44 protein-coding genes and 1 riboswitch are annotated in these 57,671 nt (G+C 61.2%); of the genes, 13 read left to right on the top strand and 31 right to left on the bottom strand.

What is annotated here, in order from left to right; genetic code table 11:
• Window positions 1-66: 66 nt before the first annotated feature.
• Window positions 67-1,578, top strand: a complete 1,512-nt coding sequence (locus tag DCO47_RS00230) for an AhpA/YtjB family protein (protein ID WP_116657181.1) — start codon at window positions 67-69, stop codon at window positions 1,576-1,578.
• A 331-nt stretch (window positions 1,579-1,909) separates the two neighbouring features.
• On the opposite strand, the gene DCO47_RS00225 is transcribed toward DCO47_RS00230, so the two are convergent.
• The 9 genes from DCO47_RS00225 to DCO47_RS00180 form a co-directional block, all read right to left on the bottom strand.
• The gene (locus DCO47_RS00225) at window positions 1,910-2,620 is read right to left on the bottom strand and encodes a membrane integrity-associated transporter subunit PqiC (RefSeq protein ID WP_116657180.1); all 711 of its coding nucleotides are present in this window, start codon (window positions 2,618-2,620) and stop codon (window positions 1,910-1,912) included.
• Window positions 2,621-2,805: 185 nt separating this feature from the next.
• Window positions 2,806-5,070, bottom strand: coding sequence for a DNA topoisomerase IV subunit A (gene parC, locus DCO47_RS00220; protein WP_116657179.1), 2,265 nt, complete (start codon window positions 5,068-5,070; stop codon window positions 2,806-2,808).
• Window positions 5,071-5,077: 7 nt separating this feature from the next.
• Window positions 5,078-5,602 carry a TIGR02281 family clan AA aspartic protease gene (locus DCO47_RS00215; protein ID WP_042607784.1) on the bottom strand — a complete coding sequence of 175 codons (525 nt, stop codon included), beginning with the start codon at window positions 5,600-5,602 and terminating at the stop codon, window positions 5,078-5,080.
• On the bottom strand, window positions 5,599-6,588 hold the full coding sequence (locus DCO47_RS00210; protein ID WP_116657178.1) for an esterase-like activity of phytase family protein: 990 nt from the start codon (window positions 6,586-6,588) through the stop codon (window positions 5,599-5,601). The genes DCO47_RS00215 and DCO47_RS00210 overlap by 4 nt, the downstream gene beginning before the upstream one ends.
• Complete coding sequence (parE, locus tag DCO47_RS00205; RefSeq protein ID WP_024011346.1) at window positions 6,588-8,495, bottom strand: DNA topoisomerase IV subunit B; 1,908 nt, start codon at window positions 8,493-8,495, stop codon at window positions 6,588-6,590. Before parE ends, DCO47_RS00210 begins: the two co-directional genes overlap by 1 nt.
• A 41-nt stretch (window positions 8,496-8,536) precedes the next feature.
• Window positions 8,537-9,145, bottom strand: a complete 609-nt coding sequence (locus tag DCO47_RS00200) for a YqiA/YcfP family alpha/beta fold hydrolase (RefSeq protein ID WP_042607782.1) — start codon at window positions 9,143-9,145, stop codon at window positions 8,537-8,539.
• 291 nt (window positions 9,146-9,436) lie between these two features.
• The gene (gene cpdA, locus DCO47_RS00190) at window positions 9,437-10,252 is read right to left on the bottom strand and encodes a 3',5'-cyclic-AMP phosphodiesterase (RefSeq protein ID WP_116657176.1); all 816 of its coding nucleotides are present in this window, start codon (window positions 10,250-10,252) and stop codon (window positions 9,437-9,439) included.
• A 97-nt stretch (window positions 10,253-10,349) separates the two neighbouring features.
• Window positions 10,350-10,802 (bottom strand): DUF1249 domain-containing protein, encoded by a 453-nt coding sequence (locus tag DCO47_RS00185; protein WP_016771972.1) that lies wholly within the window; start codon window positions 10,800-10,802, stop codon window positions 10,350-10,352.
• The gene (locus DCO47_RS00180) at window positions 10,793-11,410 is read right to left on the bottom strand and encodes an NUDIX domain-containing protein (RefSeq protein ID WP_024011344.1); all 618 of its coding nucleotides are present in this window, start codon (window positions 11,408-11,410) and stop codon (window positions 10,793-10,795) included. The genes DCO47_RS00185 and DCO47_RS00180 overlap by 10 nt, the downstream gene beginning before the upstream one ends.
• A gap of 227 nt (window positions 11,411-11,637) precedes the next feature.
• Between DCO47_RS00180 and DCO47_RS00175 the strand changes: the two genes are divergently transcribed.
• Window positions 11,638-12,384 (top strand): RsiV family protein, encoded by a 747-nt coding sequence (locus DCO47_RS00175; RefSeq protein WP_016771974.1) that lies wholly within the window; start codon window positions 11,638-11,640, stop codon window positions 12,382-12,384.
• Here DCO47_RS00175 and cytX read toward each other — a convergent pair.
• Both cytX and thiC read right to left on the bottom strand, forming a co-directional pair.
• The gene (cytX, locus tag DCO47_RS00170; RefSeq protein WP_083354063.1) at window positions 12,353-13,645 is read right to left on the bottom strand and encodes a putative hydroxymethylpyrimidine transporter CytX; all 1,293 of its coding nucleotides are present in this window, start codon (window positions 13,643-13,645) and stop codon (window positions 12,353-12,355) included. The two genes, DCO47_RS00175 and cytX, sit on opposite strands and share 32 nt — an antisense overlap.
• A gap of 196 nt (window positions 13,646-13,841) precedes the next feature.
• Window positions 13,842-15,731: a phosphomethylpyrimidine synthase ThiC gene (gene thiC / locus DCO47_RS00165; protein WP_116657175.1), complete on the bottom strand. Its 1,890-nt coding sequence runs from the start codon at window positions 15,729-15,731 to the stop codon at window positions 13,842-13,844.
• Between the two features lie 145 nt (window positions 15,732-15,876).
• A riboswitch (TPP riboswitch) is annotated at window positions 15,877-15,982 on the bottom strand.
• Between the two features lie 206 nt (window positions 15,983-16,188).
• Between thiC and DCO47_RS00160 the strand changes: the two genes are divergently transcribed.
• Window positions 16,189-17,622 (top strand): TolC family outer membrane protein, encoded by a 1,434-nt coding sequence (locus tag DCO47_RS00160; RefSeq protein WP_042607778.1) that lies wholly within the window; start codon window positions 16,189-16,191, stop codon window positions 17,620-17,622.
• A 91-nt stretch (window positions 17,623-17,713) separates the two neighbouring features.
• On the opposite strand, the gene waaA is transcribed toward DCO47_RS00160, so the two are convergent.
• Both waaA and DCO47_RS00150 read right to left on the bottom strand, forming a co-directional pair.
• Window positions 17,714-18,988, bottom strand: coding sequence for a lipid IV(A) 3-deoxy-D-manno-octulosonic acid transferase (waaA, locus tag DCO47_RS00155; RefSeq protein WP_116657174.1), 1,275 nt, complete (start codon window positions 18,986-18,988; stop codon window positions 17,714-17,716).
• Between the two features lie 11 nt (window positions 18,989-18,999).
• Window positions 19,000-19,896, bottom strand: coding sequence for a LysR family transcriptional regulator (locus DCO47_RS00150; RefSeq protein ID WP_042607776.1), 897 nt, complete (start codon window positions 19,894-19,896; stop codon window positions 19,000-19,002).
• 108 nt (window positions 19,897-20,004) lie between these two features.
• Here DCO47_RS00150 and DCO47_RS00145 point away from each other — a divergent pair, with 108 nt between their 5' ends.
• From DCO47_RS00145 to DCO47_RS00125, 4 genes are all read left to right on the top strand, one after another.
• Window positions 20,005-20,337: a multidrug efflux SMR transporter gene (locus DCO47_RS00145; RefSeq protein ID WP_042607775.1), complete on the top strand. Its 333-nt coding sequence runs from the start codon at window positions 20,005-20,007 to the stop codon at window positions 20,335-20,337.
• A gap of 199 nt (window positions 20,338-20,536) precedes the next feature.
• Window positions 20,537-21,712 (top strand): FAD-binding oxidoreductase, encoded by a 1,176-nt coding sequence (locus DCO47_RS00135; RefSeq protein WP_116657173.1) that lies wholly within the window; start codon window positions 20,537-20,539, stop codon window positions 21,710-21,712.
• Window positions 21,709-22,521 carry an aldo/keto reductase gene (locus DCO47_RS00130; RefSeq protein ID WP_042607773.1) on the top strand — a complete coding sequence of 271 codons (813 nt, stop codon included), beginning with the start codon at window positions 21,709-21,711 and terminating at the stop codon, window positions 22,519-22,521. The genes DCO47_RS00135 and DCO47_RS00130 overlap by 4 nt, the downstream gene beginning before the upstream one ends.
• Window positions 22,522-22,552: 31 nt before the next feature.
• Window positions 22,553-23,518, top strand: a complete 966-nt coding sequence (locus tag DCO47_RS00125) for a hypothetical protein (RefSeq protein ID WP_042607772.1) — start codon at window positions 22,553-22,555, stop codon at window positions 23,516-23,518.
• Here the strand turns inward: DCO47_RS00125 and DCO47_RS00120 are convergent.
• The 7 genes from DCO47_RS00120 to msbA form a co-directional block, all read right to left on the bottom strand.
• Window positions 23,515-24,315 carry a hypothetical protein gene (locus tag DCO47_RS00120; protein ID WP_116657172.1) on the bottom strand — a complete coding sequence of 267 codons (801 nt, stop codon included), beginning with the start codon at window positions 24,313-24,315 and terminating at the stop codon, window positions 23,515-23,517. The two genes, DCO47_RS00125 and DCO47_RS00120, sit on opposite strands and share 4 nt — an antisense overlap.
• Window positions 24,316-24,372: 57 nt before the next feature.
• A complete protein-coding gene (locus DCO47_RS00115) occupies window positions 24,373-25,059 on the bottom strand; it encodes a hypothetical protein (RefSeq protein WP_116657171.1) in 687 nt (228 codons plus the stop codon).
• The gene (locus tag DCO47_RS00110; RefSeq protein WP_064363163.1) at window positions 25,060-26,034 is read right to left on the bottom strand and encodes a glycosyltransferase; all 975 of its coding nucleotides are present in this window, start codon (window positions 26,032-26,034) and stop codon (window positions 25,060-25,062) included.
• 130 nt (window positions 26,035-26,164) lie between these two features.
• Window positions 26,165-27,586, bottom strand: a complete 1,422-nt coding sequence (gene hldE, locus DCO47_RS00105; RefSeq protein ID WP_042607768.1) for a bifunctional D-glycero-beta-D-manno-heptose-7-phosphate kinase/D-glycero-beta-D-manno-heptose 1-phosphate adenylyltransferase HldE — start codon at window positions 27,584-27,586, stop codon at window positions 26,165-26,167.
• Between the two features lie 64 nt (window positions 27,587-27,650).
• The gene (locus tag DCO47_RS00100) at window positions 27,651-29,051 is read right to left on the bottom strand and encodes a PIG-L deacetylase family protein (protein ID WP_116657170.1); all 1,401 of its coding nucleotides are present in this window, start codon (window positions 29,049-29,051) and stop codon (window positions 27,651-27,653) included.
• A gap of 4 nt (window positions 29,052-29,055) precedes the next feature.
• On the bottom strand, window positions 29,056-29,952 hold the full coding sequence (locus DCO47_RS00095; protein WP_042607766.1) for a GNAT family N-acetyltransferase: 897 nt from the start codon (window positions 29,950-29,952) through the stop codon (window positions 29,056-29,058).
• Window positions 29,946-31,772: a lipid A export permease/ATP-binding protein MsbA gene (msbA, locus tag DCO47_RS00090; protein ID WP_042607765.1), complete on the bottom strand. Its 1,827-nt coding sequence runs from the start codon at window positions 31,770-31,772 to the stop codon at window positions 29,946-29,948. Before msbA ends, DCO47_RS00095 begins: the two co-directional genes overlap by 7 nt.
• A gap of 125 nt (window positions 31,773-31,897) precedes the next feature.
• On the opposite strand from msbA, the gene DCO47_RS00085 reads away from it, so the two are divergent.
• The gene (locus DCO47_RS00085) at window positions 31,898-32,551 is read left to right on the top strand and encodes a lipopolysaccharide kinase InaA family protein (RefSeq protein WP_064363173.1); all 654 of its coding nucleotides are present in this window, start codon (window positions 31,898-31,900) and stop codon (window positions 32,549-32,551) included.
• Between the two features lie 3 nt (window positions 32,552-32,554).
• Here the strand turns inward: DCO47_RS00085 and DCO47_RS00080 are convergent, their stop codons facing one another.
• The 11 genes from DCO47_RS00080 to glnE all read right to left on the bottom strand — a co-directional run bounded on the left by DCO47_RS00080 (window position 32,555) and on the right by glnE (window position 47,133).
• Window positions 32,555-33,991: a hypothetical protein gene (locus tag DCO47_RS00080; RefSeq protein WP_252873773.1), complete on the bottom strand. Its 1,437-nt coding sequence runs from the start codon at window positions 33,989-33,991 to the stop codon at window positions 32,555-32,557.
• 76 nt (window positions 33,992-34,067) lie between these two features.
• Window positions 34,068-34,976: a glycosyltransferase family A protein gene (locus tag DCO47_RS00075; RefSeq protein ID WP_064363177.1), complete on the bottom strand. Its 909-nt coding sequence runs from the start codon at window positions 34,974-34,976 to the stop codon at window positions 34,068-34,070.
• Complete coding sequence (locus tag DCO47_RS00070; protein WP_116657168.1) at window positions 34,969-36,723, bottom strand: carbamoyltransferase; 1,755 nt, start codon at window positions 36,721-36,723, stop codon at window positions 34,969-34,971. Before DCO47_RS00070 ends, DCO47_RS00075 begins: the two co-directional genes overlap by 8 nt.
• A gap of 336 nt (window positions 36,724-37,059) precedes the next feature.
• The gene (locus DCO47_RS00065) at window positions 37,060-38,511 is read right to left on the bottom strand and encodes a lipopolysaccharide kinase InaA family protein (protein WP_116657167.1); all 1,452 of its coding nucleotides are present in this window, start codon (window positions 38,509-38,511) and stop codon (window positions 37,060-37,062) included.
• Entirely contained in the window at window positions 38,511-39,263 is a 753-nt protein-coding gene (locus tag DCO47_RS00060; protein ID WP_116657166.1) for a lipopolysaccharide kinase InaA family protein, read from the bottom strand. Before DCO47_RS00060 ends, DCO47_RS00065 begins: the two co-directional genes overlap by 1 nt.
• Window positions 39,260-39,994: a lipopolysaccharide kinase InaA family protein gene (locus DCO47_RS00055; protein WP_042607758.1), complete on the bottom strand. Its 735-nt coding sequence runs from the start codon at window positions 39,992-39,994 to the stop codon at window positions 39,260-39,262. The genes DCO47_RS00060 and DCO47_RS00055 overlap by 4 nt, the downstream gene beginning before the upstream one ends.
• Window positions 39,994-40,800 carry a lipopolysaccharide core heptose(I) kinase RfaP gene (rfaP, locus tag DCO47_RS00050; RefSeq protein ID WP_064363185.1) on the bottom strand — a complete coding sequence of 269 codons (807 nt, stop codon included), beginning with the start codon at window positions 40,798-40,800 and terminating at the stop codon, window positions 39,994-39,996. The genes DCO47_RS00055 and rfaP overlap by 1 nt, the downstream gene beginning before the upstream one ends.
• Entirely contained in the window at window positions 40,800-41,921 is a 1,122-nt protein-coding gene (locus DCO47_RS00045) for a glycosyltransferase family 4 protein (RefSeq protein ID WP_042607756.1), read from the bottom strand. The genes rfaP and DCO47_RS00045 overlap by 1 nt, the downstream gene beginning before the upstream one ends.
• Window positions 41,921-42,982 (bottom strand): lipopolysaccharide heptosyltransferase I, encoded by a 1,062-nt coding sequence (gene waaC / locus DCO47_RS00040; RefSeq protein ID WP_042607755.1) that lies wholly within the window; start codon window positions 42,980-42,982, stop codon window positions 41,921-41,923. The genes DCO47_RS00045 and waaC overlap by 1 nt, the downstream gene beginning before the upstream one ends.
• A 1-nt stretch (window position 42,983) precedes the next feature.
• Window positions 42,984-44,018 (bottom strand): lipopolysaccharide heptosyltransferase II, encoded by a 1,035-nt coding sequence (waaF, locus tag DCO47_RS00035; protein WP_116657165.1) that lies wholly within the window; start codon window positions 44,016-44,018, stop codon window positions 42,984-42,986.
• 175 nt (window positions 44,019-44,193) lie between these two features.
• A complete protein-coding gene (glnE, locus tag DCO47_RS00030; RefSeq protein ID WP_116657164.1) occupies window positions 44,194-47,133 on the bottom strand; it encodes a bifunctional [glutamate--ammonia ligase]-adenylyl-L-tyrosine phosphorylase/[glutamate--ammonia-ligase] adenylyltransferase in 2,940 nt (979 codons plus the stop codon).
• 384 nt (window positions 47,134-47,517) lie between these two features.
• Here glnE and aceE point away from each other — a divergent pair, with 384 nt between their 5' ends.
• The 5 genes from aceE (at window position 47,518) to msrA (ending at window position 57,597) form a co-directional block, all read left to right on the top strand.
• Window positions 47,518-50,163, top strand: coding sequence for a pyruvate dehydrogenase (acetyl-transferring), homodimeric type (gene aceE, locus DCO47_RS00025; protein WP_042607752.1), 2,646 nt, complete (start codon window positions 47,518-47,520; stop codon window positions 50,161-50,163).
• An 11-nt stretch (window positions 50,164-50,174) separates the two neighbouring features.
• On the top strand, window positions 50,175-52,121 hold the full coding sequence (gene aceF / locus DCO47_RS00020) for a dihydrolipoyllysine-residue acetyltransferase (RefSeq protein ID WP_116657163.1): 1,947 nt from the start codon (window positions 50,175-50,177) through the stop codon (window positions 52,119-52,121).
• Window positions 52,122-52,398: 277 nt separating this feature from the next.
• Complete coding sequence (locus DCO47_RS00015) at window positions 52,399-53,796, top strand: alkaline phosphatase D family protein (RefSeq protein ID WP_116657162.1); 1,398 nt, start codon at window positions 52,399-52,401, stop codon at window positions 53,794-53,796.
• A 243-nt stretch (window positions 53,797-54,039) separates the two neighbouring features.
• Window positions 54,040-56,736 (top strand): bifunctional diguanylate cyclase/phosphodiesterase, encoded by a 2,697-nt coding sequence (locus tag DCO47_RS00010; protein WP_042607750.1) that lies wholly within the window; start codon window positions 54,040-54,042, stop codon window positions 56,734-56,736.
• A 195-nt stretch (window positions 56,737-56,931) separates the two neighbouring features.
• The gene (msrA, locus tag DCO47_RS00005) at window positions 56,932-57,597 is read left to right on the top strand and encodes a peptide-methionine (S)-S-oxide reductase MsrA (protein WP_116657161.1); all 666 of its coding nucleotides are present in this window, start codon (window positions 56,932-56,934) and stop codon (window positions 57,595-57,597) included.
• The last annotated feature ends 74 nt before the right edge of the window (window positions 57,598-57,671 follow it).

Genomic DNA, 57,671 nt, shown 5'->3' with positions numbered 1-57,671 from the left:
GCTTTGCCGGTCTGGGGCCTGTCGCTATACTGCGCGTCAACTTCACGGACAAAGAGCCGAGCTCAAGTGAACCGGCCCACGCCAGTCAAAACCGATAACTTCTTCCTGCTGATCTTCCGTGCACTGCGCCACCGCCGTGTACCGATTGCATTGCGCATTGCCAGCCACAACGTGATCCTGGTCGCTCTGGCCCTGGTGATCTATGCCGGGGTGATGGGGCTGCAATTCAAGCAGGCCATGCACGAGCAGGCCGATGCGCTGGGCGAAAGCCTGACCACGCAGACCGCCACCTCCGCCACCGAGCTGCTGGTGTCCAATGACATCCTCAGCCTCAACGTGCTGCTCAACAACCTGACCAAGAACAAACTGGTGGCCCATGCGGCGATCTACAGTGTGGATAACCGCATCCTCGCCGAGTCCGGTCAGCGGCCCAAGCACAGCCTGCTCGGCGAAGCCGAGGGCATGTACGAGAGCAAGATCACTTTTCAGGACGTGACCGCCGGGCAACTGCGCATCAGCCTGGACATGGATCAGTTCCAGCAGCCGATGACCATCAGCCTGCAGAGCATGGGGATTTTGAGCGCGATTCTGCTGGCACTGTCGCTGGCCCTGAGCCTGCGCATGGGTCGTTATCTGTCGACGCCGCTGCTGCAATTGCGCGTATGGCTGCGCCGGATTGACGCACACACGCCGGGCATCGATCGTCAGGATGAAATCGGCGATCTGGCGCGCCAGCTGCACGCCAGCTACGCCCCGGAACCCGAGCCTGAGCCTGAACCCGAGCCGGAATTCGCCGAGGATGAAGGCGAGCCGGAATTCGAGGTGCGTAACCTGCGCGATCCGAGCTTCGACGAAAGCCGCCCGCTGGCCGCGAAGAAACCCGCACCGCGCCACTTGGTCAGCACCGTCGAAGACGATGATGACGATGATGCCTTCGCCGACCTGCGCGACGAATCGATCACCGGCGCCGCACAACCGCTGACGCGCAAACCGACCCCTGACGTGCCACAGCACACTGCGGTACTGGCCGTGCAACTGGGTTCGCAGGAACAACTGCGCCGCCTGCCTCGCGCACGTCTGGAAGAATTGCAGGAACGCTATCGCGACTGCCTCGAGCAGGCGGCTTCGCTGTATCAGGGCGAAATCGAAACCCTCAACGATGGCAGCACGCTGCTGCTGTTCCACACCGAAGATTGCGGCGACGACTACCTGACCAATGCCATCTGCTGCGGCGAACTGCTGCGGGCGCTGGGTCATCAGTTGCAGATCGAGGTCGCGGACAGCGGCATCACCCTGCAACTGCAGCTTGGCCTGACCCTGGGCGATGAGTTGTTCGGTCTGAGCCAGATTGATCTGCTGCTGACCGATTCGGCCCAGGATGCACTGGCCTTGTCGCAGCACAGCCGCAACCTGCTGCTGGTCGAGCGCAAGATCAGCGATGACGCGCTGATCCGCCAACGTGCGCGGATCCGGCCGATCGCCAGCCCTGAAGGCGCTTGCTGTGTCGAGCGGTTGATGGAGCCTTATCCGTCGATGCTGGAGCGGCAACTGGCGCGGATGCATGAGCGCCGGGCGTAAGGCTTGGGCCTGATACGCAAAAGCCCGCAGATGAGTGATTGTCTGCGGGCTTTTTTGTGTGCGGCGTTATTGGGATGGTGGTATCCCTGAAAAGCCCCTCACCCTAGCCCTCTCCCCGAGGGAGAGGGAACAGATTGGGGGACGACATGAACGTTTGGCTGTGAATCCATAATCGCCAAGATCTTTCAGGTCGATGTAAGACGCCAGACACCTCGGTCGGTCCCCTCTCCCTCCGGGAGAGGGCTAGGGTGAGGGGCTTTTGATCTTCCACCCCACCTCCAGACACAACAAAGCCCGCACAAGGCGGGCTCTGTTCTGACTCGTTCCAGCCTCAGAAGCGAAACACTTCCATATCGGTACGAATCGGCGAGGCCATCGGAATCTTCGGTTGCTTCTCGGCATCCGCCGCCGGCGATGCAGGTTTCGGCGCGGCTTTACGCGGGGCCTCGGCCACTGGCGGCTGGTTGGCGAGTGGCTTGAGCGCCACCGACAGTTGCTCGGCCAGACGCTGCAACAGGATCCCCTGCGCCTGCACCTGCGAAGCGGTGCTGCCAGCGTGCAATTCCTGCAGATGAATGATGCGGTTATCGCGCACCTTGCCGCGACGATCGATCAAACGCCATTGCGCATCGAGAATCGCCGGTTGTTTCGCACCCGAGTCCAGACGGGTGATGGTCAGCAGCACCTGCACATCCGGGGTGAATCCGGCGGTAGCAGGCGCCAGGACCACACGCTGGCTGTCCAGGTGACCGGCGACCTGACGCATCAGCAATTGATCGATATCCGACGAAAGGCTGCCCGCCCAACGACCGTCGGTCGCCGCTTGCAGGCTGCCGTCCGGTTGACGTTGCAGCAGGGTTTCGCGCTGAAGGTAATCGGCCACAACCACCGGCCCCAGCAAAACCGCCATGCCCGCGCTTTGTGCAGGCTGAACCGGACTTCCGCTGTCCAGTTGATACAGCGACACCGGCTGGTGAACGCTGCAACCCGCCAGGCCAAGAACGCCGGCGAGCAACAAAATAAGGGGGCGTAGAGCAGTCATCATCCCGTCCAGGTGGCCGCCACAAGGCTGACCACAGTGAAAATACTCAATAAATATGAAGAACGCTCGACCACGCCGGCGCTTGAAAGGCCATATCATCCGTGAATATGCGTTCCGACTCCAGCGCCAAAGCGTCGATCTACGCGTTTAATCGCAGATCGAACGCTCTAGGAAGGCGTTCCAGCCTAATTGAGGTTTTCGACGAGCAGCGCATCCACCCGCTGGAAGCCACGCGGAAGTTTGTTTCCGCGACGTCCACGCTCACCTTTGTAGTGCTCGAGGTCGTCGGCCTTCAGCGACAGGGTCCGTTTGCCAGCCTGCAACACCAGGGTGGCGCCTTCCGGCAGGACGGCGATGTCCGTGACATATTCTTCGCGGCTGGCCACGCGTTCACCGGTAATACCGATGATCTTGTTGCCTTTGCCCTTACCCAATTGTGGCAGATCGCTGATCTTGAAGATCAGCAGGCGACCTTCGGTCGTGACCGAGGCCAGCCAGTTCTGCTCACGATCGGCGACCGGGCGCGGTGCGATGACCTTGGCGTTGTTTGGCAGACTCAACAAAGCCTTGCCAGCCTTGTTCTTGGCTTGCAGGTCTTCACCTTTGACCACGAAACCGTAACCGGCATCCGACGCGATCACGTACAGCGCATCGTCTTCGGGCATCAGCACGCATTCGAACGAAGCACCCGGTGGCGGCGTCAGGCGGCCGGTCAACGGCTCGCCCTGGCCTCGGGCCGACGGCAAGGTGTGAGCGGCGACCGAATAGCTGCGGCCGGTGGAGTCGATGAACACGGCAAACTGGTTGGAGCGCCCCGCCGCCGAGGTCTTGAAGCCGTCGCCCGCCTTGTAGGACAGACCGGTGGCGTCGATGTCATGGCCCTTGGCCGAACGTACCCAGCCTTTTTCCGACAACACGACGGTGACTTTTTCGTTCGGCAGCAGATCGTGTTCGCTCAGCGCCTTGGCTTCGGCGCGCTCGACGATCGGCGAGCGGCGGTCGTCGCCGTAGGTTTCGGCGTCTTTGAGCAGCTCGGTGCGCACCAGTTTCTTCAGCTTGGCTTCGCTGCCCAGCAGGGCTTGCAGCTTGGCTTGTTCCTTGAGCAGCTCGTCCTGCTCGTCGCGCAGCTTCATCTCTTCCAGTCGCGCCAACTGCCGCAGACGGGTGTCGAGGATGTAGTCGGCCTGAATCTCGCTGAGGGCGAAACGCTCGATCAGTTTGGCTTTCGGGTGCTCCTCGGTACGGATGATGTGGATCACTTCATCCAGATTGAGGTAGGCGATCAGCAAACCGTCCAACAGGTGCAGGCGACGTTCGACCTTGTCGAGGCGGAATTGCAGACGGCGACGCACGGTCAGCACGCGGAATTCCAGCCATTCGACCAGCAAGGCGCGGAGGTTTTTCAGCTGCGGCTTGCCGTCCAGACCGATGATGTTGACGTTGACCCGGTAGGTCGACTCCAGCTCGGTGCTGGCGAACAGATGCTGCATCAGCGCTTCGTGATCGACGCGGCTGTTGACCGGGATAATCACGATGCGGCACGGGTTTTCGTGGTCGGATTCGTCGCGCAGATCGGCGATCTGCGGTGCTTTCGACGGTTTGGCCTGCATCAGCGCGGCGATCTGCTCCAGCACCTTGGCCCCGGAGACCTGATGCGGCAGCGCGGTGACGATGATGTCGCCGTCCTCGACGTGGTACACGGCGCGCATGCGCACCGAGCCCTTGCCGGTTTCGTACATCTTCAGCAGGTCGGCGCGCGGCGTGATGATTTCCGCTTCGGTCGGATAATCCGGACCCTGAATGTGTTCGCAAAGCTGTTCGACCGTGGCTTTCGGCTCATCCAGCAAGCGCACGCAGGCGGTGGCGACTTCGCGCAGGTTGTGCGGCGGCACATCGGTGGCCATGCCTACGGCGATACCGGTGGTGCCGTTGAGCAGAATGTTCGGCAGGCGTGCCGGCAACACCAGCGGTTCCTGCAGGGTGCCGTCGAAGTTCGGGCCCCAGTCAGCGGTGCCCTGGCCCAGTTCGCTGAGCAGCACCTCGGAATAGCGCGACAGCCGCGCTTCGGTGTAACGCATGGCGGCGAAGGACTTCGGATCGTCCGGCGCACCCCAGTTGCCCTGGCCGTCGACCAGCGTGTAGCGATAGCTGAACGGCTGTGCCATCAGCACCATTGCTTCGTAGCATGCCGAGTCGCCGTGGGGGTGGAACTTGCCGAGCACGTCACCGACGGTACGCGCCGATTTCTTGTGCTTGGAATCGGCGTCCAGGCCCAACTCGCTCATGGCGTAGACGATACGCCGCTGTACCGGTTTCAGGCCGTCGCCGATATGCGGCAAGGCGCGGTCCATGATCACGTACATGGAGTAGTTGAGGTAGGCATTTTCGGTGAAGTCAGCCAGCGAGCGGCGTTCTACACCGTCCAGGCTGAGATCAAGGGAGTCGCTCATGCGGGCCTCATCGGTTCGTTGTCTGGCGCAGCAGCATGGTGCCACCGCGCTGGGTAAATTCAAGTTTGTTCAGGGCGCTCATGCCGAGCAGCACCTGATCGCCATGCAGCCCCGGCGCCACCAGTGCGCGGACATCCCGCAGCACAATGTCGCCCAATTGCAGGCGGGCAATCTTCGTTCGATAACCCTGGCTCAGGCCATTGGCCGTGCTCAGGGTCACGCCGAAACCTTCTTGCAGTTTCAAACGCTTGGCCAGATCCGCGGGAATCGCGACATCGGTGGCGCCGGTGTCGAGCATGAACTCGACCGGCTCGCCGTTGATCTGGCCGCTGGCGACAAAATGCCCTTGGGCATTGCTCGCCAGTTTCACCTCGATAAAGCCTTCGCCCTGCTCCGACGTGACCACGATGTTCGGATTCTGCTGGCGCTGTTCCCACTGACCGAAAAACTTCGTCGCGAGAAACAGCGCCGCGCACCAGGCGAGAACCATCAACACCCGACCGGCACGCTTGCCCGGCGGTTGCCGGCTCATGGCCTGGCGCTCCAGCCACCGTCCGGTGCGGCGAAGCGCCAGACCACCGGGCGGGCCTCGCCGTCGGCACGCGGGCCGAAATTATTATCGACGCCGATCCACGCGCCCTCGGCGTCAACGATCAGCGCTTCTTCCAGCCCGTAGTTCTGCGAGTAGCGACGTTTTTCCTGCAACAGTTCATCGGCATACGACCAGCATTTCTCGACCTTGGCCGTCTGTGCATCGCGACGACAGATCTCATAAGCGTTGCGTTCAAGAGTAAACAGCTTGCCGTTGAACAATGAAATGTCGGAAAAGTCGCGATGAACCGCTTTCGCCTTGGGAAACTGTGCCGGCTGCATCTCCTTGCCGCCCTCACTGAGCAGCACGCAGCGACCGTCGCAATCCCACACCGTCTGCTGGCGTTTGATCAGCAGCAGGCCGCGCTTTTGCCGTTCGGCGGCCAGCCACATCTGATCACCGGCCGGGTTGATCGCCAAGCCCTCGAAGATCGAATTGAACTTCAGCAGCAGGCCGCTCGCCCGCGCCTCGCGAACCAGCAGCGGCGAGATCTTCAGCCAGTTTGCCGGGCCGCTGACCGGCACCTGCAATACCGCTGCGTGAGCCTCACTGACGATGTAGCGATTGCCAGCGCTGTCGCAACTGATGCCTTCGAAATCCAGATCGCCACCGCGAATGAACGACGCCGCCCAGGTACGCGAGCTCAAGCCCCAAGGCAAGCCGCTTTCGGGCACCGGCGGCACGTCGATGTGCACGGTTTGCGCTTGCCAGACCGGATCGCGGGTATCGAGCCGGTAGATCTGCTCGTCATCGCGATCGGACACCGTCCACAGTTCATTGCCGCACATGGCCAGACCCGACAGGTTGCCGCCGCGCATGCCCTCGACCGGGTGCTCGGAGAGCACGCGCAGTTCCTGCAACGGCTCGGCCGACACGCTCAGCGCACTCAGCAGCAACGCACCCGCCAAGACCCAGCCAAACTGCATCAGGCCAGCACCTCGGCGAGGTTGCCTTTGGATTCCAGCCAGGATTTGCGGTCACCGGCGCGCTTCTTCGCCAGCAGCATGTCCATCATTTCCGAGGTTTCGGCGAAGTCTTCGCCCAGCGTCAACTGCACCAGACGCCGAGTGTTCGGGTCCATGGTGGTTTCACGCAGTTGCGGCGGGTTCATTTCACCCAGACCCTTGAATCGGGTGACCTGCGGCTTGCCGCGCTTCTTCTCGGCCACCAGGCGATCGAGAATACCGTCGCGCTCGGCTTCGTCGAGGGCGTAGTAGATCTCTTTGCCGAGGTCGATGCGGTACAGCGGCGGCATCGCCACATAGACGTGACCGGCATCCACCAACGGGCGGAAGTGCTGGACGAACAGAGCGCAAAGCAGCGTGGCGATGTGCAGACCGTCCGAGTCGGCGTCAGCGAGGATGCAGATCTTGCCGTAGCGCAGCTGGCTCATGTCCGCCGCGCCCGGATCGACGCCGATGGCCACGGCGATGTTGTGCACTTCCTGGCTGGCGAGTACTTCGCTGCCGTCGACTTCCCAAGTGTTGAGGATCTTGCCGCGCAACGGCAGGATCGCCTGGAATTCCTTGTCCCGCGCCTGCTTGGCCGAACCGCCGGCGGAATCACCCTCGACCAGAAACAGCTCGGAACGCATCGGGTCCTGCCCGGCGCAGTCAGCCAGTTTGCCGGGCAGCGCCGGGCCTTGGGTGACGCGTTTGCGCTCGACCTTCTTGCTCGCCTTGAGGCGACGGCCAGCGTTGTTAATCGCCAGTTCGGCCAGGGCCAGACCGGTTTCCGGGTTGGCGTTGAGCCACAGGCTGAACGCATCCTTGACCACACCGGAGACGAACGCCGCCGCTTCCCGGGATGACAGACGTTCTTTGGTCTGGCCGGAGAATTGCGGTTCCTGCATTTTCATCGACAGGACGAACGCGATGCGTTCCCAGACGTCTTCCGGCGCCAGCTTCACGCCGCGCGGCAGCAGGCTGCGGAACTCGCAGAACTCGCGCATCGCATCGAGCAGGCCCTGACGCAAACCATTGACGTGGGTACCGCCCTGCGCGGTCGGGATCAGGTTGACGTAGCTTTCCTGCACCGCGTCGCCGCCTTCCGGCAGCCACAGCAGCGCCCAGTCGACCGCTTCTTTATTACCGGCGAAGGCGCCGCAGAACGGCTCGTTCGGCAGGCGCTCGAATTCGCTGACCGCATCCACCAGGTAGGAGCGCAGGCCGTCTTCGTAATGCCACTCGACTTTCTCGCCGGTACCCTTGTCTTCGAAGCTGACCAGCAGCCCAGGGCACAGCACAGCCTTGGCCTTGAGCACGTGCTTGAGGCGGCTGATGGAAAATTTCGGCGAATCAAAGTATTTCGGGTCCGGCGCGAAGTACACGCTGGTGCCGGTATTGCGCTTGCCAACGGTGCCGACGATTTCCAGCTCGGAGGCCTTGAAGCCGTCCTTGAAGGTCATCTGGTATTCGTTGCCGTCACGTTTGACCCGCACGCGCACTTCGGTGGACAGCGCGTTGACCACGGAAATACCCACGCCGTGCAGACCGCCGGAGAACTGGTAGTTCTTGTTGGAAAACTTGCCGCCCGCGTGCAGTTTGGTGAGGATCAGTTCAACGCCGGACACACCCTCTTCCGGGTGAATGTCGACGGGCATGCCACGGCCGTCGTCGCTGACTTCCAGCGAATGGTCGGCGTGCAGGATGACCTGCACCGATTTGGCGTGGCCGGCCAGGGCCTCGTCGACGCTGTTGTCGATGACTTCCTGGGCGAGGTGATTCGGCCGACTGGTGTCGGTGTACATGCCGGGGCGTTTGCGCACCGGGTCGAGGCCCGAGAGGACTTCGATGGCGTCGGCGTTATAAGAACTAGCGCTGGGAGTGGCCATAAGGTCTCGTCGTCAGTCATTCATGAAAGAGGGGCAAGACTTCACAGCGTGGTGAAATCGATTGCCTGATACATATCGGCAGCCATGCCGGCAAAACTCAGCAACGCCGGCAATTGCCCGGCAAAGCCCTGGAAACTGTGGTCGCCGCCAGCCTGGATGCGCAAGGCACAGGCGCGGTAATACTGTTGGGCGAGGCGATAATCCAGCGTTTCGTCGCCGGTTTGCAACCAGACCTGATAACGCTGCGGATCCTGCGGCGCCGGCACTTCCAGTTCGGCCAGCGCCGTGACGTGGTCGTGGGTCAGTTCCCAGGTTTCATCGGTATAGAGGTTTTTCTGCGTGCCCAGATAACCATCGAACATCCGGTGCGGGCTGACCGCCGGGTTGACCAGCAAGGCTTTCAGGCCATGGCGCTCGGCCAGGTGAGTCGCATAGTAGCCGCCAAGCGAACTTCCCACCAGCAACGGCCGGCCCAGCTCGGCGATTGCCTGCTCGAGCTGACCGATGGCTTCGCGCGGATGGTGATGCAGCGCCGGCACGCGCAATTGCCCGCTCAATCCCAGCCGCTCCATGACCGCGACCAGCTGACAGGCCTTCTTCGAGGCCGGCGCGCTGTTGAAACCGTGGATATAGAGGATCGAACCGGACATTTGAGCTCCCTGGCTGTCGGTTTGGGTTTGCGGAGTTTACAGGGAGAGAAGATGGGATTGGGGGGTGGTTTCGAGAAATTGGTCATTCAGCGGGAGCGGCCCTCACCCTAGCCCTCTCCCAAAGGGAGAGGGGACTGATTGGGGGATATTAAAGAGATACACCGACTTGAAAGTGATTTGGCGAATCCATAATCGCCACCGCCGTTGCAGGTCGGCAGATCGCGAAAGACACCTCGATCGGCCCCCTCTCCCTCCGGGAGAGGGCTGGGGTGAGGGGCTCTTGATCGAAAATCAGTAACCTTCGGAACCGTAATCAACGGTAAAAGCAAAACCGGTCACGCGCTCCACGCCAGTTTCCAACCGCCCATCCGGCAACAACCGCAACCACCGATACCCCGGCGCCTGCTCGCCGACCTTGAAATCCGCACTCCCCGGCTCGAACTGGATGCACGTCGAAGGCGAGGCCATCAAGCGCACGCCATTGCGCTCACGATCGATTTCCTGATGCACATGCCCCCACAACACCGCGCGAACCTGAGGAAAGCGATCCAGCACTTCAAAGAACGCTTCCGGGTTGCGCAGGCCGATCGGCTCCATCCACGCGCAGCCGATCGACACCGGATGATGATGCAAGCACACCAGATGATGACGCTCCGGCGCTTCGCTCAACGAGCGCGCCAGCAACTGCAATTGATCGTCCTGCAGATAGCCCGGTACCGAGCCCGGCACGGCTGAGTCGAGCATCGTCACCCGCCAATTGCCGATATCGACCACCGGCTCCAGCAACGTGCTCTGCACCGCTGCCTCGGCCATGACCATCGGCTCGTCGTGATTGCCGGGAATCCAGCGCGCTGGCGCATCGATCTGCGCGCTCAGTTGGCGAAAGGCCTGATACGACTCCAGCGTGCCGTCCTGGGAAATATCGCCGGTGGCCAGCACCAAATCGATCCGCGGCTGTTGCCCCAACACCAGGTCGATGACCTTTTGCAGGCTTTCGCGGGTCTTCATGCCCAGCAGCTTGCCGTCCGCTTCGGCGAACAAGTGGCTGTCGGACAACTGCACGAGCAGTGCCGGGTCGGCGCTGGTCAATGTCGATACGCTGGACAAAGCGTTCTCCCGGGCTAAGGCACGCAATGAATGGGTGCGGCAATTATGCTGGGGGATGACACAAAGGGGAAACCGCCGAAGCGGACGCAGTTCACAACTAGCGAACGACTTCGTACTCGTGCCCCAACGCCAGGCAATGACTCAGCCATTCGCCCAGGAACACATTGAGCTGGGCCTTCTCATCAGGCTGGTGCATGGCGGCGTTCGGGTAAGGATAGATGCCGCGAAAGCGTCGTGCATGTTCGGCGCTGACCACTTCGGCCATGCGCGCGTCGTGATAGACCTGCACCTCAAGTTGCGGCACCGGTAACCACGGCAGGCTGTGCTCCTGGCGCACCTGCAAGGTCGTGGTGTACGGGCAGGTCTGCAGCACTTCGAGGGCGAGCACGCCGAGCATCTGCTCGCCCTGGGTCACAGCGATACGCCGCGCCTCGGGTTCGTTGCGCATGTCCGGCAGCAGTCGCATCAGGCGCGCGTAGTTGGCCTCGCAGGCGGCTTGCAGCCCCACGAGGTCAACCCGATAACGATCGCGCAGCTTGTTTACGACCATAGCCCCCTCACTTCGGCGCGGTTCAGCGCCAGCCACTGCAAGGCGATGATGCTCGCCGCGTTGGCAATACGTCCGTCACGAACGGCCTGCAAGGCATCTTCGAATGCCCAGACCGTAACGCGAATGTCTTCGGCCTCTTCTTCCAGCCCGTGCAGACCGCCGACGCCGTCGGTGCTGCAACGCCCCAGATACAAATGCACGAACTCGTTGCTGCCACCCGGCGACGGGAAATACTTGGTCATCGGCCACAACGCCTTGATGTCCAGCCCAGCTTCCTCCTGCGCCTCGCGGTGAGCAACTTCTTCCGGTTGCTCATCCTTGTCGATCAGACCGGCGACCAGTTCGACCAGCCACGGGTTGTCGGCCTTGCCCATGGCGCCGACGCGAAACTGCTCGATCAGCACCACCTCATCGCGCTGCGGATCGTAAGGCAACACGCACACGGCATCGTGGCGCACGAAGATTTCACGGTTGATCTCGCGGCTCATGCCACCGGCGAACAATTCATGGCGCAGGTGCACACGGTCGAGCTTGTAAAAGCCCTCGTAGCATTTTTCGCGCCGCACGATATCGACGGCGGTCGGAATGGCGTTGGCAAAGTCAGTCATAATCATCCTCATTACTGCACATCCTTTACGAGGTTTCTGAGTACAACCGGCAACCTCGACTTCGCGCCATCCTAACGCGCCCGCACCGTTTGATGCAGCCCCTTTACCGTCAGCGGGATGGACGGTGACGGTGAAACCCACTCTAATTAGCTTAGTGGCGAACTGACTGCCTCGTTGAGAGTCGAAGCGGTAACTTTTCGCCTTCCCCTGCTTTCGAAAGGACGCCCATGTCGCTTTTCAAAATCGCCTCTGTGGCCGCTATTGCCCTGACTCTGGGCGCGTGTGCCAGCCTGTTCCAGCCCAACTACCGCACGCCGCTGGAAACCACCCGCGACGCCTCGGAACAACTCAAACCCGGCTGTTCCAACCCCGATTGCCCGTTGGTGAACATCGACACCCTGCGCTTCCCGGATGAGCCGGCACTGGACGGCATCATCGAAAAGCGTCTGCTGCAAATGACCCGCACCGAGAAGAACGCACCCGTAGCGCCAACCCTGGCCGCCTACCGCGAGCAGTTCCTGGCCAGCGCCGGCCCGCGCAACAGCAGCTACCTGCAAGCAAAAGTACGCGAGCAGCATGACGGACTGGTGATCATCGAGCTCTCGAGCTACCTCGACACCGGCGGCGCCCATGGCACTCCAGGTCGCGGTTTCATCAACTATTCGCGCCAGCAGCACAAGGTGCTGAACCTGTCGGACATGTTGCTGCCGGGTCAGGAAGAGGCGTTCTGGAAAGCCGCGCAAGTGGCGCACAACAGCTGGCTGATCAGCACCAAACTCGATCAGGAGGCGGAATTCGTAGCGAACTGGCCGTTCGTCAAAACCCCGCACGTAGCACTGACCTACGGCGGCGTGATCCTCAAGTACGACGTGACCACCATCGCGCCTTACGCGCTGGGCCACGTCGAACTGAAGATTCCTTATCCGCGCCTGAACGGCATTCTCAAGCCTGAGCTGTTTCCCGGCCGTAACTGAAAGCCCGGCCCAGGATGAGTTGCAGCAGCCCTGCCAGCACCAGCGCCGGCAGGGTGGCGCCGACCTCCGGGTACAGATTCGCCAGCAAGTGGTAAGTGCTGACCCCACCCAGCCATGCCAGCAACGCCGGCCAGCGCAATGCGGCTGACGCGACCTGCGCACTGCGCTTGCGCAGGATGAAGTGATCGACCAGCACCACGCCGAACAGCGGCGCGAACACCGAGCCGATCAGCAGCAGGAAATTCTGGTACTGCGCCAATGGCGCCAGCAGGGCAATCAGCGTGCAGATCACGCCGATGGCCAGGGCCAGATGCTCGACTTTCAGACGCCACAGAATCCCGCTGGAAACCGCCGCCGAATGAATATCGGCGAAAGCATTTTCCGACTCATCCAACAGAATCAGCAGCAGCGGAATGCCCAGACCGGCGCCCGCCAGAGCCAATAACAACGCGTTGACTTCTCCACTCGGGGCAAACGCCAGGGTATAGGCGACGCCAAGGCTCATCAGCCAGAAATTGCCGATGAAGAAACCCACCGCCGTGCCACCGAACACGTTCTTCGCGCGCTTGCCGAAACGCGAGTAATCGGCAATCAGCGGCAGCCACGACAGCGGCATGGCGATGGCAATGTCGAAGCCCACGGCGAATGGCATCGAACCGTCACCGGCACGCGCCCACAGTGCCGGGAGGTCGGCTTTGGCGAACAGGTTCCAGGTCAGCCACAGGCACGCCGCGAGCAGCAGCCAGATGCCCCACTTGCGCAGAATCTGCCGCACGAACGTCAACGGCCCGCTCACGGCGAGCAAGGTCGCCAGCGCCCCGAAAAACAGCGTCCACAGCATCGGATTGGCCCACAGCGAGCCTTCGCTGAACGCTCGGGTGCCGAGCAGGCTGGCGGCATCGCGCATGACGATGATTTCGAACGAGCCCCAGCCGATCAGTTGCAGCAGATTGAGCAACGCCGGCAGGCTCGCGCCTTTGCGGCCGAGGCTGAGCTTCAGCGCCGCCATCGACGACAGGCCGGTGTCGCTGCCGATCACGCCGACCGCAGCCAGCAGCAGTACGCCCACCAGCGTGCCAAGGAAAATCGCCAGCAACGAGCCGGACAGGCCCAGGCCCGGCGCGAGCAATGCGCCGGTCTGCAAAACCATCAGACCGATGCCGAGGGAGAACCACAGGGAAAACAGATCGCGCCCGCCGAAGACACGCTTTGCAGCGGGGACGGCGAGATCGGGGGAATAGGTGCCGGGTTGAATGTTCACAGGAATATCTCAGGGGAGCTTATTGTTTTGGGTCGCTGATCACCCTTGTGGCGAGGGAGCTTGCTCCCGCTCGGCTGCGAAGCAGCCGCCCATCCGGTCACCACGATTCTGACTGCCAGAACGCGGTGACTGATTTTGGGCCTGCTTCGCAGGCCAGCGGGAGCAAGCTCCCTCGCCACAGGTGAACGCCGCTCGGTCAGACTTTCTTGTACAGCTGACTGCCTTCCTTCTTGAACCGCTCGGCCTGCTCCGCGAGGCCTTTGGCGACGTCCACGTCGACCGCATCGATGCGCTGGTTGGCCGCGTATTCGCGGACTTCCTGGGTGATCTTCATCGAGCAGAATTTCGGCCCGCACATCGAGCAGAAATGCGCGACCTTGGCCGAGTCCTTCGGCAGGGTCTCGTCGTGATAGGAACGCGCGGTATCCGGATCCAGGCCGAGGTTGAACTGGTCCTCCCAACGGAATTCGAAACGCGCCTTGCTCAGCGCATTGTCGCGAATCTGCGCGCCGGGATGCCCCTTGGCCAAGTCCGCTGCGTGCGCGGCGATCTTGTAAGTGATGATCCCGGTTTTCACGTCATCCTTGTTCGGCAGGCCCAGGTGCTCCTTCGGCGTCACGTAGCAAAGCATCGCGCAACCGAACCAGCCGATCATTGCCGCACCGATGCCGGACGTGATGTGGTCGTAACCCGGGGCGATGTCGGTCGTCAGCGGGCCTAGGGTGTAGAACGGCGCCTCGTCGCAGCATTCGAGCTGCTTGTCCATGTTCTCTTTGATCAACTGCATCGGCACATGGCCCGGGCCTTCGATCATGGTTTGCACATCGTGCTTCCAGGCGATCTTGGTCAGCTCGCCGAGGGTTTCCAGCTCACCGAATTGCGCGGCGTCGTTGGCGTCGGCAATCGAGCCCGGACGCAGGCCGTCGCCGAGCGAGAAGCTGACGTCGTAGGCCTTCATGATTTCGCAGATTTCTTCGAAATGGGTGTAGGCGAAGTTTTCCTTGTGATGCGCCAGGCACCACTTGGCCATGATCGAGCCGCCACGGGAGACGATGCCGGTCACGCGTTTGGCGGTCAATGGCACGTAACGCAGCAGCACGCCGGCATGGATGGTGAAGTAGTCGACGCCCTGTTCGGCCTGTTCGATCAGCGTGTCGCGGAACAACTCCCAGGTCAGGTCTTCGGCAACGCCGCCGACTTTTTCCAGTGCCTGATAAATCGGTACGGTGCCGATCGGCACAGGCGAGTTGCGGATGATCCACTCGCGGGTTTCATGAATGTGCTTGCCGGTGGACAAGTCCATGATGTTGTCCGCGCCCCAGCGAATGCCCCAGGTCAGTTTCGCCACTTCTTCTTCGATCGAAGAACCCAGGGCGCTGTTGCCAATGTTGCCGTTGATCTTCACCAGGAAGTTACGCCCGATGATCATCGGTTCCAGTTCAGTGTGGTTGATGTTGGCCGGGATGATTGCGCGGCCACGGGCGATCTCGTCGCGGACGAATTCGGGGGTGATGATTTTCGGCACGCTGGCGCCGAAACTGTGGCCGGGGTGTTGCTGATCGAGCAGGCCGGCGGCGCGAGCCACTTCCAGCTTCATGTTTTCGCGGATGGCCACGAACTCCATCTCGGGCGTGATAATGCCCTGCCGTGCGTAATGCATCTGCGTGACGTTGTGCCCGGCCTTGGCGCGGCGCGGGTTGTTGACATGGGCGAAGCGCAGTTTGGTCAGTTCCGGATCGGCCAGGCGTTCGCGGCCGAAGTTGGAGCTCAGACCGGCGAGGCGCTCGGTGTCGCCGCGATCATCGATCCACGCCGAACGCACATCGGCCAGACCTTTGCGCACATCGATGACTACGTTCGGATCGGTGTACGGGCCGGAGGTGTCGTAGACGGTGACCGGCGCATTGATCTCGCCACCGAAATCGGTCGGGGTTACATCGAGGCTGATTTCGCGCATCGGCACGCGGATGTCCGGGCGCGAGCCCTGAACGTAGATTTTTTGCGAACGGGTGAACGGCTTGACCGATTGCTCGTCGACCCTGGCCGAGTCACTGAGGTTGATCGCGTTATTTTCTTTTGTTGTCATCACGGGCTCTCCAGACAGCATCCAGCAGTGGATTGTCGGAGCAGAACCTGAAAGGCACGGACGCACCAGGACCGGTGCTGTGCATTCGTCACGAGCGTTCGATTGTCGAACAATATCCCGGACGAAGCACAAGAGGACTCGCCGGGGGACGAGAAATCTTGTTCCCTACGCAGGCGCTAACCTGATCAGGTTCAACGGGATCCGAAATTATTCGATCTCAGCCTCATAGCAAGGCACCCCGACAAGAACCCGGCCAGTCTAGACACAACCGCCGGGGAACGCCAACACCGCAGCGAACGCCTTGATGAATGGCGTAAATACACAGGCTTGCCCGATTGTTGCCGGAGCAATGCGCAACTACACTCGCTTGGCCCGGCTCAGCCTTGACGCTGCGCGGGCTGCGCCTTACCTTTGGCGCCCGGATTACTTCCATAATATTCATGCTAGGGATCGCCTCATGCTGCGCAAACTTTCACTGGCTGTTGCCGTGTCCTGTGCGTCCAACACAATGGCCTGGGCAGCGGAAGCACCCTTGTCGACCAAAACCGATCTGGTCAGCGTCTATCAGGAAGCGGTCGACAATAACGCCGATCTGGCGGCGGCCCGCGCCCAGTACGGTGCGCAGAAAGAAGTAGTGCCCCAGGCCCGCGCCGGTCTGCTGCCGAACCTGTCCGGTGGCGCCGAAGTCGCCGACGTACGTACCTCGATCGATCAGCCCTCGGCCATCGCCAACCGCAGCGCGCATTCCTACCAGGCGACGCTCGCGCAGCCGCTGTTCCGCGCTGATCGCTGGTTCCAGTATCAAGCGGCCAAGGACGTCAACGAACAGGCCGCTCTGCAGCTCTCGGCCACCGAGCAGAACCTGATCCTGCAATCGGCCGAAAGCTACTTCAACGTGCTGCGCAGCCAGGACAATCTGGCCTCGACCAAGGCTGAAGAAGCGGCGTTCAAACGTCAGCTCGACCAGTCCAACGAGCGCTTCGATGTCGGCCTCTCGGACAAGACTGATGTGCTGCAATCGCAAGCCAGTTACGACACCGCACGGGCCAACCGCATCGTCGCCCAGCGTCAGGTCGATGACGCCTTCGAGGCGTTGATCACCCTGACCAACCGTCAGTACAACTCGATTCAAGGCATCGTCCATACCCTGCCGATCCTGCCGCCAGCGCCCAACGATGCGAAATCCTGGGTCGACACGGCGGCGCGGCAGAACCTCAATCTGCTCGCCAGCAACTACGCGGTCAGCTCCGCCGAGCAGACGCTCAAGCAGCGCAAGGCCGGCCACTTGCCGACCCTCGACGCGGTGGCGAGATACGAGAAAGGCGACAACGACGCACTGGGTTTCGGCAACCCGAATTCCTTCGGCGTGCCCTACGGCGGCAACGTCGAGCAGAGCACCCTGGGCCTGCAACTGAACATCCCGATCTACAGCGGCGGGCTGACCAGTTCGCAAGTGCGTCAGTCCTATGCGCAACTCGATCAGAGCGAACAGCAGCGCGAATCGCTGCGCCGGCAGGTGGTGGAAAACACCCGCAATCTGCACCGCGCGGTGAACACCGACGTCGAGCAGGTGCAGGCGCGCCGCCAGTCGATCATCTCCAACCAGAGCGCCGTGGAAGCCACGGAAATCGGTTATCAGGTCGGCACGCGCAACATCGTCGACGTCCTTGATGCGCAGCGCCAGCTCTACACCTCGGTGCGCAACTACAACAACACCCGTTACGACTACATCCTCGACAATCTGCGCCTGAAGCAAGCGGCGGGAACGTTGAATCCGGGTGACCTGGAAGATCTGCGGCGCTATCTGAAAGCCGACTACAACCCGGACAAGGACTTCCTGCCGCCGGATCTGGCCAAGGCTGCTGAAGCACAGCTCAAAGCCCGGCCTTAAGCGTTAAAAACAAAAGATCGCAGCCTTCGGCAGCACCTACAGTTGGAATGCATTTCCCTGTAGGAGCTGCCGAAGGCTGCGATCTTTTTGCTTACTTGATCAATCTGCCCAAGCTGTCCAGCAGGCGCTGCAACGCGCCCTGATTGCGGCGCATCACCGCCAGCCCGGCCTCGGCCATGCGCTGCGCATCGCGGGGCAATTCGAACAAACGCTGCACTTCAATCGCCAAGCCTTCGGCGTCATCGACTTCGACCAACGCCCCGGCTTCGCGCATCTGCGCGGCGATATCGAGGAAGTTGAACAGGTGCGGGCCGCTGAGCACCGGTTTTGCCAGCGCTGCAGGTTCGAGCAGGTTGTGCCCACCGTTCGGGACCAGACTGCCGCCGACAAAGGCGCTGTCGGCCAAGGCATAGAGAAACAGCAACTCGCCCATGGTGTCGCCGAGCAACACGCTCGTCTGCGCATCGACCTTGGCCCCGGTCGAACGACGCACCGTGGCGAAGCCTTCGCGCTGGCACAGTTCGAACACCGAGTTGAAGCGCTCCGGATGGCGTGGCACCAGAATCAACAATGCATCGGGATGACTGCTCAGCAAGCGACGATGGGCATCAAGCAGCACCTCGTCTTCGCCTTCGTGGGTGCTGGCGGCGATCCACACCGGGCGGTCCTGTGCCTGCCACTGGCTGCGCAACTCGGCTGCGCGTTGCAGCAGTTGCGGGTCGATGGTCAGGTCGAACTTGATCGAACCGGTGACTTCGACTGTTTGCGGACGCGCGCCGAGATCACGGAAGCGCTGGGCCTCGGCTTCGGTCTGTATGGCGAACAAACTCATTTCCGCCAGCATCGGCGCCGTGAGTTTGCTGAAGCGGCCATAACCACGCGCCGAACGCTCGGACAAGCGTCCGTTAGCGAGCGCCACCGGTATCCCGCGCTTCGCGCACTGATGAATGTGATTGGGCCACAGCTCGGTTTCCATGATCACTGCAAGCTTGGGCTGCACCCGATCAAGAAATCTTGCCGCTGCGCACGGCAAGTCATACGGCAGATAGCAGTGCTGGATGCGCGGCTCATTGGCGAACAGCGCCTGAATCCGCTCCGAGCCGGTCGGGGTCATGCAGGTCACGGTGATCGGCAGCGCCGGATGGCGTTCCAGCAGCGCGCGGATCATCGGCGCGGCGGCAATGCTTTCGCCCACCGACACCGCGTGCACCCAGATGCCACCGGGCTGCAGGGTCGGCATGCCAAGCGTGAAGCGCTCGCCAATGCGTTTGGCATACGCCGGCGCCTTGCGCGCGCGCAGCCACAGCCGAATCGCCACCAATGGCAGCCCCAGGTAAAACAGCACGGTGTAGAGAGTTCTATTCATGGCGGCGGAGTTTATCGGCTTTTGTCACCGATCGCCCGCAAGTGCACGGCAAAACGTTCCGCCAGCCAACGCGCGGCCGGGCCGAGCGGTTCGTCGCGACGCCAGACCAGCTCCACCACCAGCGCCGGCGGCGTCCATTCGCTGTCGAGTTCAATCATCTGGCCTTGATACGCCGAATACTGCACAACGTGGCGCGGCAGCCAGGCCCAGCCGAGATCGCGGACCAGCCATTCGGACATCACGTAGAAGCTGTCGGCACGCCACACCTGTGGGCTGGCCGGCTCGTTGCCGGGATAGACGCTGGTCTGCGTCGACATCAGCAGTTGTCGGTGTTGCGCCAGTTGCTGACAGGTCACGTAAGACTGCTGAGCCAGCGGGTGATTGATGCCGCACACCGTGACCATCTCGACACGACCCAGCACGCGGCGCTCAAGGGCTTCGGGGATTTCATCGTGATAGAACAGCAGGCCGAGGTCGGCGCGACGCTCGACCAGTTTGCGCGCAACTTCGCCTTGGGCGGCGCTGGTCAACTGCACTTCCAGGCTGGGAAACTGCTCGGCCAGCTCGCCGAAACTTTCTACCAGCGCCTGATACGGCATCGCCTCGTCCTGGGCCACACGCAGCTGCGCCTCCTGGCCGCGCAGCATGGCCATGGCGCGGCCATTGAGGCGCTCGCACTGGCGCAACACTTCCCGCGCTTCTTCCAGCAACGCCTCGCCGGCCTCGGTGAGAATCGGCTGGCGGCCACTGCTGCGCTCGAACAGGCTCACGCCTAAATCCTCTTCGAGCATCGCAACGGCGCTGCTGATTGCTGATTGCGCCTTGCGCTGCCGCCGCGCCACGGCGGAAAACGAACGCTGCTCGGCGACGTCGACAAATACCCGCAACTGCTCGAGATTCCATTGCATGCCTGTTTCAACCCATCTTCAGAGGAGATAGGTAATGACTTTACCCCATCTGGGCAACCCCTAGAATGTCGCCTCAGCAAGCAACGATTTATCTGAGGGATTGAAATCATGAACGCCTACGTCTATCTGGCCATCGCCATCTGCGCCGAAGTGATCGCCACCGTTTCGATGAAAGCGGTCAAAGGCTTCAGCACGCCACTGCCGCTGATTCTGATCATCGTCGGTTACGGGATCGCATTCTGGATGCTGACGCTGGTGGTGCGCACTGTACCGGTGGGCGTTGCCTACGCCGTCTGGGCGGGAATGGGCATCGTCATGGTCAGCGTCGCGGCGCTGTTCATCTACGGGCAGAAGCTCGACGTACCGGCGATGCTGGGGATGGCGCTGATTGTGCTCGGCGTCGTCGTGATCCAGCTGTTTTCCAAGACCGCCGGGCATTAACGACAAACACATCTCCCCTGTAGGAGTGAGCCTGCTCGCGATAGCGGTCTGTCATTCAACATTCATGTCGTCTGCTACACCGCCATCGCGAGCAGGCTCACTCCTACAGGTTTCGCGCTCAGCCAGTTGATCATCGACAAATCCGTCCTTTTCCCGAGTCTGTATACTGCGCCCTCGTCTTGAACACTGAGGTCGCTGCATGCCATCCGTTATTTCCACCGACGTTCTGATTGTCGGCGCTGGTGTCGCCGGCCTCTGGCTGAATGCGCGCCTGCGCCGCCAGGGTTTTTCGACCGTGCTGGTGGAAAGCGCCAGCCTCGGTGGCGGGCAGAGCGTGAAGTCCCAGGGCATCATCCACGGCGGTGCCAAGTACGCGCTGCACGGTGCACTGACCGGCGCCTCGGAAGCGATCGCCGACATGCCGCGCCGCTGGCGTGAAGCGCTGGCCGGGACTGGCGAGCTGGATCTGTCCGGCGTGCGCCTGTTGTCCGAAGCGCATTACCTGTGGTCGCCAGGCACCCTCGCCGGCAACCTCACCAGTTTCTTCGCCAGCAAAGCCGTGCGTGGCCGGGTCGATCAGGTCAAGGGCGACGACCTGCCGCCGGCCCTGCAAGACAAGCGTTTCAAGGGCAAGGTCTACCGTCTCGCCGAATTGGTGGTCGATGTACCGAGCCTGATCCAGCGCCTGGCTGATCTCGCCGGTGACGGTCTGCTCGCCGGTCAGGTCATCGAGCCGCTGCTGGAGGCGGGCGTACTGGTCGGCCTGAAAGTCGATGGCCGCGAAATCCGCGCCCAGCGCATTGTCCTCAGCGCTGGCGCCGGCACGGCCCAATTGCTTGAAGCCCTGGGCCTGAGCCGGCCGGCCATGCAACGCCGGCCGCTGCACATGATCCTCGCCAAGGGCCCCGGCCTGAAACCGCTGTACGCCCACTGCCTGGGCGGCGGCAGCAAACCGCGCATCACCGTGACCACGCACCCGGCGGCTGACGGCCAATGGGTCTGGTACATGGGCGGCGATATCGCCGAAAGCGAAGGCGTGGCGCGAGAGCCGGCCGAGCAGATCGCCACCGCGCAAAAGGAAATCGCCCAATTGCTGCCGTGGATCGACCTCAGCACCACGCGGTGGGCGACCCTGCGGGTTGACCGTGCCGAGCCGCTGCAGACCGGTCTGACCCGCCCGGACAACGCGTTCCTCGCCGAGGAAGGTCGTCTGCTCGTCGGTTGGCCGACCAAACTGGCACTGGCGCCGGACTTCGCCGACCGGGTCATCGCTTCGCTGCAACACGACGGCATCCAGCCGCAAGCGACCGAGCCGTTGCCGCCGTTGCCGAAACCGCCGCTCGGCGTGCCCGCCTGGGAGCAACTGCTGCCATGACCATCGCCACTTTGCACGAACTCCATCGCCCGCTGGGCAGCACCGGCCTGACGGTTTCGCCGCTGGGCCTGGGCACGGTCAAACTCGGCCGCGACCAGGGCGTGAAATACCCCAACGGTTTCCAGATTCCCGGCGACGACGAGGCGCGCATGCTGCTGCGCCAGGCGCGCGACCTGGGCATCAACCTGATCGACACCGCGCCGGCCTATGGTCGCAGCGAAGAACGCCTCGGCCCGCTGCTGCGTGGTCAGCGTCAGGACTGGGTGATCGTCAGCAAGGTCGGCGAAGAGTTTGCCGATGGCATGTCACGTCATGACTTCAGCGCTGCGCACACGCGGATGTCGGTCGAGCGCAGCCTGCAACGTCTGGAAACGGATTTTATCGATCTGGTCCTGGTGCACTCCGACGGCAACGACATGGCCATCCTCGAGCACGAAGAGGTATACGCCACCCTCGCGGCGCTGAAGGCCGAGGGCAAGATTCGCGGCTTCGGTTTTTCCGGCAAAACCGTCGAAGGCGGGTTGAAGGCGCTGGAGCAAGGCGACTGCGCGATGGTCACCTACAATCTGAACGAACAAAACGAAAAGGCAGTCATTGACTATGCTGCTGCCCACGGCAAAGCCATTCTGGTGAAAAAAGCCCTGGCCAGCGGTCATGTCTGTCTGAGTCCGGGAGTCGATCCGGTGCGCGCCAGCTTCGAGTTGCTGTTCGCTCAGCCGGGCGTCGCCAGTGCTATTGTCGGCACGATCAATCCGCTGCACCTCGCCCACAACGCCGCGACCGTTGCCCAGGTCCTGCGTGGTCACTGACGCCGCCCCGCGGCCTTAAGCAGGAGCCGATATGCCGCGCACGCTCATCCGCAAGAACCCGAGCAACTTCAAGACGCTGCCGCTGTTCGTCGAAGCCACGCCCGAGGGCCTGAGCTATCAGAGCGTCGGCATGCCGCTGAATTTCGCCCAGACCCTGCAACGGCGCAAACCGGTCAGCGTTGCCGACAGCGAGCGCTTTGCCCTGGAGCTGGCCAATCTCGGCGTATCCGTGCGCCTGACCCTGCATTGGCAGAACCGCGATTACTGGGTGCTGGTGCGCCAACGTCGGCAGGATCGCGGCGACGTGGTGCTGAAGCTGATTTCCGGTTACGTGCCGGCCCACGAATTGAACATCCCGCTGCACACGGCGATTCAGGAAATTGCCGAAGAATGCCTGCTGGAAACCCCGGAAGGCTGGCTCGGCGGGCGTTTCAACGACACCTGGCTGCCAGCGCCCTACTCCGCTGCGCTGCATTATCGCGAGGCATTGCCGTTTCGCCTGACGCCGCTGTCCGGTTCGGCGCGTCCGGTGCGCTGCGCCAACCTGCAATTGCTGGAGCGACCACGGGCCTACGTGCATCTACCGACGGCGTCGCTGCAATTGATCTACGACTTGCGCCTGGAAGTGCCCAAGGAAGCCAAGTCCCTGAGTCTGTTTCATGTCGATGAACGCCTCGAGGGCGATCAATTGGTCGCGCGGCTCGACCGCAAGCGGCCAGACCTGTATCTGATGCCCCTCAAGGACGGCGCGCCAACTGCGGAGCTGTTCACCCTCAAACGCGACAAGCTGATACCGGCCAGCACCCGCGGCATTCATCTGGCCGAGAGCTTCGCGACGCAACAGGGCTGGGTCGTGCACGACGAGCGCATTCGCTGGAAGGACTGGTTGGTGCAGCAGGGCCTGCAACCGGCCAAGGCACCCCGCACCGGCCTCAAGCAGTTGAGCATCAAGGCACTGCGTCTGGTCGGGCTGGGCAGGAAACGCGCAAGCCGCTAGCGGCGGCGATCCCACCAGGTGCGCAACGTCGCGAAGAAGTGAAAGTAACGGTTTTCGCGCTTGCCCATGCCACGCTTGGGTGAGAACGACTCTTCGGCAAATGCCCCGGTGATGCGCACCCGGGAGGCCTGAATCGGCAGTGTGCAGACCTTGGCGCCTGCCTCCAGTAGCGCGTATTTGAGCAAGCGCTCGGAGTGCAGCTTGCGGCCGGTCGCCTGGCAGAAATCGAAGACGCGCTCGATGCGTTTGCCGTAGGCGACATAGGTATCGCGCCCGCATACGGCGAAACGGTCATTCAGACCGCCCCACCATTGCCAGTCGGGGATATAGACGTTGTGCCGCCGCGCCTCGACGTGGTTGAACACGTAGCCTGGCAGCGCGGTGTGGAAGAAATTGTCCGGCCGCACGAACACGACAAAGTCCGGATCGAAGGACTCGATCTCGGTGGTGACGGTGTGCAACGAGTTGAGCTGGTAAATCAGGTTGCGCAGCGATGCATAGTCATCGGCCCAGGTATCGCCCAGTGCCTTGACCTGCTCGAAACTCCAACGCTCCAGCACACCGTCGGTCGAGGTAAGCGCGCCGCGCATGGACTCGAAGGGCCGATAGTTGTCAGCCGCCAGCTCGCCCTTCTCGCCGGAGCGCGAATTCTGCACTTCATCGATTTTATACAAGTGATAAAAGCACTGGACGTCGCTGCCCGCAGGCAACTGTGCCAATACGTTCTGTTCGATGGAGGGGAAGCAAATCTGGGAATTCCTCGGAATCCCGAAAAATGCCACGGCAATTTTCAACACTCGATTGCACCTATGAAGAAATGGTTCGGCCCGGCAGGCACGTGACGGCGGCGCCGCTTATTTGCGCTTGAACAGTTTTTGCCACCAGCGCCGGGGTTGCAGCGGCACGACAATCACATCGGACTTCTGCAACCAGTCCCGCTCGTAGTCCCAGGCATGGCCGCCCCACAGCTTCCCCGCCTCGTTGGAGAAGCCCAGGGTCATCAACTGATAGGTGTAACCGACATGCCCGCGCAGCCAGTCGAACAGCACCAGCGTGTTGAAGCCCGTGGACGGCCCGACGTAGTGTTTACCCCCCGGGCGGTCGATCGGGTAATTCCACAGCGGTGGCAACGGGATGCGATCCCAATACATCGCCACGCGCGGCAGTGGACACATCGGCGCCGCGCACCCCACCAGCATGGTGAAGCAACGCTGAGCCGCGCGGTCGAACAGTCGCTGTACGTCCGCATTGCCGGGCAAGCCGAAGAAATAGGCATCGGGCGCGTTGTAGCCGTGCACGAAGAGATTGACGCTCTGCTCGTTGAGCAGCGACGCCTTGATGCAGTGGTTGAAACTGACGACGACATCATCGGCGCCGATGTTCAGCGCCTCGAAGTCGGCTGCGGTAATGGCGGGATTATTGGCGATCAGCACTACTCGGGCGGCGCGACTCAGGCATTCACGCAGTGCATCGGGCAAGGCCTGCAAAACCGACTGGTCGCCACCGGGCAGCGCATCCAGCGCCATGTATTCGTCCGTCATTCAGGCTGGCACCTTCATGCCGTAGCGCAATTTGACCCAGAACCGGGTGAACGCCGACGGCGGCTGCCATGGGCGCATCTCACGCTGGATGGCTTCGGCGAGTGCCTGGCCGACCCGCGCAAACGAATAGCGACTTTCGGCGAACGCCTGGCCGTTGCTGGCAATGCGTTGTGCCAGTTCGGGGTCGTCCTGCAGCATTTTGATTTTTGCCACCGCCTCGTCTTCGCTGCGGTAGAACACCGTGTTGTGCATGTCTTCGAAACCGAGCAAGCGGTCTTCTTCGCCCTGACTCCAGGCCAGCAGCACACAGCCGCACGCCATGGCCTCGAAGTTCTTGATCATGAATTCGTTCATGCCGATATCGGCGCTGACGAAGATCTTGATGCGATTGAGCGTTTCGAGGTATTCGGCGCCTGATTGGGTGCGGGTCACGAGCATGCCGGTGCGCCGCGAGAGGGATTCAAGCATGGCCTTGCGCTCGGCGTACTCGGTGCTTTTCAGGCTGCCGAGGAAGCCGATCGGGATATCTCGTTCGACCCCGGTGTTGTGCAGCATCTGCTCGTCGTAGCCCTTGGAGACGAACAGCGTATCGATGCCTTCGGCGAGCATCTTGCGCGCGACAACAGCGCCGGACACCAAGGCCCGGCAGCTCGGCAAGCGGCTGTACAAACGCGAGTAGACGCCACGGTACTTACTGGCGGGCATGTAGTTCTGATAGGCGTCGTGTTCAAGAAAGACCAGCCCGGGAATGCACTTGAGCACCCGCAGTTGCGGAGCCAGTCGCTTGACCCGGGAGAAAATCACCACGCGGTCAAAGGTCTGGTAGTCGACTGAAGCCAGAAACGCACCCAGGTTCATCTGCTGCTGTTTGCTCAGACGATAGATGAAACATTCATCACAGTTCTGCTGCACGATGTCGTAGAGCCGGTCGAGAATGACCCGCTGTTCGTCCATCACCAGGAGCATGACTTTCATAAATTAATCGACCACGTAATGTAGGCAGGCAAGCGCAGCGGATTCAAACCTGCCAACATCAACGGAAACGGTGAGATCCCCAAGGCAAAATCCGTTCACACGCAGTACACAACGGTAAAGATTCATCTGATCAGCGACTGCGGATTTTTTCGACAATCGCCGTCGTCGAACTGTTTTCCACCAGTCCCAACACTTTCACGGTGCCACCATACGCGGTGACGATATCCGCGCCGACCACCTGGTCGATGCCGTAATCGCCACCCTTGACCAGCACATCGGGTCTGACCTCGCGCAGCAGATTTTCCGGGGTGCCTTCGGGGAAGCTGATGACCCAGTCGACCGCCCCAAGGCCCGCCAGAACGGCCATGCGTCGGTCGACGCTGTTGATCGGGCGGCCCGGCCCTTTCAGGCGACTGACTGAAGCATCATCGTTGACCGCAACGATCAGACGGTCGCCCTGGGCCCGTGCCTGTTCCAGATAGGTCACATGCCCGGCGTGGAGAATGTCGAAGCAGCCATTGGTGAAAACGATTCTTTCGTTATGGGCACGGGCGTCGGCGACGGCCAGCACCAATTGCTCAAGACCGAGCACACCGCGTTCCGAACCCTCTTCACGCTGAATGGCGCGACGCAGTTCCGGGGCGCTGATGGCGGCCGTACCGAGCTTGCCGACCACGATACCCGCCGCCAGGTTGGCCAGCGCCACGGCATGGGGCAGGTCTTCGCCGGCAGCGATCGCGGCGGCGAGGGTCGAGATGACCGTGTCGCCCGCACCGGTCACGTCGAACACTTCCCGCGCACGCGCCGGCAAGTGCAATGCCGCCTGGTCCGGGCGCAACAAGGTCATGCCATGCTCGCCACGGGTGACCAGCAGCGCACCGAGTTCAAGCTCGTGCATCAGCGTCGCACCCTTGCTGACGAGCTCGTGCTCGTCGACACAACCGCCAACGATGGCTTCGAATTCGCTGAGGTTCGGCGTGATCAGGCTCGCGCCACGATAGATGGAAAAGTCCTTGCCCTTCGGATCGGCCAGCACCGGAATGTTTTTCGCCCGCGCGGCCTGGATCAGCGCCTGATGGTTTTTCAGCGCGCCTTTGCCGTAGTCGGAGAGGACCAGCACCTTGATGCCTTCAAGCAGGTCATCGACCTGCGAACCGAGGGCCAGGGCGTCGGTGGCGAAGGGCTCTTCGAAGTCGATACGCAGCAATTGCTGGTGCCGGCTCATCACCCGCAGCTTGACGATGGTCGGCTGGTGCGCGATGCGCTGGAACAGGGCGCGGACGCCGGCGCCCTTGAGACTGTTGCTCAGGCTGTCGGCGGCCTCGTCATCGCCAGTCACACCGACCAGCGACGCCGGTGCACCCAGCGCGGCAATGTTCAAGGCAACGTTCGCGGCACCGCCCGGACGGTCTTCGATCTGCTCGACCTTGACCACCGGCACCGGCGCCTCAGGGGAAATCCGTGAGGTTCCGCCATGCCAGTAACGGTCGAGCATGACATCGCCGACTACCAAGACAGGGGCTTGATCGAAACGCGGCATGGACAACTTCATGGAGCAACCCACATACAAAATGAACAGGGGCGCGATATTACCACAGGGTAAAGCGCCGTCCGCCTCAATCTGAAAGGTCACGCACCCAGAACAGTTCGTGACGCCGCACGGCCTTGCGGAAAAACTCGTTACTGCCTGTGACCGGCCAGCGGCGTCCGGCAAGCATCTGTTGAATGACGCGACGCAACTGCCGCTTGAATCCGAGCGCGCCCTGCAGGTCATGCTCCATGGCCAGCGCCATGGCCTTGTCCAGTTGCATATCCGCCGACAGCACCGGGCTCCACAAGCGATCAGCCGGCAACGGCTCGATCGCCGGCGGCAGGGCGATACCGCCACCGGCCGGGCCCATTGGCCAACGATCATTGTCATGCAGATGGTTGGCGTACATCAGCAGGGTCGACGGCTTCCACGCACTGGTTGCGATGGCTTCCAGCAGGGCACGGGTGGAGGCGACGTGATCGCTGTGCGGGTCCAGTTCGGGATGCGGAGTGACGACGACCTCGGGGCGAAAGTGCTCCAGCAATCGCTGCATATCGCCGACCAGATTGTTCCAGGTCGGCGCACCATCGACATCGCCCGGCAGTGTGAGCGGATTGTGCTGGCGGACAGTGCGCACATCGTTTTCGCCGGATTCGCGCGAGCCGAATGAAGTGTCCGGCTCTTCGGCCATGGCTGGCAATTGCAGGCAGTAATAGCCCAGCTGTACGCATCGACTGGCCGGCACCCCGCCCCACATCGGAATGCTCAGGCTGTCCCAACTGCGTAGCCTGCCCTTCAGCCGAGCTGCCTGAGCCTTGTCCAGACCCAGGCGCTGGAAGTCTTCGGCCTCGATTTCGCCCTGGGTCAGCGTGACGATGCTTGCTTCTTCGCAGCGCCTGTAGAGGCCGAACGCAGCCAGCTCGGCATCATCGGCGTGAGGCGCGATGACCATCACCCGTTGCTGCGCGTAATCGGGATTGCTCATGACCCATAACGTACCGGCAGCGCTCAGGGTGCAATGGCGACCGCGCAACGTCAGGGTATTTTCACCCAGCGCTACGGCCTGCCCGGACAGATTGAGAAAGCGCCGGCCGCTGACGCCCCGCTCGAAATCCTGGCGATCGTTCCCCAGTTCGACATAAGGATCCAGCCAGCGCCCGAGCCAGGTCGCCTTGACCTCGAGTTCAAGCACCAGCGTTTCTCCCGGCGCCAGCGACTCGCTCAGACGCAGGACACCGGCATCCAGCTTCACGGCCTGCTGCGCAGCATCCTTGGGAAAGTGATATTGATAGTCGTCAGCGGCGCGATAGAACAGATGGTCGGCAAACCACGCCTCATGCGCCACCCAGGCCAACACCAGCAATAACGGCAGCAGCCACCAGCCCAGCAGGAAGCCGGCCGCCAACAGCACGATCAAGAACGCAATCAGGAACAGGCGCTTGCTGCGGCGATGGGCCTTGAGGAGCTGTTGCTTGCGAGCAGTCATGGATTCAGACCTTGTAGACGGGCACCGTGTGACACCAGCGATCCTTGTATTCTCGGTCAGCACGGCCGAACGAATAGCGCAGCGTCTTGCCCAGTGCCTGAGCATCCGCCCAGGCCTGCTGGGTGTTGACGAAACTCAATACGCTGCCAGGGCTGAACTCGCGACTTTGCGGATCGACGCCGCCATTGACGTACTCCAGCGACACCCACTGCGGCGCTTCGACCCGGTAGAGAATCTGGATCGCCACCGGTGCCGATTCAAGCATGACCACTGACCCGGTCATGAACTCGCGCAGCAGGGTGAACACTTCGACCAGCCCGGCCTTGCCGGGCACTTCAAAGCCCCAGCGACGCTGAAACAGATCGCCATAGGCGGCAGCCTGCTCCTGTGGCGTCAAGTCGGACATCGGCACAAGCGACCCGCCTGCCTCTTCCAGCAGGCGCTGCTCGCGTCGCTGGTTGTAGCGAAACTTCTTCGAGTAATCCTCGGGCAACCGCGCCAGTGCCAGCCCTTCCGGTTGCGCGCGCAGGGTGCTGATCTGCTCGGCGTTGAGTTGCGAAACGTACGCCATGCGCTGGCGCACCGGGACGACGACGTCTGCGGCAATCGGCAGAATCAGTTCGGCATTGCCCATGTCGAGCAGCCCGCGCTTGCCCTCGCGCTTGAGGACTTCCTTGGACAGCGCGGCGTGCCGGCCCCAGCAAGCAACAGCCGCGACGACGTCACCATCGACGATCCAGCCGAGGTAGTGCAGCTTGATGCCGACAAACGTCGACAGCCGCTCCACCACCTCGGGATGAGTCGCAAAACTGCCACCGAAGCGCTGCCATGCTTGGGCATAAGCGGCCTGATCGATCTCGCTCCAGCCGCGCTCACGCCAGGCGCGAAACGCCGTCAGCATAGGTCAGTCACATGGGTCGGTTGCAGCTCGTCGCCTTCTTCGAATTCCTTGGCGTGCAAGCGGGCGTAATAGCCATTCTGCGCCAGGAGCTGGGTATGAGTGCCGCGCTCGACGATCTTGCCTTCGTCCATGACCAGAATCAGATCGGCCTTCTCGATGGTGCTCAAGCGGTGAGCGATCACCAGCGTCGTGCGGTTCTGCACCACATGATCCAGCGCCGCCTGGATATGCCGTTCGGACTCGGTATCGAGGGCCGACGTGGCCTCATCGAGAATCAGCAGCGGCGCATCCTTGAGCAATGCCCGTGCAATGGCGATGCGCTGACGCTGGCCGCCGGACAGCAGCACGCCATTCTCGCCGACCAGCGTCTCGTAGCCCTGCGGCATCTTGATGATGAACTCATCGGCGTAGGCTTCAGTGGCCGCGCGCTTGACCTCGTCGAACGGTGCTCCCGCCAGATCGCCGTAAGCGATGTTATTGGTCACCGTGTCGTTGAACAGCGTGACCTGCTGGGTCACGAGGGCAATCTGCCGACGCAGGCTGCGCAGGGTCAGGTCCTGCACCTGCACGTCATCCAGCAGAATCTGCCCGTGCTCCTGCTCATGCTGATAGAAGCGCGGAATCAGGCCGGCCAGGGTGGACTTGCCGCTGCCGGAGCGACCGACCAGCGCCACCATTTGCCCGGGCTCGACGACGAAACTGATGTCATCGAGGACTTTTTTCTCGCTGTTCGGATAACTGAAGCTGAGGTTGCGCACTTCGAGGCGACCTTGCAGACGGTCGCGCTCGACCGTGCCGTGATCGACTTCCGCCGGTTCGTCCAGCTGTTCGAAAATACTCTCGGCGCCAGCCACGCCCTTCTGGATCGTCGAGCTGACTTCGGAGAGCTGGCGAATCGGCTTGGGCAGCAGGCCGGCCATGGTGATGTAGGCCACCAGATCACCAGGCGACGCATCACCCCGAAGGTACAGCACCAGAAACATCACCACGGCCATGGCGCTGTACGTCACCAATTGCAGCATCGGCGTATACACCGCGCCGGTCTTGGTCATTGTCAGTTGTTTATCGGTATTGCTCTGGCTGGCGTCGCGAAAGCGGGTCTTCTCATAGGTTTCGCCGCCAAAACTGCGGACCACGCGGTACCCGTGAATGGTCTCGGACGCCACGTGCGTGACATTGCCCATCGACACCTGAATCTTCTTGCTCTGCTTGCGGAATTTCTTGCTGGTGCTGTTCACCATCAGGCCGATGACCGGCAGGATCGCGACCATGACCAAGGTGAGTTTCCAGTTCATCCACAACAGGGTGCAGAACAGGAAGATCACCGTCATGCCTTCGCGGATCACCACCTTGATCGCATCCGTGGCGGCGCCGGTGACCATGGTCACGTTGAACGTGATGCGGGAAATCAGATGACCGGAATTGTTCTTGTCAAAATAGCTGTTGGGCAGATCCAGCAGCTTGTTGAACAGCACAACCCGCAGGTCATGCACCAGGCCCAGGGAGACCCGCGCCAGAAAGTAGTTGCCCAGATACGAACCGACGCCTTGCCACACGGCAATCAGCACGATCAACAACGGCACGCTTTCGAGCAGCTGCAACTTGCCGAGATAGGGGTTGCCCGGGAACAGACTGGCCTCTGGATTGGCCAGGCCATCGACGAAATACTTGAGGATGTATGCAAGCATCGGTTGGGTCGAGGCGAAGATCAGGAAGCCGACGATACTCAGGATGAACAGGCCGGCGTAGGGACGCACGTAAGCCAAAAGGCGGAAATAGATCGCCAGCGTTGACTGGGCTTTCGGTTCAGGACTGCTCATGGGAATCCGCGTAAATCAGTGAGGCGGCGATGATATCACAGGCCCTTTTGCGCCGATAAACATCACCGGGCGCCAGCCTTTGGCCAAGTCGGTTAAGATAGCCGGCTCACGATGGGGAGTCTGGCATGCAATCGATTGATCACAGCACTTACGAGGCACTGCGCAAAGGTGCTCAGGTACTCGAAGCCGACGGTTCCGGCGACAAGGTGCTCAGGTTGGCCGACGGTCGCATGCTCAAACTGTTTCGCCGCAAGCGCTTGCTGAGTTCGGCGCTGTTCTTTCCCTATGCCCAACGCTTTGCCAACAACACCAGAGCGTTGCAGCAGCGCGGCATCCTCTGCCCGGATGTGATCGCCGTTTACCGTATTCCGAGCATTCAACGCGACGGCGTCTATTACGCGCCGCTGGCGGGCGAGACCGTGCGGCAATTGCAGGGCACTCCCGAAGAAACCGACACGTTGCGCGCCCGACTCGGGGCGTTCATTGCGCAACTGCATGAGAGAGGCGTGTACTTTCGATCCTTGCATTTCGGCAACGTGGTGCAGACACCGGACAATCATCTCGGGCTGATCGACATTGCCGACCTGCGTTGCCAGCGACGCGCCCTGAGCGATAGCAAGCGACTGCGCAACTTCGCTCATCTGCTGCGCTACAAGCAAGACCGGCAATGGCTGCTCGGCCAGGACGCCGGCAAAACTTTCCTCGAAGGCTACCGCCAGGCGTTGCCAGGCAATAGTCAGGATGCGCTGATCGAGCGCTTGCGCCTGCTGCTGAGCTGACCTTTAACGGCCGATCACCAGAATTGTCGCGCCCTTGCGATTGGCGAAGCGCTCGATGATGCGCATTTTGTGCGCCATCAGCCACTCGCCAAGCCACGGCTCATCACCTTTTCCTTCAATGAGGAAATAGCGGTACTGACCGGCATGCTCCGGCGACATCGCCTGCTCGCGGGTCAGCGTCGGCAGAACATAACCCCGTCCCGCGTAGTAGCTGATGCGACCGTCTTCGAACCAGGCTGCAGCGTCAGGCTCGACATGCTCGGACAACCAGCGTCCCGCCGCCACGTAATGGGTTTTGCCAGCGCCGGTGGAGATCACGTTTGACAGCATCACCAGCAGCGCTACGACCACCAGCGCCTTGGTCCAGCGTGGAAACTGCCGGGCAAACCCTGCCAATGCCATAGCCAGCGCAGGTACAAATAACAGGTTCAGGAAGCTCAGGTAACGCGTGTTCATGAACTGCAGCTTGATGAAAAACAGAATCAGCACCACCAGATACAACAGCGCAACCCAGGCGAACAGGCGATAGTCGCGCCAGTAATCGCTCAGCACCGACCAGTTGCGGCGCAGTACGAAAGGCGCAGCGAAAGGTCCCGTCAGTTTGACGAAACTGATCGCCATTGCGGCCAGCATGCCAAAAAACACAATGCGCCCAGCTTCGTCCTGCGAATACTTGGTGATCAACGAATTGGCAAATTGTTCTGAAAGTGTCTGAAACGAGGCGTACACGCCTTGCGGCGCAATCATGTCCAGATAGAGCACGAAGCGCGCAGACATCAACACGCCCGAGGCCGCGGCGACCGCAAGCCCCAACACAGGCAGTAACCCCAGCTGCAACAATCGTATGCGCTGGCCAGAGCGCCACAAACCCGGCAACTGCCACAGCGCCAGCGCCGGCAATAACAGCAGAGCTTCCAGTCGAAACAAGGCTGCAGCCACGATCGCCAGATGAATCAGCCCGGCTCTGAGCCAGCCGCCCAGGGCTTGCCAGCGCAACGCCTGCCACAATGTCAGGGTGCAGAAAAACCAGAAGCCGCATTCGCGGATGATGTCATTTCGAAACGCATTGACTGCCGGCATCGCCAGCACGACCAGGCATGCCCAGCCGGCGATCTCGGGAGAGCGGCGGCGCACGCAATCCACCATCAGGGCACTGGTGCCGGCGAAAAACAGGCCGCACCACAGATAGGCACTCAATTCCAGGGGCAGATGCGTGACGCGATGGGTCAGCGCCAGAAGGAAGGAAAACCAGGGCCAGTCGAAATGCTGCCAGGCGGCATCAGTGCCATGCAAGACCACCTGCTGCGCGATATCGATGTACAAGGCGGCATCGCGCCCGACCGTGGCAGTACCTGACACGGCGACCAGCGAGAGCAGAATGCTTGCCCAGAACGCCACGCTGACCGGTCGTTCACTGATTACCTGAGCGGCCTTGGCCACCCATTTCCTATCCGTACCTTTCACCCAGCCCCCTCAACATCACGCGCCACAGGTCCGCAGAAATCAATAATCCGGTTTATCGAAACAGCAGGCGCAGCGCTTTGCGCAAGTACGACCAACGCCCCAGGATGTGCCAGTCGGCCCGTAGCGCTTGCATATAGAAGGTCTTCGCCAGCGCGTACTCACGATGCGAGTAGCAATCCCGGAACAATGACAGGCAACGCTGCGCCAGATAGGCCTGACGCAAATCATGAAACTCTTGGGGCATTCGCCGACTGGAAAAAACCTCGCTGACAACTTGTTCGGTACCCGCCGCAAGACTCTGGTGCAGGTCATGACGCATGCTGTCTGCGTGCTTGTAAATGAGCGCCAGTGGTTGCTGCAGGACGCTGCAAGGGAACCGCGCCAACACCTGCGCGAAGACCGGCAAGTCCTCGACGTTGCGCAACTGTTCCGGATAGTTGCCCGGTGCGAACACCTCGCGATGCATCGCACAGGCGCCGTTGGAGATCGACACGGTTTTATCCAGCAGATAGCCCTTGACCCGCTGCCGCACCGTGGCAGGCAATGGCTTTACAGGCTGCAGGCTGCGTTTGCCCCCGGAGAAAACCGACCAGTGCGCGCCGATGATCATTCTGGTCTCGGGGTTGCTCGCGATATGTCGCGCCAGAGCGGCCAGCGCCCCCGCCGCCATTTCGTCATCAGCGTCGAGAAACACGAGAAAACGCCCGCTGGTTTCCTCGATCCCGCGGTTGCGCACGCAGGAAAGTCCGCCATTGCTTTGTCGTATTGCCCGAAATCGTCCGGCATGCTCGACCAGCAGTCTGTCCAACACTTCAGGCGTCGTGTCTGTAGACCCATCATCGATGACCAGCAGATCCGCTGCGGCCTCGTGCAACTGCGCCAATACCGACTCCACTGCCCGTGGCAGCGATCTGGCGTAGTTGTACGCGGGGATCACGACGCTGATCAGTGTTTCAGTCAAGACCGTTTCCTTGCACGCCTTCTTTGACGACAAGAATATCTTCCATGATCAGATATTGCAGGTCAGAGCCGAAAAACATGTTCAGGGCGTCAGTCGGCGAGCAGATCATCGGTTCGCCCCGACGGTTGAGCGACGTGTTCAGCGATACGCCGTTACCGGTCAGGTCTTCCAGCGCCTTCATCATGTCGTAGTAGCGCGGGTTGTACTCACGCTTGAGCACCTGAGCGCGTGAAGTACCGTCTTCGTGAACGACTTCCGGGACGCGCGTCTTCCACTCCTCGGCCACTTCGAACGTGAAGGTCATGAACGGCGCGGGGTGATCGATCTTGATCATCTGTGGCGCGACGGTGTCGAGCATCGACGGGCAGAAAGGCCTCCAGCGCTCACGGAACTTGATCTGGTGGTTGATGCGGTCAGCCACACCGGGAATGCTCGGGCAACCGATGATCGAACGACCGCCAAGTGCACGCGGGCCGAATTCCATGCGGCCCTGGAACCAGGCCACCGGATTGCCCTCGACCATGATCCTGGCAATCTCTTGCGGCATGTTGTCGAGTTTGCGCCAGGTCGGCTTGTTCTCATGACGGGCGCAGGCGGCAATCACATCTTCGTTGCTGTAAGACGGGCCAAGGTAGACGTGCTCCATCTTCTCCACCGGTACGCCACGAGCATGGGACACGTAAGCGGCGGCGCCTACGGCCGTACCAGCGTCACCGGATGCCGGCTGGACGAACAGCTCTTTGATGTCGTCGCGGGCAATGATTTTCTGGTTCAGTTTGACGTTCAACGCACAGCCGCCGGCGAAGGCCAGCTTGCCGGTTTCCTTGAGCACATCGCCCAGGTAGTGGTCGATCATCTGCAGCGCCAGCTTCTCGAACAGCGCTTGCATGCTGGCGGCGTAGTGAATGTAAGGCTCGTCGGCGATGTCGCCTTCTCGCTTCGGCCCCAGCCACTCGATCAGCTTCGGAGAAAAGTAGAAGCCTTTGCCCTTCTCTTTATAGCGGCGCAGGCCGATGACGTTGGCGTAGTCGGTGTTGATCACCAGCTCGCCATTCTCGAACGAGGCCAGACGCGAGAAATCATATTTGCTGGCATCGCCGTACGGCGCCATGCCCATGACCTTGAATTCGCCATCGAGCATCTCGAAGCCGAGAAATTCGGTGATCGCACCGTACAGACCACCGAGGGAGTCCGGATCGAAGAATTCCTTGATCTTGTGGATCTTGCCGTTTTCGCCGTAGCCGAAGAAGGTCGTGGCGTATTCGCCCTTGCCGTCGATGCCGAGGATCGCGGTTTTCTCTTTGAAACCCGAGCAGTGGTAGGCGCTGGAGGCGTGAGCCAAGTGATGCTCGACCGGCTCGATCTTGATTTTCTTCGGATCGAAGCCCAGTTGCTCCAGGCACCAGACGATCTTGTTGCGATAGCGCTTGTAGCGACGGTTGCCCATCAGGATCGCATCGAGCGCGCGATCCGGTGCGTACCAGTAGCGCTTGGCGTAGTGCCAGCGGGCTTTGCCGAACAGGCTGATCGGGGCGAAGGGAATCGCCACTACGTCAACGTCGGAAGGTTTGATGCCAGCTTGCTCGAGGCAGAACTTTGCCGATTCGTAGGGCATGCGGTTCTTTGCATGTTTATCGCGTACGAAGCGCTCTTCTTCTGCCGCCGCGACCAGCTTGCCGTCGATGTACAAGGCTGCGGAAGGATCATGGCTAAGGGCGCCGGACAGGCCAAGAATCGTCAATGCCACAGGGGTCTAGCCTCTTTAGTCTGCATGCAGGCGCGATGCGCCTTGAAAATTGATGTGTCCTCGCACAGGGCGAGTGACAGCTAAAGGGCGGGATTATAGCGTAAACGTCACTGAAATTACCCTGTACGAATTGACTCGTGGCGATCGGAGGAAAGAAACCGGGCGCGAGTATTCAAGTACAGCCCGCCCCCGAGCAACCATCCGGTGAAATTAACATCGGAGCCCAGCAGAGCACAGTTGATGGCTTCCACAGAAGTTGTAGGACAAATCGCGGTTTTCTGTCCGCCAACGCAAACGGGCATCTTTCAACGCATTCGCGCCCTTTCGCCAAAGCCTTCAACCAGCGCCGGGGGCTGCCTTCGGCAACCGCTGATCAATCGCCTTGTACAATGCACTGCTTTCAGGCCAGTTGCGCATGAATCGCGCGCGATCACGGGCATAGGCCGGTGCAAAACTGCCGTCGGATCCATGCTGACACATCGAATCCAGATCGATCAGCGCCCAGCGATCCTGCTGCCAGAACAGATTGTGCCCCTTGAAATCGCCATGACTGATGCGCTCGGCGATCAACCGGGCAAACAGTTGATCCAGCGCCTGCAACTCGGCTTCCGGTGCCTGGCCACTCTCCACGTAGGGCGCGAAGCGCTCGATGATGTCCGGCCCAGGCAGATACTCGGTGACCAGATAGGCACTGCGACGCAGCCACAAAAAGCGCTTCTCCAGTACCGCCAGCGGTTTCGGCGTGGCGATGCCAAGAAAGCCCAGACGATTGCCTTCGCGCCACGAGTGCCAGGCCCGGCTCGGGCGCCAGAAGCGTTTGAGCCAATGGGCAAAACCCTTGATGTTGTAGCGCTTGATCACCAGCGTGCGGCCGTCCGCCTCGACTCGGCCGACGCTGGCCGCGCCGCCGGTCTTGTACAGATGCCCCCGATCAAGCAAGGCGTCTGCCTGATCGAGCACTGGCAACATGGCAGCCTCTTCTTCGCGGCGAATCGCGCGCAAAGCGAATGCGCCGCGGTGAACCGAAAACAAGGTGCAATCGCGGCCGACCTTGATCAGATAATCCCTGAGTCGCCAGCTACGAACCTTGTCGATCTGCTTCTGCAATGCCTCCAGTGGCAAGGCATGTTCGCTGTTGCTCAACAGGTAATACACCAGCAATTCTTCAGTGAACGGTTCGAGTGACTTGGGCAACTGGGCGAAAAATACCCCGAGGTTTTCCAGCACCTTTTGCCGCGACAACGGCTGCCCCGGCGTTTCGGCACGCACGCCAGCACCATCGATCAGATACAGCTGAGCGCCGTGGCGCAGCAGATTGTCCAGGTGCAGATCTTCCTGCCAGAGTCCTTTGCCGTGCAGCCGGCCGATCGCATCCAGCGCTTCGGCCAACACCGCCGTTTGCTCATCAGCCAGCACGGGCAGCGACTCGACTTTCGCCCAGGCATCGCCGAGGCTTTCAGCCTCTTCAAGAAAGTCGAACAGCAGCCAGCCGCCCTCGCCGTCTTTCAGGCCATCAGCCAACAGCAGCGGCGTGGTCATGCTCTGGGCGGCCAGCAACCGCACGCCTTCGAGCTCACGCTGGAAATGCCGGGCGGCTTTGCTGCCCACCAGCAATTTCGCCAGTACCGGCCGGCCACGCCAGACCCCGGCACCGACATAGCGCTGCCCAGGCAACACCCGCAGCAGACTCAGCAATTGCAGATCCGCCGCACCGGCCGCATCCGCCAGCGTCACAGTCAGCGGTAAAGAAGGTGTGCGCCCGGCCAGGGCCAGCTCGGACAAGCGCATCAGCGGGCCTCCTTGTGGCTGCGCCGCGCCGTCAGCCGCACCAGCCAACGGTCGAGCAGTGAACTGTCATCCGGCTGATCCAGATAAGCCGCGAGCAATTGCCGCAAGTCTGCCTCGCTCCACTGCGGCGCGCGGCGTTGCAACGGTTCGAGATCCTTGACCCGATCGCGCATGCCGAACAGCAGCGGCCGGGTTTTCTCCAGATCGATCAGCTGTGCCTCATAGCCGTCGCCGGTGGCACGCAGAAAAATATGCTTGGGATAAAAACAGCCATGCACCTGCCGCACGCCGTGCAGACGCCGCGCCAGCAATCCGCAAGCCTTGAGGATGGCCGAATGTTGCGCGTCGCTGAGTTGCCCCCAGCGTTCGAGCAACGAATCCAGATCGCTCCAGCCATCCAGTGCGCGGGTGAGCAAAATGGCGCGCACTTCTCCGTCGACCTTGCGCTCACCGAAAAACGCCGCCTGCAGCGCCGGAATGCCGAGCTTGCGATAGCGGCTGATATTGCGGAATTCGCGGGCGAAACTCGGCTCGCCAAAGGGCGCATGCAAGGTACGCGTCAGATAGTTGCTCTGACGCTTGAGGTAGTAACCCTGGCCTTCCAGATCCAGGCGAAACACGCTGCTCCAGCCGCCACCGGCAGTGTTGGGCTCATCCACAGCCTCAAGCTGTTTGGCCCACAGCGCATCGAAAGTGCCGAGACCGTGACGCTCCAGCAGCGCACGGTCTTGTTCGGCGAGAAAATCAGTCATTCCCGTCCCTCAAAAAATCTCACCACGTGCCGAATCCGTTTCTTGTCGGCAACATCGAGCCGATCGCACTGGCGGTATTGCTTATAGAAGCGCAGGCGCTGGGTATTGGACAGGTGATATTTGGCCAGCTTGTCGAGACAGGCCAGGTCCTTGGTGATTCGGTACTTGAGCCAGAAGCCGCGCCAGAATTCGCCATTGGGGCAGTCGATCAGAAAAATCCGCGCCTGATCATCGATCAACAGGTTGCGCCATTTCAAGTCGTTATGGGTAAAGCGGTGATCATGCATTGTCCGGGTATAGCCGGCCAGTTGACGACTGACGCCGTCGACCCAGGCGCGATCTTCAAGCTTGGGATCCTTGCGCTCGGCCAGTGCCGAGAGGTCTTCGGTGTTGGGCAACTCACGGGTGATCATCGCGCCACGATCGTAGGCCGCGCCCCGCCGCTCCAGCCCCCAGGCCACCACCTCGGCGGTGGGAATGCCCCACTTGGCGAAGCGCTTGAGGTTCTGCCACTCCATCTTCACCCGCGGCTTGCCGAGGTAGCGGCGCAGGCCCTTACCGGCGCCGACGTAGCGCTTGACGTAGTAATTGACACCGTCGCGCTGCACGCGGATCACCTCCGACAGCGGATCGCGGGTCAGGCGTTCACCCTGCAACGCAAACACCGCTTCGAGGCTGCCGAAATCTTCGGCAAGCTCGCTGTACTGCGGCTCAAGAGTCCAGCCCGCCATCAGAGCGCGTCCCCGTAACGCTGCTTACGCTCGTAGAGCTTGTCGGCCTTGCCTTGCAGCCAGTTCAGCAGCGGCGCTTCCTGCGCCAGAATCTGCCGCAGCGGCTGCTGGAAATAGCCCTTGAGGAAACGCAGTTTGTCGCGGCGGGTCAGGCCGATATCCAGCGCCGAAAAGTACAGCGCCGCCAGGTCCTTGTTGCGCCAGCGTTGAGTGATCTTCGCGCGGGTCTGGGCACGGTGCAGGTCGATCACCGAGAGCTTGAAATCTTCCGGCGTGACCGGCTTGTCGGTGTGCAGCAGGAAGTGGCAGATGTAGCAGTCACGGTGGTTGACCCCGGCGCGGTGCATCATGCCGGTCATCCGCGCGACTTCGGCAATCAGCGCGCGCTTGAGCTTCGGCTCCGGCGGCTGTTTGACCCAGTCGATGCTGTAATCTTCGAGACTGATGGTCGGCGCCAGTTCTTCGGTGACGATAAACGAATGCTGATCCGCCGGATTGCTGCCCTTCTCGCCATAAGCGACGGCGGTCATGGTCGGCACGCCGACCTCCTGCAACCGCTGAATGGCTTTCCACTCTTGCCCGGCGCCAAGCACCGGCAGTTTGGCGGTCAGCAGATTCTTGAAGATTTCACCCCAGCCGATGCCACGGTGGATCTTGACGAAAAAGCCATGCCCGTCGACTTCCGTGCGCAATGTCCGGCGCGCTTCCAGCTCGCGGTATACCTCGCCCTGCAAGCCTTCGACTGCGGCGAACGGGTCGCGTCCGGCCCAAAGGCTTTTGAACGGTTCAGCCAGCATCAACTTCATTAAGCGTGCTCCGCCAGAATCACATCGGCCGCGTGCTGCGGCATGCTGTAGAGGTCGGCCGTCTCGGCGAAGGCCAGACCGTTGCGGCTCCAGGCCGCACGTGCAGCGTCGTTGCTCAACATCTCGGTCAGGTACTGCGTCAGTTGCGCCTGCTCGAACGGCTCGTCCAGCACTCGCCCGGCATCCGCCTCGGCAATGTAATGGGCGTAACCGCAGACCGCGCTGACCAGCACCGGCAACCCGGCCACCAGCGCCTCAAGCAGCACGGTGCCGGTGTTTTCGTTGTAGGCCGGGTGAATCAACAGATCGGCGCCAAGCAGAAAACGCGGGATATCGCTGCGCCCTTTGAGAAAGGTCACATTGTCGCCCAGGCCCAGCGTCGCACTCTGCATCTGGAACAATTTGGGGTCATCCTGGCCGATTACAAACAGCCGCGTGCGTTTGCGCAATTCGCCAGGCAATCCGGCCAGCGCTTTCAGGCTGCGATCGACACCTTTGGTCTTGAAGCCGGAGCCGATCTGCACCAGCAGCAGTTCGTCGTCCTTGAGATTGAACTCGGCGCGGAACCCGGCGCGGATTTCATCAGCATTCGCTGGACGCCGACGATCCTGGGCGATGCCCGGCGGCAGCAGGTGGAAGCGTTCGAGCGGGGTGTCGTAATACTTGATGAACAGTGGCTGCTGCACTTCGGAAATCATCAGTACTTCGGTCTTCGCGTCTTTGGCAAACACCGCGCGCTCGTACTCGGCGAAGTGGCGATAGCGGCCCCAGCGGCGGTACAGCGAGTTACGCAGGTTCTGCGCCTTGTCTTCGAAGCAGCCGTCGGCGGCGTAGTAGACGTCCAGGCCCGGCATCTTGTTGAAGCCGATCAAACGATCGACCGGGCGCCTGGCCAGATCCGCTGCCATCCACGCGCTGAGTTTTTCGTTGCGGCGGTGATTGAAGAACGCCTTGACCGGCGCCACCAGCACTTCAAAGCCCGGCGGTACGTCGCCTTCCCAGATCAGCGTGTAGACGCGAATCTGATGACCACGCTTCTGGCATTCGAGGGCTATGCGCATGAAATCGCGCTGCAAGCCACCGAACGGGAAATATTTGTACAGGACGAATGCCAATTGCATCAGCGCAGCTCCTCAGCCATCAACAACGTGCTCAGTCGACTGGCGACACGCTCGGGATTTACACGCGTGAAGCACAAGGGCTGCTCGCGTTTCAGGTCAAACTGACGGGCATCCTGCTCGGTCGGTTGATAAGTACATTTCTTCTGCAGGCAAGGCGCGCACGGGAAGTCGCTGGCCAGATGAATCTGCAATTTGCCGTAAGCGCCGGTCAGGCCCGGGTTGGTCGGGCCGAACAACGAAATGGTCGGCACGTCCAGCGCAGCGGCCAGATGGCCGAGTCCGGTGTCCACCGCCACGCAAGCCTGCGCGCCGGCGAGGACTTTGCCGACGCCGGCCAGATTCAGCTTCGGCAGCACTTCGGCGTGCTTGAAACCGGCAGCGATGCGCTCGGCGCGGGCCTTTTCCTGCGGGTTGCCCCACGGCAGTCTGACGCCGACGCCAAGATAGCCAACGCGCTCGGTCAGTTCGCGCCAGTAGAGTTCCGGCCAGTGCTTGGTGTCCCAGGTGGTGCCGTGCAGGAACACCACGTAGGCATTCCTGCGTGGCAACTCGACCAGTCGTTCGACGTTGAGGCCGTAATCGCCGAGGCCTTTGGGCAAGTCGTACCCGAGGGCAATGGCGAACAACTGCCGCACGCGCTCGACGGCGTGCTGACCACGGGCCACCGCCAGTTTGCGGTCATAAAAACGCGAAGCCATCGGCTCACGGGCCGAACCCTTATCGAGACCGGCCACCGGCGCTTTGACGTAGCGGGTCAGCCAGGCGCTTTTCAGCAGGCCTTGGGCATCGATCACCAGATCGTATTTGTTCGCGCGCACGCTTTGCTTGAAGCGTTTCCACTCACCGCTGGTAATGGTCTTCCAGATATTTTTGCGCCAGCGGCGGATCGCCACCGGAATCACTTTGCCAACGGCCGGGTGCCAGGTCGGGATCTCGGCGAAGCCTTCTTCCACCACCCAGTCGAATTTGATTCCGGGAATGGCCCGGGCGGCGTCAGTCAGCGCCGGCAACGCATGAATCACGTCGCCCAGCGATGAAGTCTTGATCAGCAATACCCGCAAGTTAATGAACCTCGACCACAGAGCCCTGCAGTTTCTGCAAGGCATCATTGACCGCATCCGGCATCAGCTGGCGCAGGCAGTTGTAATGGCCGAAACGGCAGGTGCGATCGAAGCACGGGCTGCATTCGATGCCCAGGCGCACGATCTCGACCTGCTCGGCCAATGGCGGGGTGAAGCCCGGCGAGGTCGAGCCGTAGACCGCGACCAGCGGACGATTCAATGCCGCAGCGACGTGCATCAGACCGGAGTCGTTGGACACCACCGAATCGGCGCAGGACAGCAGATCGATGGCCTCGGCCAGCGAGGTACCGCCGCTGAGATTGACCGACTCTTCGCGCAAACCCGGGATCAGCCGGGCGCGAATGTCTTCGCCCACTGCATGATCGTTTTTCGAGCCGAACAGCCATACCTGCCAGCCTTCGCGGATGCGCGCTTCGGCGACCTTGGCATAGTGCTCGGACGGCCAGCGCTTGGATTCGCCGAACTCGGCGCCGGGGCACAGGGCCAGGACCGGGCGATCGAGGGTCAGACCGAATTTCGCCAGGGCCGCTTCGCGGGTGACCGGGTCGATTTGCAGGCTCGGCCGCGGGTACGGCTTCGGCAGCTCGGCGTTCGGCTCGTAGGCCAAAGCCATGAACCGCTCGATCATCAGCGGATAGCGTTGTTTGTCGAGGATGCGCACGTCGTTGAGCAGGCCGTAGCGGAATTCGCCGCGCCAGCCGGTGCGCTTCGGGATGCTGGCAAAAAACGGCACCAGCGCCGATTTCAGCGAATTGGGCAGCAGGATCGCCTGATCGTACTGGCCGCGCAGGGATTTGCCGATACGCCGGCGCGTCGCCAGTTCCAGCGCACCGTGGCCGAGCGGGAAGCTCAAGGCCTTGCGCACTTCGGGCATGCGCTCGAGGATCGGCCGGCTCCATTCGGGCGCCAGCACGTCGATTGCGCATTGCGGGTGGCGCTGTTTGAGGCACTGAAACAGTGTCTGCGCCATCACCATGTCACCGACCCAACTGGGCCCAACGATCAGAATATTCATGTGGTTTCCAAAAACGAACCGGGGAGGCATTTACGCCTCCCCGCCTCGATAATCATTGTGGAAGCGGCGCTGCTGGCGATGGGTCACTTGCTTCAACATGACTGTCGACTGTCATTGCGCTATCGCGAGCAGGCTCACTCCTACAGGGTTTTGCATCCGGCCATACATTTGTGGCTCAGCTTAGCCCCAACTCTTTCCAAATCCGCAAAACCTGCCGGCGTTCGTCGGCAAACTGGTCGCCCGGTATCACCCCGGCGTCTTTCTGCAAGGCCTGCCGATGGGCGGCGGAGCGGTAGGCCTTGTAGGCCTCGCGCAACAGGCTGGCATCTTCGGCGGGCATCAGCCCTTCGTGTTCCAGCTCTTCCAGAATGCGGATGTTATCGGTCCAGCGCAGCAGCGGCGGATGGCTCTGCGACCACGCCAGGGCCGCGTATTGCACCATAAATTCAATATCGACGATACCACCGGCGTCCTGCTTGAGGTCGAACGGCACGCCTGCATCGAAAGCGTTCGCCGCGGTACCGGCCGCGGTAATCCGCGTGCCGAGGTTGTCGCGCATCTTCGCGCGCATCTCGCTGACTTCCTGTTGCAGCCTGGCCAGATCTCGCGGCTTGCCCAATACCTGCGCGCGGACCTTCTCGAAAGCCTGGCCGACATCCTGACTGCCCACCAGCACCCGCGCGCGCACCAAAGCCTGATGCTCCCACGTCCAGGCTTCGTTTTCCTGATAGCGGGCAAACGCGCCGAGGGAACTCACCAATAGCCCGGAAGCACCGGACGGACGCAGACGCATGTCCACTTCATACAGCTGGCCGGAGTTGGTCTGCGCCGTGAGCAGGTGAATGATCCGCTGCCCCAGGCGCGTGAAGAACTGCGCACCATCAATGGATTTTGGTCCGTCGGTTTCCGCCTGCGGATCGCCGTCGTGGATGAACACCAGATCCAGATCCGAACCATGCCCTAATTCAATGCCGCCGACTTTGCCATAACCGACAATGATGAAGCCGGGATCGCACAAGGTGCCATCGGTGCGCAGCGGCGTGCCGTACTTGGCCACGGTCTGGCGCCAGGCGAGGGCCAGCACTTGTTCGAGAATCGCCTCGGCTAGCCACGTCAGGTAATCGCTGACTTTCATCAACGGCAGACTGCCGGCGATTTCCGAGGCAGCCACGCGCAAGCGATGCGCCAGTTTGAAATGGCGCAGGGCTTCCATTTGTTGTTCGAGGTCGTCCTCGGGAATTCGCGTCAGGCGCTCGCGCAACTCGGCCGCCAGTTCCGGCGCCAGCGGCGGTTTGAACAGCCGGCCCTCGTTGAGCAATTCGTCGAGCAGCAGCGGGAAGCGTGTGATCTGCTCGGCAATCCACGGACTCGCCGCACACAGGGTCAGCAAACGCCGCAGCGCACCGGGGTTTTCCGTGAGCAACACCAGATACGCCGAACGCCGAGCCACCGCTTCCACCAGCGGCAGCACGCGCTCAAGTACCAAGTCGGGATTGTCGTGCTCTACCGCTTGCGCGAGCAGTCGCGGAATAAAGGCATCGAGACGCTCGCGCCCCAGTCGCTGCATCGCGCGCAATTGCGGACTGCCGCGCAAACCGGCCAGCGCCTTTAGCGCTTTGCCGGCATCGACAAAACCGCCCTCCTGCAACTGTCGGCACGCGGCCTCTTCATCCTGTTCCTCTTCCCACAATGGCAGCCATTCACCACCGACCACCACTTCGCTTTCGCTACCCTCTTCCTCGTCGGGATCGGCAATCACCTGGGCGAAATGCCAGGCCACGCGGCCGCGCCAGAACATCAATTGTTCATGGAAGGCCGACCAATCGGCGAAACCCAGCATGAAGGCGATACGCGCCTGATCCTGCGCATTGTCCGGCAGCATTTGCGTCTGCCGATCGGCAATCGCTTGAATCGCGTGTTCGGTGTAACGCAGAAACTCGTAACCTTCGCGCAACTCACTGACCACCGCCGGCGGCAGATAGCCCTGCCCCTCCAGCGTGCTCAGCACCTTTAATAGAGGACGCTGTTGCAGGCTCAGGTCGCGGCCACCGTGGATCAACTGGAAGGCCTGAGCAATGAACTCGACTTCACGAATGCCGCCGGAGCCGAGTTTGATGTTGTCGGCCATGCCCTTGCGCCGCACTTCCTGCTGGATCAACTGCTTCATGGTGCGCAGCGCTTCGATCGCCGAGAAGTCCAGATAGCGCCGATAGACGAATGGCCGAAGCATGTCGAGCAACTGCGCACCGGCGACCTGATCGCCAGCCACCACCCGCGCCTTGATCATCGCGTAGCGTTCCCAGTCGCGGCCCTGATCCTGGTAATACTGCTCCAGCGCATTGAAGCTCAGCACCAACGCACCGGACGATCCGTATGGGCGCAGACGCATGTCAACGCGGAAAACGAAGCCGTCGACCGTCATCGGATCGAGGGCCTTGATCAGACGCTGACCGAGACGAATGAAAAATTCCTGATTATCCAGCGAGCGCTTTACGCCCACCGTTTCGCCGCCTTCGGGGTAGGCGAAGATCAGGTCGATGTCCGAGGACAGATTCAGCTCGACCGCGCCGAGTTTGCCCATGCCGAGGATGACCATCTGCTGCGGCAGCCCGCTGCGCCGGCCGGTCGGTGTGCCGAATTGCTCGCAATGGCGGCTGTACAGCCACTGATAAGCCTGATCGATGGTGGCGTCGGCCATGTCCGATAGGTCGCGGCAGGTCTGCACCAGATCGGCCTGGCGGGTCAGGTCGCGCCAGATGATCCGCACCTGATGGCGCGCGCGCTGGCGGCGCAGGGCACGGCCGAGCTCATCTTCGTTCTGCGCGCTGTTCGCGGCGGCAGCGATCTGCGCGCGCAACTCGCCGGGCGCAAAGGGTCGGTCGAGTTCGCCGGACGCCACCAGCGACAGCAACATCAAAGGGTCACGAACGCTCTGTTCAATGACAAACTCGCTGGCGGCGGTGACGCGGGCAAATTGCGCCCAGCGCTCCGGCGACCAGTTCGACAGGCCGTGATCGTCTTCAAGAGCGGCGACGGACGTACGGAACGACTGCTCTGATCGGCTGACCAACGGCAGGAGAATGGCGGGCAGTTCAGCAAGCACGGGCAGGGTCATGGTCTATCCTTGATCGGCGTATAAAGGGCCGCTTGTAGTGAATGATGAAAACCCGCTACGTGAAGGACTGTCGAACAAAAGTTAGAAATAGCTGAAATTTCTTCTTCTTTGGCATCCAGCATCAAACTTTCACCTAATTCGGATGGAAATCGACCCGCCTTAACGATTATTCTCACAACGCAGTCGGAGGCCACAAGCCTTTCATCTGTAGTTTTACTACTCGTCTATACATTCGAAAGGCTGAAATGCCGGAAGATTTGTAGTAAAACTACACGCCGCCGGAACAACCTGTCGGCAATCCAAGAATTTTAAATCGTCTGCCCACAAGGCCAGTCGCAAACTCAGGCAACCGATTCTGGAAGCCTTTCCGCCCTGGAGCAAGCCATGCAAGACCTCGATCCCGTCGAAACCCAGGAATGGCTGGACGCCCTGGAATCGGTTCTCGACAAAGAAGGCGAAGACCGTGCTCACTATCTGATGACCCGTATGGGCGAACTCGCGACCCGCAGCGGCTCGCAGCTCCCTTACGCGATCACCACGCCTTACCGCAACACGATCCCCGTTACCCACGAAGCACGCATGCCTGGCGACCTGTTCATGGAACGCCGCATTCGCTCGCTGGTACGCTGGAACGCGATGGCCATGGTAATGCGCACGAACCTGAAAGATTCGGACCTGGGTGGTCACATCTCCAGCTTCGCTTCCAGCGCGACCCTGTATGACATCGGCTTCAACTATTTCTTCCAGGCCCCGACCGACGAACACGGCGGCGACCTGATCTACTTCCAGGGCCACACCTCGCCAGGCGTTTACGCCCGTGCATTCATGGAAGGCCGCATCACCGAAGACCAGATGAACAACTTCCGCCAGGAAGTCGACGGTCAGGGCCTGTCGTCTTACCCGCACCCTTGGCTGATGCCTGACTTCTGGCAGTTCCCGACCGTATCGATGGGTCTGGGCCCGATCCAGGCGATCTACCAGGCGCGCTTCATGAAGTACCTGGAACACCGCGGTTTCATCCAGCCGGGCAAACAGAAAGTCTGGTGCTTCCTGGGCGACGGCGAGTGCGACGAGCCGGAATCCCTGGGCGCGATCTCCCTGGCCGGCCGCGAGAAGCTGGACAACCTGATCTTCGTCATCAACTGCAACCTGCAGCGCCTCGACGGCCCGGTTCGCGGCAACGGCAAGATCATCCAGGAACTCGAAGGCGTGTTCCGCGGTGCACAGTGGAACGTGACCAAAGTCATCTGGGGCCGTTTCTGGGACCCACTGCTGGCCAAGGACGTCGACGGCATCCTGCAACGTCGCATGGACGAAGTCATCGACGGCGAGTACCAGAACTACAAAGCCAAAGACGGCGCGTTCGTTCGCGAGCACTTCTTCAACACGCCTGAACTCAAGGCAATGGTTGCCGATCTGTCCGACGACGAGATCTGGAAACTCAACCGTGGCGGCCACGACCCGTACAAGGTCTACGCGGCGTACCACGAAGCGGTCAACCACAAGGAACAACCCACCGTCATCCTGGCCAAGACCATCAAGGGTTATGGCACCGGTGCCGGCGAAGCGAAGAACACTGCGCACAACACCAAGAAGGTCGACGTCGAGAGCCTGAAGCTGTTCCGCGACCGCTTCGACATTCCGGTCAAGGACGAAGAACTGGAGCACCTGCCGTTCTTCAAGCCAGAGCCGAACAGTGCCGAAGGCCGCTACCTGGCCGAGCGTCGTGCCGCACTGGGCGGTTTCGTGCCACAGCGCCGCGCGCAGAGCTTCAGCGTACCGACTCCGGATCTGGATACCCTCAAAGCCATCCTCGATGGCTCCGGCGACCGTGAAATTTCCACCACCATGGCTTTCGTGCGGATCCTCGCGCAACTGGTCAAGGACAAGGAAATCGGCCCGCGCATCGTTCCGATCATCCCGGACGAAGCCCGTACCTTCGGTATGGAAGGCATGTTCCGTCAGTTGGGCATCTACTCGTCCGTCGGCCAGCTCTACGAGCCAGTCGATAAAGACCAGGTGATGTTCTACAAGGAAGACCAGAAAGGTCAGATCCTTGAAGAAGGCATCAACGAAGCAGGCGCCATGAGCTCGTTCATCGCTGCCGGTACTTCGTACTCCAGCCATAACCAGCCGATGCTGCCGTTCTACATCTTCTACTCGATGTTCGGCTTCCAGCGTATCGGCGACCTGGCCTGGGCCGCTGGCGACAGCCGTACCCGTGGCTTCCTGATCGGCGGCACCGCCGGCCGTACCACCCTGAACGGTGAAGGTCTGCAGCACGAAGACGGTCACAGCCATCTGCTGGCCGCGACCATCCCGAACTGCCGCACCTACGATCCGACCTACGGCTACGAGCTGGCGGTGATCATTCAGGACGGCATGAAGAAGATGACCGAAGAGCAACAGGACATCTTCTACTACATCACCGTGATGAACGAGTCGTACCAGCAGCCAGCCATGCCGGCCGGTGCCGAAGAAGGCATCAAGAAAGGCATGTACCTGCTCGAGGAAGACACTCGCGATGCGGCGCACCACGTTCAGCTGATGGGTTCCGGCACCATCCTGCGAGAAGTGCGTGAAGCGGCGAAGATCCTGCGTGAAGAGTTCAACATCGGCGCTGACGTGTGGAGCGTTACCAGCTTCAACGAACTGCGTCGCGACGGCCTCGCTGTAGAACGCAGCAACCGTCTCAAGCCTGGCCAGAAGCCGAAGCTGAGCTACGTCGAAGAGTGCCTGAGCGGCCGCAAGGGTCCGGTCATCGCCTCTACCGACTACATGAAGCTGTTCGCCGAGCAGATCCGTCAGTGGGTACCGTCCAAGGAGTTCAAAGTCCTGGGCACCGACGGTTTCGGCCGCAGCGACAGCCGCAAGAAACTGCGTCATTTCTTCGAAGTCGACCGTCATTTCGTGGTGTTGGCAGCCCTGGAAGCACTGGCTGACCGTGGTGATATCGAACCTAAAGTCGTGGCAGAAGCCATCGTCAAGTTCGGCATCGACCCGGAAAAACGCAACCCACTGGACTGCTGAGGAGACATTTTGTGAGCGAACTCATTCGCGTACCTGACATCGGCAGCGGTGAAGGTGAAGTAATTGAACTGTTTGTGAAGGTCGGCGACCGCATCGAAGCCGACCAGAGCATCCTGACCCTGGAATCGGACAAGGCCAGCATGGAAGTGCCGGCCCCGAAAGCCGGCGTCATCAAGAGCCTGAAAGTGAAGCTGGGCGACCGCCTGAAAGAAGGCGACGAACTGCTCGAGCTGGAAGTCGAGGGCGCCGCAGAAGCGGCCCCTGCACCTGCCGCTGCTCCTGCGAAAGCCGAAGAGAAACCGGCCGCAGCCCCTGCTGCTGCCGCGCCTGCCGCTGCCCCTGCTGCCGCTTCGGTACAGCAAGTGCACGTGCCGGACATCGGTTCTTCGGGCAAGGCGCAGATCATCGAAATCCAGGTCAAGGTCGGCGACAGCGTCGAAGCTGATCAATCGCTGATCACCCTGGAATCCGACAAGGCCAGCATGGAAATCCCGTCGCCGGCCGCTGGCGTGGTCAAGGCCATCAGCGTCAAGCTCAACGACGAAGTCGGCACCGGCGACCTGATTCTGGATCTGGAAGTGGCAGGTGCTGCGGCCCCTGCTGCTGCCGCCCCGGCTCAGGCTGCTGCGCCTGCTGCCGCCGCTGCGCCAGCCCCGGCTGCTGCTCCGGCAGCAGCGGCCGCTGACAGTGTTCAGGACATCCACGTCCCGGACATCGGTTCGGCCGGCAAGGCAAAGATCATCGAAGTGCTGGTCAAGGCCGGCGACAGCGTCGAAGCCGACCAGTCGCTGATCACCCTGGAATCCGACAAGGCCAGCATGGAAATTCCATCGCCAGCGGCTGGCGTGGTCGAAAGCGTTTCGATCAAGCTGGATGACGAAGTCGGTACCGGCGACCTGATTCTCAAGCTTAAAGTCAAAGGCGCAGCACCTGCTGCTGCACCGGCTCCGGCTGCTGCACCGAGTGCTCCGGCACCTGCCGCTGCTGCACCTGCTGCACCTGCTGCCGCTCCAGCCGCTGCGCCGGCCAAGCCTGGCGCGAAAGTTCACGCCGGCCCTGCCGTGCGTCAACTGGCCCGCGAGTTTGGCGTCGAGCTGAGCGCTGTTGGCGCCAGCGGTCCGCACGGTCGCATCCTCAAGGAAGACGTGCAGGTTTACGTCAAGGCGATGATGCAGAAGGCCAAGGAAGCACCGGCCGCTGCTGGCGGCGCTACCGGTGGTGCGGGCATCCCGCCGATCCCGGTGGTCGATTTCAGCCGTTTCGGCGAAATCGAAGAAGTGCCGATGACCCGCCTGATGCAGGTCGGTGCCGCCAACCTGCACCGCAGCTGGCTGAACGTGCCGCACGTGACGCAATTCGACTCGGCGGACATCACCGAGCTGGAAGCCTTCCGTGTTGCGCAGAAAGCCGTGGCCGAGAAGGCTGGCGTCAAGCTGACCATCCTGCCGCTGCTGCTCAAGACCTGCGCGCACCTGCTCAAGGAGCTGCCGGACTTCAACAGTTCGCTGGCACCAAGTGGCAAGGCGATCATCCGCAAGAAGTACGTGAACATCGGCTTCGCCGTCGACACTCCGGATGGCCTGCTCGTGCCGGTGATCAAGAACGTCGACCAGAAGAGCCTGCTGCAACTCGCTGCCGAAGCAGCTTCGCTGGCTGAAAAGGCCCGCACCAAGAAGCTGTCCTCGGACGAGATGCAAGGCGCCTGCTTCACCATTTCCAGCCTCGGCCACATTGGCGGCACCGGCTTCACGCCGATCGTCAACGCGCCGGAAGTGGCGATCCTCGGTGTTTCCAAAGCAACCATCCAGCCAGTCTGGGACGGCAAAGCCTTCCAGCCGAAGCTGATGCTGCCGCTGTCGCTGTCCTACGATCACCGTGTGATCAACGGCGCAGCCGCCGCACGCTTCACCCAGCGTCTGGGCAGCCTGTTGGGCGACATCCGCACCATCCTGCTGTAACCCGAACGGCCCTCCGGCAACGGAGGGCCGCTTGCTGCACCCTTTCGAGCGCCACACGCTCGTACCTCAACCCCGCCACTCTGGCGGGGCTTTTTTTGCCCGAAATAAACCGGCCCCCACCCCTTTCCTACAACCTGCGCTGACATCGGCCACAGGCCTGGTCCACTTCACGCCAATATTTTCCGTCGCCGGCCAACTAACCTCTGCTCAGGAAAGTTGCATCAACGCGCTCCGCTTATTTAATTCTTATCACTACAGCTTTCGAACGGAATCGATTATGTTCAAACCGACTATCGGCCCCATCGTGGGTCATGCTACAACTAATGAAGTTCGCATTTTCATGCGCGGCGAACAACAGGACAAGAAACGCGTATTTGCCGGAGTCCGCGCTCGCAAAGCGGGCGCGGAAAAATGGTCAAACAGTGTATTTGCACTTTTGAATCCAGCCAATGACATGTCGGGAGTACTGGTACTGCAGGATCTCGAAGCCGATTGCGAATATGAATACCAGGCCGGCTGGTTGAGTCCGATGAACCCCGTACACACGATCGACACGGTAGTGGAGTTCCCACTGCAATGGCCGCGACAGCTTTACCGCTTTCGCACCCGCACCCCGCAATCCAGCCAGCCACGAGCTTTTGTGGTCGGATCGTGCCGCTATCTGCGGATCACCGCCGGCATCGCGGCGTTACCGCAACTGGGCGACCGCATTTTCGGCTCGATCAATCAGCTCATTGAAAGCAGCCGGCCTCCCGTCAGTGCGGTGATCATGACCGGAGATCAAGTGTATGTAGACGATCTGAATATCATTGCACCGGATCGCGAAGCCAAAGACATCCTGAAGAAATACCGGACCGCATTTTCGCAACCCAATATTCAACGACTGATGGCCAATACATCGACTTACATGATGCTCGACGATCATGAAATTGAAGATAACTGGCCCGCCAATGCGAAAGCAGCGGACATGGACTTATATCGCAATGCCATGGCCGCTTATGAACTATATCAAGCCAGCCACAGCCCGGTTTATGCATGTAACGGCAAAGGTCAGATAGACCGGGACAGCTTGAAACACTACTGGTACCAGTTCGGCGACAGCGATATTGCCTGGTTCGTCACTGACAGTCGCACCCGGCGCAACTTGTCGAAGGATGACCGACGCATTCTCGATACTGAGCAGGAAGAGGCGCTGCTTGACTGGCTGATCCACAACACGGCACGGGTGAAGTTTGTTGTGACCAGCGTGATGTTCTATCCCGACCGCAAGTTGAACGGTGACGATGCCTGGAAAGCATTCCCCGAACAGCGTCTGCGCTTGCTGGAAACCATTCGCACCCATCGGCTCAAGAACGTGGTGTTTGTCTCAGGCGATGTCCATGGCTCGCTGACCAGTCGACTGACTCACAGCGAAGACGCCGATTTCGAAGTCCACACCATCGTGTCCTCGCCGCTTCACAACAGCAAACTGTTGCCCTATGCCAAGGCGTCGACGTTCATCCTCGATCAACCGCTGGTGCGCACGGCGGCCGGCGACTATCGGCACGACCTGACCAGTACAGTGGTGAGCCAGGACAACTTTGCGCATGTGGTCGTCGACGCTGATCGGATCCTGGTCAAGTATCACGATCGTGACGGCAAACTACTGCAATCGATCAGTATGAAATTGCGTTGAACCCGCGAAAGATCGCAGCCTTCGGCAGCTCCTGCATGGACCTGCACTCCCGGTGAGGTTGCGATCTTTTGCTCATTTCAGTTGTGCACTGGAGAAATGTTCACTGCAGCCGACATATTCTTATAGCACTTGGCCTTCATCTCTCTTGTCAGTCGGTGCCGCAATGATGCAACCTTGCCGCAGCCAACAGACAAGAGGGCGAGAGCCCGGCGCATTCAGCATATTTCCAAGCGAGTTTCCTTCATGAAGAGCCAACCCGATGCCGCCAGCCGTAAGGCGGCCGAGGTAGTGACGCAGTTGCCTGTGCCCTCGCGGCTCGGCATGCTGCGTTTCGAGCGCCTGAATGAAGCGAGTTGGGCGATGCTGTTTCTCGATCCCAACTGCGAACGCCAATTCGGCCAGCCGGCCGTCGAGCTTTGCGCACTGGTCGGTTCGCCCTACGCCAGTCTGATGGAGCCGGAAGCGCGCTATCAGCTGCACGATGCGATCCAGCAACAGTTGAGCAATAACCCGCATTACGCCGTGCGCTACACCCTGCACACCGTCGCCGGTGCGTTGAACATCCTTGAGTTGGGCGAAGCGTATAAACAGCACAACCGGCACTTGCTGCGCGGCTATCTGCTGGCGGTCGACGACGTGTTCGACGAAACCCAGGCACTGCCTTCGGTCGATCTGGAAACCCAGAACTCGCGCCTGCAGATCGCGCTGGAGCTTAACCAGCGCGCCCAGCAGGAACAACTGCAGCATCTGGAACGCGTGCGTGCCCAGCAGGATCTGATTCTGCTGCTCGCGCGCCAGCGCTACAGCACGCACAACTCACTGCAGGAAGCCGCCGAGCTGATCACCCGCTGCGCCTGCGACATCTACGAGATCGACTGCGCCAGCCTGTGGAACCTCGAAGGCCAGCGGTTGCTGCCGATTTCCGCCTACCATCGTGCGACCCAGGAATATCTCCTGCCGGAGCCCATCGATATCAGCGGCTTCCCCAATTACATGGAAGCGCTGCACAGCAGCCGCGCCATCGATGCGCACAATGCGATGCATGACCCGCGTACCCGCGAAATGGCCGAGGCCATGCGTCCGCGTGACGTCAATGCGATGCTCGACGCCAGCATTCGCGTCGACGGCCAGGTGGTCGGCGTGTTGTGCCTGGAACAGACCGGCGCCACCCGCGCCTGGCAGTCCGACGAAATCGCCTTTGCCGGCGAGCTGGCCGACCAGTTTGCACAAGTGATCAACAACCACAACCGCCGCACCGCCACCAGCGCCCTGCACCTGTTCCAGCGCGCGGTCGAGCAAAGTGCCAACGCCTTTTTGCTGGTCAACTGCGACGGCGTGGTCGAGTACGTCAACCCGAGCTTCACGGCGATCACCCAGTACACCACCGATGAAGTCCACGGCCAGCGCCTGTCGGAGTTGCCGGCACTGGAAAACCTCAGTGAGCTGCTGTTCGACGCACCCTCGGCGCTGGCCCAGAGCAATAGCTGGCAGGGCGAATTCAAAAGCCGGCGCAAGAACCTCGAACCGTACTGGGGCCAGTTGTCGATTTCCAAGGTGTATGGCGACAACCGGGAGCTGACGCATTACATCGGCATCTACGAGGACATCACCCAGACCAAACTGGCGCAGCAGCGTATCGAGCGCCTGGCCTACACCGACAACCTGACCAACCTTGGCAACCGTCCGGCATTCATCCGCAATCTTGACGAGCGTTTCGCCCGCGACAGCGATGCGCCGATCAGCCTGTTGCTGGTCGACATCGACAACTTCAAGCGGATCAACGACAGCCTCGGTCACCAGACCGGCGACAAGCTGTTGATCAGCCTTGCCCGGCGCCTCCGCAACAGCCTCAGCCCGAGTGGCAGCCTGGCGCGTTTTGCCAGTAACGAATTCGCCGTATTGCTCGACGACACCGACCTTGAAGCCGGTCAGCAGATTGCCAGTCAGTTGCTGATGACGCTCGACAAGCCGATGTTCGTCGACAATCAGTTGATCAGCGTCACCGGCTCCGTCGGCCTCGCCTGCGCGCCGCTGCACGGGCGCGATCCGCAAACCCTGATGCGCAACGCCGGTCTGGCGCTGCACAAGGCCAAGGCCAACGGTAAACACCAGTTGCAGGTATTCACTGAAGCGCTGAACGCCGAAGCCAGTTACAAACTGTTCGTCGAGAACAACCTGCGCCGCGCCCTGACCCAGAACGAGCTGGACGTGTTCTACCAGCCGAAACTGTGCCTGCGCAGCGGTCGCCTGCTGGGCATGGAAGCACTGCTGCGCTGGAACCACCCGGAGCGCGGCATGATCCGTCCGGACCAGTTCATCAGCGTCGCCGAAGAGACCGGCCTGATCATTCCGATTGGCAAATGGATCGCCCGTCAGGCCTGTCGCATGAGCAAATCCCTGACCGCCGCCGGCCTGGGCAATCTGCAAGTGGCAATCAACCTGTCGCCGAAACAGTTCTCCGATCCGGATCTGGTCGCCTCGATCGCCAACATCCTCAAGGAGGAAGCGCTGCCGGCCAATCTGCTCGAGCTGGAGCTGACCGAAGGCCTGCTGCTGGAAGCCACCGAAGACACGCATCTGCAACTCGACCAGCTCAAGCGTCTCGGCCTGACCCTGGCCATGGATGACTTCGGCACCGGTTATTCATCGTTGAGCTATCTGAAGAAATTCCCGATCGACATCATCAAGATCGATCGCAGCTTCATCCATGAAATCCCTGACAACCAGGACGACATGGAAATCACCTCCGCGGTGATTGCCATGGCCCATAACCTGAAACTCAAGGTGGTCGCCGAAGGCATCGAAACCGCCGAGCAACTGGCGTTCCTGCGCCGGCATCGTTGCGACGTCGGTCAGGGTTATCTGTTCGACCGACCGATTCCCGGTGACGAGTTGATCAAAGCCCTCAAGCGCTACCCGCGTGGGCCGCTGTGCCTCTAAAGCCTGCCTCTATGAAGATCCCTTGTGGGAGCGAGCCTGCTCGCGAAGGCGATAAAACCATCGACATCTTCGTCGCCTGACACCCCGCGTTCGCGAGCAGGCTCGCTCCCACAGTTTTGATAGTGCGAATTCCGGCATCATTCGGCACACTGGCGGTCTGACCTTTTACCTCCAACCTGACTGAGAGGAACGATCATGGTTCTGCGCTCGGAAATTCTGGTGAACAAAAACGTGCTTCCAACCAAAGAACAAGCCCTGCCCGGCCGCGAAACCCCGATGACCCTGCCGGAAAAACATTTCGTTTTCGAAGAAACTCCGCTGCTCGGTCCATTCTTTCAGGACGTCGACTTCGCGATTTTCGGTCTCGGTTGCTTCTGGGGCGCGGAACGACGCTTCTGGCAGCGCGAAGGCGTGGTCAGCACCGTGGTCGGTTACGCCGGTGGCTTCACGCCGAACCCGACTTATGAAGAAGTCTGCTCCGGCCTGACCGGCCACGCCGAAGTGGTGCTGGTGGTGTATGACAAGGCCAAGGTCAGCTATGAAGAGCTGCTGGCAATGTTCTGGGAGCTGCACAACCCGACCCAGGGCATGCGCCAGGGCAACGACATCGGCACCCAGTACCGCTCGGTGATCTACGCTACCACCCCGGAGCAACTGGATGCAGCGCTGAAAAGCAAAGCCGTGTATCAGGCTGAACTGGCGAAGGCCGGTCTGGGCGAAATCAGCACTGAGATCGACCAGGCACCGACCGTGTACTTTGCCGAGGCCTATCACCAGCAGTATCTGGCGAAGAATCCGGAAGGTTACTGCGGCATTGGCGGCACCGGTGTGTGCATGCCTGCGAGCCTGGCAGCCAACTAACCCCTGAAAGCAAAAGATCGCAGCCTTCGGCAGCTCCTACAGGGAAACGCATTTCAACTGTAGGAGCTGCCGAA

This window comes from Pseudomonas sp. NDM (assembly GCF_003105095.1).
Lineage (GTDB): Bacteria > Pseudomonadota > Gammaproteobacteria > Pseudomonadales > Pseudomonadaceae > Aquipseudomonas > Aquipseudomonas moraviensis_A.
Note: the sequence above shows the minus strand (reverse complement) of the source record. Positions and strands in the feature narration are given on the sequence as shown.

Bases quoted from the DNA above. Each gene is read 5' to 3' on its own strand.
- DCO47_RS00225 (WP_116657180.1), bottom strand. From the start codon at position 2,620: ATGACTGCTCTACGCCCCCTTATTTTGTTGCTCGCCGGCGTTCTTGGC.
- parC (WP_116657179.1), bottom strand. From the start codon at position 5,070: ATGAGCGACTCCCTTGATCTCAGCCTGGACGGTGTAGAACGCCGCTCG.
- DCO47_RS00215 (WP_042607784.1), bottom strand. From the start codon at position 5,602: ATGAGCCGGCAACCGCCGGGCAAGCGTGCCGGTCGGGTGTTGATGGTT.
- DCO47_RS00210 (WP_116657178.1), bottom strand. From the start codon at position 6,588: ATGCAGTTTGGCTGGGTCTTGGCGGGTGCGTTGCTGCTGAGTGCGCTG.
- parE (WP_024011346.1), bottom strand. From the start codon at position 8,495: ATGGCCACTCCCAGCGCTAGTTCTTATAACGCCGACGCCATCGAAGTC.
- DCO47_RS00200 (WP_042607782.1), bottom strand. From the start codon at position 9,145: ATGTCCGGTTCGATCCTCTATATCCACGGTTTCAACAGCGCGCCGGCC.
- DCO47_RS00185 (WP_016771972.1), bottom strand. From the start codon at position 10,802: ATGGTCGTAAACAAGCTGCGCGATCGTTATCGGGTTGACCTCGTGGGG.
- DCO47_RS00180 (WP_024011344.1), bottom strand. From the start codon at position 11,410: ATGACTGACTTTGCCAACGCCATTCCGACCGCCGTCGATATCGTGCGG.
- DCO47_RS00175 (WP_016771974.1), top strand. From the start codon at position 11,638: ATGTCGCTTTTCAAAATCGCCTCTGTGGCCGCTATTGCCCTGACTCTG.
- thiC (WP_116657175.1), bottom strand. From the start codon at position 15,731: ATGACAACAAAAGAAAATAACGCGATCAACCTCAGTGACTCGGCCAGG.
- DCO47_RS00160 (WP_042607778.1), top strand. From the start codon at position 16,189: ATGCTGCGCAAACTTTCACTGGCTGTTGCCGTGTCCTGTGCGTCCAAC.
- waaA (WP_116657174.1), bottom strand. From the start codon at position 18,988: ATGAATAGAACTCTCTACACCGTGCTGTTTTACCTGGGGCTGCCATTG.
- DCO47_RS00150 (WP_042607776.1), bottom strand. From the start codon at position 19,896: ATGCAATGGAATCTCGAGCAGTTGCGGGTATTTGTCGACGTCGCCGAG.
- DCO47_RS00145 (WP_042607775.1), top strand. From the start codon at position 20,005: ATGAACGCCTACGTCTATCTGGCCATCGCCATCTGCGCCGAAGTGATC.
- DCO47_RS00135 (WP_116657173.1), top strand. From the start codon at position 20,537: ATGCCATCCGTTATTTCCACCGACGTTCTGATTGTCGGCGCTGGTGTC.
- DCO47_RS00130 (WP_042607773.1), top strand. From the start codon at position 21,709: ATGACCATCGCCACTTTGCACGAACTCCATCGCCCGCTGGGCAGCACC.
- DCO47_RS00125 (WP_042607772.1), top strand. From the start codon at position 22,553: ATGCCGCGCACGCTCATCCGCAAGAACCCGAGCAACTTCAAGACGCTG.
- DCO47_RS00115 (WP_116657171.1), bottom strand. From the start codon at position 25,059: ATGACGGACGAATACATGGCGCTGGATGCGCTGCCCGGTGGCGACCAG.
- DCO47_RS00110 (WP_064363163.1), bottom strand. From the start codon at position 26,034: ATGAAAGTCATGCTCCTGGTGATGGACGAACAGCGGGTCATTCTCGAC.
- hldE (WP_042607768.1), bottom strand. From the start codon at position 27,586: ATGAAGTTGTCCATGCCGCGTTTCGATCAAGCCCCTGTCTTGGTAGTC.
- DCO47_RS00100 (WP_116657170.1), bottom strand. From the start codon at position 29,051: ATGACTGCTCGCAAGCAACAGCTCCTCAAGGCCCATCGCCGCAGCAAG.
- DCO47_RS00095 (WP_042607766.1), bottom strand. From the start codon at position 29,952: ATGCTGACGGCGTTTCGCGCCTGGCGTGAGCGCGGCTGGAGCGAGATC.
- msbA (WP_042607765.1), bottom strand. From the start codon at position 31,772: ATGAGCAGTCCTGAACCGAAAGCCCAGTCAACGCTGGCGATCTATTTC.
- DCO47_RS00085 (WP_064363173.1), top strand. From the start codon at position 31,898: ATGCAATCGATTGATCACAGCACTTACGAGGCACTGCGCAAAGGTGCT.
- DCO47_RS00065 (WP_116657167.1), bottom strand. From the start codon at position 38,511: ATGCGCTTGTCCGAGCTGGCCCTGGCCGGGCGCACACCTTCTTTACCG.
- DCO47_RS00060 (WP_116657166.1), bottom strand. From the start codon at position 39,263: ATGACTGATTTTCTCGCCGAACAAGACCGTGCGCTGCTGGAGCGTCAC.
- DCO47_RS00055 (WP_042607758.1), bottom strand. From the start codon at position 39,994: ATGGCGGGCTGGACTCTTGAGCCGCAGTACAGCGAGCTTGCCGAAGAT.
- rfaP (WP_064363185.1), bottom strand. From the start codon at position 40,800: ATGAAGTTGATGCTGGCTGAACCGTTCAAAAGCCTTTGGGCCGGACGC.
- DCO47_RS00045 (WP_042607756.1), bottom strand. From the start codon at position 41,921: ATGCAATTGGCATTCGTCCTGTACAAATATTTCCCGTTCGGTGGCTTG.
- waaF (WP_116657165.1), bottom strand. From the start codon at position 44,018: ATGAATATTCTGATCGTTGGGCCCAGTTGGGTCGGTGACATGGTGATG.
- glnE (WP_116657164.1), bottom strand. From the start codon at position 47,133: ATGACCCTGCCCGTGCTTGCTGAACTGCCCGCCATTCTCCTGCCGTTG.
- aceE (WP_042607752.1), top strand. From the start codon at position 47,518: ATGCAAGACCTCGATCCCGTCGAAACCCAGGAATGGCTGGACGCCCTG.
- DCO47_RS00015 (WP_116657162.1), top strand. From the start codon at position 52,399: ATGTTCAAACCGACTATCGGCCCCATCGTGGGTCATGCTACAACTAAT.
- DCO47_RS00010 (WP_042607750.1), top strand. From the start codon at position 54,040: ATGAAGAGCCAACCCGATGCCGCCAGCCGTAAGGCGGCCGAGGTAGTG.
- msrA (WP_116657161.1), top strand. From the start codon at position 56,932: ATGGTTCTGCGCTCGGAAATTCTGGTGAACAAAAACGTGCTTCCAACC.